A 56,744-nucleotide genomic window follows, 5' to 3' on the forward strand; every position below is an offset into this window, starting at 1 on the left:
CGCAACGCGGCCGAATTCCGCGCCCTGGGCTGCAAGGTCTGGGACCAGAACGCCAATGAAAACGCGCAATGGCTGGCCAACCCCTACCGCGAAGGCGAGGATGACCTGGGCCCCGTGTACGGCGTGCAATGGCGCCAATGGCCAGCATATAAGCTGCTCGACGCCGACCAGCCCGCACAGATCGCCGACGCGCAAGCCAACGGCTTTACCTTGGTCGCCCCCATCGTCGAGGGCGGCGTGCAAAAAGTGCTGCTGTACAAGGCCGTCGACCAGTTGCGCGAATGCCTGGACACCATCATGAGCAACCCGGGCAGCCGGCGCATCCTGTTTCACGGCTGGAACCCGGCCGTGCTGGACGCCGTCGCCCTGCCCGCCTGCCATTTGCTGTACCAGTTCATCCCGAACGCCAGCACGCGCGAAATTTCGCTGTGTTTATATGTGCGCAGCAACGATATCGGCCTGGGCACGCCGTTCAACATCGCCGAAGGCGCCGCCCTGCTGCACCTGGTGGCGCGCCTGACGGGCTACACGCCGCGCTGGTTCACCTACTTCATCGGCGACGCGCACATCTATGAAAACCACCTCGACATGGTGGAAGAACAATTGAAGCGCACGCCGTTCCCGGCGCCCCGTTTCGTCATTTCCGACCGCGTGCCCGACTACGCGAAGACGGGCAAGTACGAGCCGGAATGGCTGGAAAAGATCGAGCCGTCGGATTTCTCGCTGGAAGGCTATGAACACCACGCGCCCATCAAGGCGGCGATGGCCGTCTGATGGCGGTCACAGCACTCGCCGCCCTGCACCGCAAGCTGTTTGATGAAACGGATGGCAGCAAGTTCGCCCGGCTGAAAGAGCGGCTGCTGAAAAAGCATGCCGCGGACGACAGGCTGGCCGTGCTCGACATCCTGACGGCGTATGCGCGCGATGGACAACTGCTGCACTGGCGCACCTTTTTGATGACGGATATCGTGCATCTGGTGGAAGGCAGTCAACATGCGGCCTTTTTCGCCTGGGCACTGGAGCAGCCCGCACTGGCGTACTGGGGCATCGATGGCTTGCTGAAAAGTATAGGCGTGGACGCGTATGCGCCCCTGGTGGCGCTGGCAGCGTCTGGCGCCACCAGGCTGGAAGTGCGCGCCAAGGCGATCAAGAGCCTGGCCGTGTTCAGCCGCCAGCCGTTTGACCAGGACTTGCCGTCCGATCCCGGCCACTGGAAGGCAGAGCAGCTGCGACTAAGCGCCGTGCTGGCCTGGCAAGCGGACGGCTACCCTGACGGTGCAGGCTACAAGGCGCCCGCCAAGCATGAGACGCTGGCCAAGCCGCGGTCGCGCCTGCAAGTAGCTGCCGCCCTCCTAGAGCGGAAACTGGCGCTGCGGCGCCAGCGCGAGCAAGACCTGGCGCAACCGTCGAACTGGCTGACCATGGCCAGCGCCAAGGACATGGCCGAGATCGACGCGCAATGGGTCTTGCCGGAAATCTACCGCCATTTCCTGCAATTCTATTCGCCGCTGCGCGTGCATGTCGACGGCAAGCGCTTCCCGCAGGGCCTGCATCTGTACGGCGCGGCGGAGCTGGTGGAGGCCCAGCACGGCTACGCCGTCCATGCCGTGCATAATCACAACATCGCGAGCTGGCAGTCGAAGCTCGTGGTGATTGCCGATGCGGGCGGCGACCCGTACTGCGTACACCTGGAAGAAAGAAGCATCGACGGCGACTTGCCCGTGTATCGCGCCAGACATGGCGCAGGCGAATGGCGCTTCGAGCTCCATATGGACGATTTCATCGACTTCCTGCACGAAATCGCATGGGCGGCCTAGCCTGCTTCGCCGGGACCGGGACCGGGACCGGGTCCGCCTGGCCCCCGTCCGCCCGGCGGACCGAAGCGCGGCTCCCGTTCGCCCTCCTTGGCCGCCGACGTGGCGCCGCCCAGGCGGTACGACAAGCCCACATAAATCATGCGGCCGTCAAAGCGGCGCGTGCTCGTTTCGCGCAGCGAGGCGCTGTTGATGACGGTTTCCATCTTGTTGCTGCTGAACACATCGGTCACATTCATGACCAGGCTCAATTGCGGTGTCACGGTGTGGCGTAAACTGAGGTTCAGCGTGTTGTTCGGCGAGCGGTAGCCCTGTCCCGACAGCATCTTGCCTTGCATTTGCAGGGCCAGTTGCAGCTGGTTATCCGCATTGATCTGGTAATTGAGGCGCGCGCGGCCGCTCAGTGCGTTGGCCGTGCGCGTGCTGCGGTTGCCCAGGTCGTCGGAACTCGTCTGCTGGCTGCGCGCCAGGTTGCCGCTCGTGTTCAGGGTCAGGGATGGCGTCAGCTTGCCGCTGACGCTGAATTCCAGGCCGCTCGAATGGCTGCCTTCGCCGTTTTCCCGCGTAGTCAGCAGCACATTGTCGCTAATAAAATAGCGGTAATCGACGATGGCGTCCGTGTCGCGCCGGTGGTAGGCGCGCAAGCTGCTTTCCAGGCCCACGATCTTCGTTTCATAGCCGATTTCGAAGGAATCCGTCTGCGTGGGTTTCAGCTTGGGATTGCCGGCCGCCACATTGAACTCGTCGCGGTAGATCACGTAGGGGTTCAGATCGCCCGCATTCGGGCGGCGGATGCGGTGCGCGTAGCTGAAGCGCAAATTGCTCTCGTCGCTGACTTTATAGGTGGCGAACAGGCTGGGAATATAGTTGACGTAATTGTTGCCAGCCTCAACGCCACTGGTGATCTGGCGTACGTTCAAGTCCGTGTATTCGGCGCGCAAGCCGGCCAGGGCGCCCCAGCGTTCGCTCAGGCGCATCTGGTAAGAGCCGTACAGCGCGATGGTGCGCTCGTCGAGCTCGAAACGGTTGCTGCGCATGGGATTGACGGTCTCGGCCAGGCTGGCGGGATTGATGTCCGTATATAAAGTGTCGAAACTGCTCTTGTTGTCGGCCACCTTGTAGCCCAGCTTGGCCGTGCCGCCCGCCAGCGGACGCTCGTAGTCGCCGCTGAAGTCGACGATGCGGTTGCCCGTCTCGCTGTGCTGGCGTGCGCGGCTGTCAAACGCGTTGACGGGCGCGATCGCATAGGCATTCGCGTAATCGCTGTCGCTCTCGTTGGTGGACGACGACACGCGCAAGTCGATTTTCAGGGTTTCGCCAGGCAACTCGCCCTTGTGGTCGTAGCGCCCGCCCCAGCTGTAGTTGCGGCTGTCGCCGTTGCGCACGGTGCTGCGCACATAGTCGCCGATGGTGCTGCCCGTGCTGTCGCCGTTGATGTAACGGTCCAGCGAGCGCTGGTCGTTGCTGCGCCCGTTGTACGACACGCTGGCGGCCAGGGTGTCGTTCGCATTCAGGTTGTAATTGACGGTGCCGTGCAAGCCCAGCGAATCGTTCAAGCCATTGTTCGTGGAGCTCTGGCTGCTGGGGGCGAAGGCGCCCGTGCCGCGGTCCAGGCGCTCGCGGCTGACATCGCCCACGGAATTGCGGCCGTCATGGCGCACATTGATGCCGCCCTGGTAGCCCCACGGACCTTCATTGTAGGTGCCGGAGACGGAGCTGTTGTAGCGCCCGGCGATGCCCGCATTCGCGTTGACGGTGGCAAAGCCGCCCGGCTTGCGGTTGCGCCGCATCACCAGGTTCAGGATCGGGCCGCCACCGGCTTCGTTGCCAAACTGGGCGCCGGGATTGTTGATCACTTCCACGGATTCGATATCGTCGGCCGCCATGGCGTTCAACGTGGCGCCCCGTGAATCGCCCTGCAGCATGGCCGATGGTTTGCCATCGATCAATATCTGCACATTGCTGCTGCCGCGCAAGGACACCGAACCGTCGGGGTCGACGGCCACCGAAGGCACATTGTTCAAGGCATCGGCCGCCGTGCCGTTGGTGCTGCCCACGTCGGACTTGACGTCGTAGACTTGCCGGTCGATGCGGCCCGTGGGACGTTCGGCCGTCACGCTGACGGTAGCGGGAGCATCGACGGCGGGCGCCTTGGCCGGTGCGGGCTTGACGACGGTATCGCCGGTGACGGTTTGCGCCTGGACAGCGGCGCCGGACACGAGCAGGCTGCCGCCCGCCAGGCAGTGAAAGAGGATTTTATGCATTTGCTTAAAAAATAATCGAGACGCTACGGATGAGGCACTACGCCGCAGCGTGAGAGCACATTCTCAAAGCATGCCACGATTGCAAGGAGCAAAGCAAATGCGAACCATTGTTATTTACTTCAATTTACAAATCTCTCGCACTTGTGGTCGCATAGCCTCATCCGATGACCTTTGCGCTACCTTTGCGCTACCTCAACAAGCCCTTGCCGCGCGCCAGCTTCAGCCAGCCCGGATATTCCGTCATCAATAAGTCATACAGCTCCGCATCGCTGTGCTCGTCGGGCGAGCTGACGGAAAAGTAATTGGCATTGTCGACCAGGCGGCCCTGCAATTCGTCGAGCTTTTCCAGGAAGGGGAAGTCGGAATCGGCAAAGGCGGCGAGAAACTTGCTTTTCGATTTGCGCCCCTTGCCGATGCCCATGAATTGCCAGAAGATCGGCTCATGGCTGGCCCAGCGCAATTGTTTCTCCGTCGTCGCCTGGTCGCTCGTGCCGCCGTCCGTGACGAACATCACGTACACGGGCAATTCCGCGGCGACGGGCCGCGTGCGCTCGCCGCCGGCGCCATCGGGGAAATAAAATGCGCGTATCGCCTGCATGGCGGCGCCATAGCGCGTGTCGCCTTCCAGCGGATGGCGCTGTATGGCCTGGCCCACGTAGGTATTGCAGTTGCTCAAGGCCATGGGCGCCGGATGGTGGACGTTCTTGCCGAACAGGAAAACATCGATCTCGCCATCGTCGTCGAACTTGCAGCCCAGGGCCAGGATGCGTTCGGCAAAGCGCTGCACCAGCCCCTCTTTATATAGTCGGCCCATGGAGCCGGAAATATCCAGGCACAAACACACCTTGGCGCGGTGGTCAAGCAAACCCACTTTCTGCAGCGACACGCCCGCCTGCTTGACGAGGCTGACCAGTTGCGGCGCTTCCCGTTCGACCCGTTTTTCCAGGTTGATCTTTGCCTGCATGACGGCCGAAACCGCCGCAGGGGCAGCAGAAGCGGCCTGGTCGACTTCGCCGCCGAAGTGGCGCACCAGCGCGTCCAGTCCGCCATTAAAACCTTGTCCCACGGCCATGCAGCGCCAGCCGCCATCCTTGCGGTAGATTTCCGCCAGCATGACGGCTTTTTCCTGTGCAAAATCACTACCCGCGAAGGCGAAGCGGGCCAGCTCGCGTCCGCCCGCCTGCAGGCGCACGTGGCCGGCTTGCAGCTGCGACATCACCCCGCCGCCATCGATGGACGCCGTCACGACGAGGCGGTCTATGCCGGCCGGCAAGCGCGCCAGTTGCAAGGCAAACTCGGCCATGTCGCCGCCGCTGCCGGGGCGCGCTTCCACGCCGCCGCACGGCGTACGCGGCTGGTTGAAAAAGGTCATGTAGCGCTCGTCGGCCAGTTTTCCTGCCGCATCGAGGCCGAAACAGGCCACGTCGAGCGCCAGCCCCTGCGCGGCGACGCCCACCTGCAGCACGCCGTCGGGAACGAGATTGGCCAGCGGCAAGCGCTGTCCCTTGGACAAGGTTTCCATCAGTGCCTCCTAGGCGATATAGCGGCGCGGATTGTCCGCGTTGAAATCATCTTCGTCTTCCTTGTCCTCGCCCTTGAAGACGACGGGACCGTTGAAGGCCAGTTGCAGGCTCTCGCCCTGCCAGCTCAGCCACGGCGTCGCTTCGCTGCCCGGCTCCGACGTCTTGCCGGACGGTTCGAGGATGATACTGTCGGGCGTGATGCGCGCCATGCCGATCACATAGGTGTAGACGGAATCGTCCTCGGCCGCCTTGGACAGGCGGAAGTCGAACGCGCACTCGACGATCTGCTCGCCATATTGCATGACCATCTTCGGCCGCATGGAAGCGACCGACACGGCGCCATTGGCCAGCGCCGAATACACGCTGAAGACGAGGCCCACCGTGCCGCCGTACTGTTGCGCCAGCGCGGGATTGACTTCCACCGTTTCCGTGGCCGGTTCCTTGCCCGATGCGCCCGCCACGTCGCCCAGGTGGCGTACATACGGCATGACGTCGAAGCTGCCCGGCGTATCGGGCGCCTGGATGAAGCGCATCTGGCCGTTCGGCAAGAGGATGCCGACTCTTAAATCGAGGTCGTCGTTATCGTCGTCGCCATCGCCGTTATCGACCCAGGTGGCCTTGACGGTGAGCTTGCCCGGCGCGCCCGCGCCCTTTTGCAGCGACACCTTGTGCGTCTGGCCCGCCTTGGTCAGCGAGATTTTCGACAGGGAAATTTTGGGCGGCGGCACCGGCTCCGCTGCCGCCTGCGCCACTTCGCCGCCGAAATGGGCGACCAGAGCGTCCAGGCCGCCATTGAAACCCTGGCCCACGGCCATGAAGCGCCAGCCGCCGTCCTTGCGGTAGAACTCGCCCAGCATGACGGCTTTTTCTTGCGCAAAATCAGATCCCGCATACGTGTAGCGGGCCAGCTCGCGCCCGCCGTCCAGCAAGCGCAGGTAGCCGCTGCCCAGCTGCGCCATGGTGGCCGCGCCATCGATGGCGGCCGTGACGACGAGGCGCTCGATGGAGGCAGGCAAACGGTCCAGCTGGTAGCTGAAACCAGCCGCATCGCCGGACGGCGCCGCCGCTTCCACGCCGCCGCACGGCGTGCGCGGCTGGTTAAAGAAAGTCATGTAGCGGTCGTCGGACAGCTTGCCGTTGGCATCGAGGCCGAAACAGGCAAAGTCCAGCGGCACGCCAGCGCTGGCGAGTCCCAGTTGCACGACGTTGCCCGTGACGAGGCCGGACAGCGCCAGGCGCTGCCCCTTGATCAGGTTTTCCATGCGATTATTTATTCAGGTGTGGGAGCTTCGGACAACGGCTCAAGGCAAGGCGCGTCGTCCGAAGACAGTACGAATGTACAGTCAGTCCATGGCGGCGCAACGCCGCCATGGACTGCCGTTTTGGGTTCTATACAAAGCTAAAAGAGCTTCGGACAACGGTTCAGGGCAAGGCGCGTCACCGAAGACAGTACGAATAGTACGGCGAGGTGACGCAACGCCGCCATGGGCCGTTTTCCGGAGCTCTTAGGCGTTGACGCCGAACGAGCGTGCCAGTGGTCCCAGGCCGCCCTTGAATCCTTGGCCGATGGCCTTGAATTTCCATTCGCTGCCGGCGCGGTAGATTTCGCCGAAGATCATGGCCGCTTCCGTCGAGCCGTCTTCCGACAGGTCGTAGCGGGCGATTTCCGCCCCGTTGTCGCCGTTCAGGCAGCGGATGTAGGCCTTGCCGACCATGCCGAAGTTCTGCTTGCGGTTTTCCGCGTCGTGGATAGTCACGGCGATGGCGATCTTGTCGATGTCGGCGGGCACGCTGGCCAGGTCGACGGCCACTTTCTCGTCGTCGCCGTCGCCGCCGCCGGTCGTGTTGTCGCCCGCGTGGACGATGGAGCCGTCAGCCGACTTCAGGTTGTTATAAAAAATGAAATCGGCATCGGAACGGGCCTTGCCATCCGTTTTCAGCAGGAAGGCGCTGCCGTCCAGGTCAAAAGCGGCGCCATCGGTGGCGCGCGGGTCCCAGCCCAGGCCAATCACGATTTTCTTCAAGCCGGGAGCTTCCTTGCTCAGGTTGACATTGCCGCCTTTTTGCAAACTGATCGCCATGGTAATTCCTCTTTAATGTGGGGGTTGCATTCGGTGTTTCAGGTCACGTCGCCGGCACGCCGGCTTGATGAGCCATGAGCCTACCATAAAGTTCCTGCTTGCCAGCCGCGCACTATTGAAAATAATGCCATACGGAAAAATCGTGCCGCTGTCCCCATGCGCAAAATGACGGATAATGCCGCTCGACAAAAATTTTTCACACTAGGTTTGTCCTTGATCAATATACGACTCGACTGCATTCCTGGCACCCTGTGCGACGCACGCCTGTGGTCGCGCCTGGCGCCTGCCCTGGGCGACGCCTTTGAACTGCGGCACGTACCCCTGCACCAGGCGCGCACGCGCCCGCAGATGCAGCAGATGATCGCCAGCCACAGCGCTCCGCAAGCCCATCTGGTGGGCTTTTCGCTGGGCGCCTACCTGACGCTCGAACACGCGCTGGCGCACCCGCAGCGTGTGAAATCCCTCACTTTGATCGCCAATTCGGCCAAAGGTTTGCTGCCGGCGGAGGTCGAAGCGCGCCAGCGCATCGTCGCCATGCTCGAGCGCAATGCCTATACGGGCATCACGCGCCAGCGCCTGCGCGAATTGCTGCACCCGTCGCACTTGCAGGACGGCGCCATCACGGGTCTGATCCAGCAGATGGGGTTGGACCTGGGCAAGGAGGTGCTGCTGGCGCAATTTCTCACCACGATAGACCGCCCCGACCTGATGGCGCGCTTGCCGGAACTCGATTTCCCCGTGCTGATCGTGGGTGCCGAGGACGACAAGCTCGTCAATCCCGACGACCTGCGCACCATGGCCGCCCGCCTGCCGCAAGCCACCTTGCACATACTCAAAGACGATACCGGCCACATGATTCCGCTGGAAGCGCCAGGCGCGCTGGCGCAAGCCATGCGTGCGCATCTGGAGGCTGCCGGCAATTTCAACGATAATGACGGGCATCGGGCATCGCCCCCACCTTTTTCACAGAACCAATGAGCTTACTGACCATCATCGTCGCCACCGACCAGCAAGGCGGCATCGGCATCGACAACACCCTGCCGTGGAAGTTGCCGGAAGACCTGGCGCATTTCAAGCGCTTGACGACGGGCCACCCCATCCTCATGGGCCGCAAGACCTTCGATTCCATCGGCCGCCCGCTGCCGAACCGCCGCAACATCGTCATCACGCGCAATCCGGACTGGCGCCACGAAGGCGTGGAAGCGGCGCCGTCGCTGGAAGCGGCCATCGCCCTGCTGGACGGCGCCGAAGGCTATGTCATCGGCGGCGCCGACATCTATAAACAGTCGCTGGCCCTGGCGCAGCGCCTGATCGTCACGGAAATTGGCCAGACGTTCGATTGCGACGCGTTTTTCCCCGCCGTGGATCATGCCGTGTGGCAAGAAACCGCGCGCGAAGCGCATGTCTCGGAGAAATCCGGCCTGCCTTACGCCTTTGTCACGCTGCAACGCAAAGCCTGATAAGGTTATATTGACTAGCAGAATGTTGCTGTAATACCCCTGTCACACCCGTGCGTCACGCTAGCGCATGCCTGGGACGCCGGGGGGTGATATTTTTTTCCCGCAGAGGCCGCATTTCTGCGAGAATCCCGTTCTTATTTTTTTTATGCGGCTGCCGGGTTGCACTACCGCCTGACCGTCGCGCCCTAGTCCGCCCCTTCACATCTGTCAGGGGCGGCTTGCTTTTTTGGAGACATGCATGAAATTTCGTTTCCCCATCGTCATCATTGACGAGGATTTCCGTTCTGAAAATACGTCCGGCCTGGGCATTCGCGCCCTTGCCGCCGCAATGGAAAAAGAAGGCATGGAAGTGCTGGGCGTGACCAGCTACGGCGATTTGTCGCAATTTGCCCAGCAGCAATCGCGCGCGTCAGCCTTCGTGCTGTCGATCGACGATGAAGAGTTCGGCGCCGGTTCCATCGAGGAAACCGATCACGCCTTGAAGTCGCTGCGCGCCTTCGTCGAGGAAATCCGCTACAAGAACGCCGACATCCCTATTTACCTGTACGGCGAAACGCGCACCTCGCGCCATATTCCCAACGATATCCTGCGCGAACTGCATGGTTTCATCCACATGTTCGAAGATACGCCGGAATTCGTCGCGCGCCACATCATCCGCGAAGCGAAATCCTACCTGGACGGCCTGTCGCCGCCGTTCTTCCGCGCCCTGGTGCACTACGCCAACGACGGTTCCTACTCGTGGCACTGCCCCGGCCACTCGGGCGGCGTGGCCTTCCTGAAGTCGCCGATCGGCCAGATGTTCCACCAGTTCTTCGGTGAAAACATGTTGCGCGCCGACGTCTGCAACGCCGTCGAGGAACTGGGCCAGCTGCTCGACCATACCGGCCCCGTCGCCGCGTCCGAACGCAATGCGGCGCGCATCTTCAATGCCGACCATTGCTATTTCGTCACTAACGGCACCTCGACCTCGAACAAGATGGTGTGGCATTCGACCGTGGCGCCAGGCGACATCGTCGTCGTCGACCGCAATTGCCACAAGTCAATCTTGCATTCGATCATCATGTGCGGCGCCATTCCCGTGTTCCTGATGCCAACGCGCAATCACCTGGGCATCATCGGCCCCATCCCGCTGCATGAATTCACGCCGGAAAGCATTGCCCGCAAGATCGAAGCGAATCCGTTCGCGCGCGAAGCGAAGAACAAGAAGCCGCGCATCCTGACCATCACACAATCGACCTACGATGGCGTGATCTACAACGTGGAAACCCTGCGCGAAATGCTGGACGGCAAGATCGACACCCTGCACTTCGATGAAGCGTGGCTGCCACACGCCACCTTCCACGATTTCTACAAGAATATGCACGCCATCGGCAAGGACCGTCCGCGCGCCAAGGAATCGATGATCTTCTCGACCCAGTCCACGCACAAATTGCTGGCCGGCCTGTCGCAGGCCTCGCAAATCCTCGTGCGCGAATCGGACACGGTCAAGCTGGACCAGGACGCCTTCAACGAGGCTTACCTGATGCACACCTCGACCTCGCCGCAGTATTCCATCATCGCCTCGTGCGACGTGGCCGCGGCCATGATGGAAGCGCCGGGCGGCACGGCCCTGGTGGAAGAATCGATCATGGAAGCGCTCGATTTCCGCCGCGCCATGAAGAAGATCGACCAGGAATGGGGCCAGGACTGGTGGTTCCAGGTGTGGGGTCCGGCCAGCTTCAACGACGAAGGCATGGGCCAGCAGGAAGACTGGATGATACGCGCCGAGGATGACTGGCACGGTTTCGGCGACCTCGCTCCCGGCTTCAACATGCTCGACCCGATCAAGGCGACCATCGTCAACCCGGGCCTGTCGCTGGACGGCCAGTTCGGCGACACGGGCATCCCCGCGTCCATCGTCACCAAATACCTGGCCGAGCACGGCGTCATCATTGAAAAATGCGGCCTGTACTCGTTCTTCATCATGTTTACCATCGGCATCACCAAGGGCCGCTGGAATACCCTGTTGACGGCCTTGCAACAATTCAAGGATGACTACGACAAGAACCAGCCGATGTGGCGCATCCTGCCGGAATTTGCGGCGGCCAACCCACGCTACGAAAAAATGGGCTTGCGCGACCTGTGCCAGCAGATCCACGATTTCTACAAGGCTTACGACGTGGCCCGTTTGACGACGGAAATGTATCTGTCGGACATGATCCCGGCCATGAAGCCGTCGGACGCGTTCGCCAAGATGGCGCACCGCGAAATCGAACGCGTGGCCATCGACGAACTGGAAGGCCGCATCACGTCCATCCTGCTGACGCCGTATCCACCGGGCATTCCGCTCTTGATCCCGGGCGAGCGCTTCAACAAGACCATCGTCGACTACCTGCGCTTCGCACGCGACTTCAACGAGCGCTTCCCCGGCTTCGAGACGGATGTGCATGGCCTCGTGAAACGCGAAGTCGATGGCAAACGCGGATACTTCGTCGACTGCGTCAAACTGGACGATTAGTGACGGCTCATCCAATCTCGCTTGGCGCGCTTTGCGGCCGGCGATGCTCACCGTACCAGAGTACGGTTGCGCTTCTCGGCCACAAATCACTGCCGCTCGCTACGATTGGATGAACCGTCGTGACGTTCGTTAAAGAACGCTGCTTACATGGCGCCGCCTGATGCAAATCAGGCGGCGTTTTTCATTGTGGGCCAGCGCGCACGCTTGCGCCAGATCAAACGACCGGGGTATCGGGCTTCTAAGATGGGCGACTCGTGCCCTCGTGACGGCAGGCCTATGACGCTCAAGGTGTGGCTGGAAATCATGCAGCAGGCGGCGGCTGGCAGTGGCGCCTTGCTGGCGGCGGCCTTGAAGCAGGCTCAGGTAACTATAGCCCGGCGGCACGATGGCGAAGCAGATGGAACGGGCATCGTGCTGTTCGCCGAAGCCAATACGGCACTGCTGCAGGCGCTGCCGGCGCTGTGCAGCCATGCCCGCGTGCTGGCCATCGCCGCCTGCGGCCAGGCCCTCAGCTGTGCGCAACAGCGGGCCCTGCTGGCGGCCGGCGCGCTCGATGTGCTGCTGTGGCCTGGCGGCGCCGTCGACGCGGGCCAGGTGCTGGCGCGCCTGCAGCGCTGGCAAGCCGTGGCGCAGTTGCTGGCGTCCAGCGCCGTGCGCCAGCAACTGGTGGGCGGCAGCGCTGCCTGGACCGCCTTGCTGCACCAGGTGGTGGAAATGGCCGCCTTCAGCCAGGCCCCGATGCTGATCACGGGTGAGACGGGCACGGGCAAGGATTTACTGGCGCAACTGGTCCACCGCCTGGGCAACTGCCGGGGCGACTTCACCATCCTCGACTGCACCACCCTGTCGCCGGAACTGGCGGGCAGCGAACTGTTCGGCCATGAACGGGGCGCGTTTACGGGCGCGGCGGCACCGCGCGACGGCGCTTTCGCCCTGGCCGACGGCGGCGTGCTCTTCCTCGACGAAGTGGGCGAACTGCAGCTGCCCCTGCAGGCGCAGCTGCTGCGCGCCATCCAGGAACGCAAATACAAGCGCGTAGGCGGCAATACCTGGCAACCGACGCAATTTCGCCTCGTCTGCGCCACCAACCGCGCACTGGAAGACGAGGTGGCGCGCGGCGCCTTCCGCGCCGACCTGTATTACCGCATCGCCGGCTGGCGTTGCCAGACGCCGCCCCTGCGCGAACGCCAGGACGACATTTTGCCGCTGGCCCGGCATTTCCTCGCCGAGCTGGCCCAGCAGCCGCCGCCCCCGCTGGACGCCGCCGTGCGCGAATACCTGCTGCTGCGCGACTATCCGGGCAATGTGCGCGAGCTGCGCCAGACCGTCACGCGCATCTGGCACCGCCATTGCGGCCCCGGCCCCATCACCATCGGCGCCCTGCCTCCCGAAGAACGGCTGCTGGCGCCGCCCTGGCCCGACCAGTACTTCGAAGCGGCCGTACGTCGGGCTCTGGCCCAGGGCTGCAAGCTGTCGCACATCGCGCGCTGCGCCACCGACATGGCCATCCGCCTCGTGCTGGCCGAGGAACACGGCAACAACCAGCGCGCCGCCGCGCGCCTGGGCGTGACGGACCGCGCCCTGCAGATACGCCGCAAGGCGGCCGCCTGCGCGACGCCAGCCGCGACTGCCGCCAGTATTGCGACACCGCCGGCCACGCCGGCCGCGCCTTGATCTGCCTCAAGCCAGCCGCGCCAGCCGCAAGAAATTGCCACCCGTGATCAAAGCCGCATCGGCCGGCGGCAAGCCCAGCAGCTGAATCTTGTGCAATTCCAGACCCGGATGCAGCCAGGGGCCATCCGAGCCGAACAAGACTTTGTGCGGCCCCGCGCGGCGCACGGCCTGCTGCAGCAAGTCGAAGCGGCGCACGCCCGAGGTATCCGCATGGATGTTGCGGTGGCGCGCCAGATGGTCGACCAGCGCCAGCTGCGCCGCCCAGTCGTCGCCGAAGCTGCCCAGATGAGGCAGGATGAAATCGACGTCCGGATACTGCTGCGCCAGCAGCTCGGCCACGGCCACCTCGCCGGCCGGGTCGTACAGCACGGGCAAGCCAAAGAAGCGGGCCGCGTCGCACACTTCGCCGCTGATGCGCGCATCCAGGCGGTGCGCCTTGATGCCGACAAAGCCATAGCGCTCGACGGCCGTGCGCACCAGGTTCTGGATGCGGCCCCGGTCGCGCCGCGCATGCACGAAGGCAAAGCCGTAGAAACGCTGCGGATCGGAGGCGACCAGCCGCGCCACGCCATGGTTGGCGATGGCGTAATCGGAGTGGAAGGTGGCGAACAGCACGCTGCGGGCAATGCCAGCCGCTTGCGCGCGGCGCAGATAGGCTTGCAGCGGCGCATCGCTGTCCCACGGGCCGCTCAAGCCGTCGCCCGGTCCCGCATGGCAATGGCAGTCGATGATCATCTTGCCGCGCTATTGCCAGTCGCCCATGACGACGATGCGGTTGCCGCGCCGGCGCCAGCGCCCGCTCTCCTCCTCGCCCTGCGGCGCGGCCGAACGAAAGTGCGGCAGTTGCTGGTGCAGGGCCCGCGTCAGCGCGCTTTCCACGGCGCGCGCGCTGCCGTCGCCGTCGGCCGCCAGGCGCGCCGCCTGCCCCGCGATGCGCACGAAGCGGCGCGCCAGCTCCAGTTCGCGGTCGGCCGGCGCTGCGGCCTCCATCTCCAGTTCCAGCGCATTGCTGGCGGCGCTCCCCAGGGCCGAACCGAGCGCCGTGCCCACGCCCGGTATCGGGATCATCGAACCGAGGGCGCCGCCGACAAAGGGCAAGGCCGTCTTGGCCACGGCCTTCAAGGCGCCGCCCAGGGGCTTGGTCACCTTGGCGATGGTAGCACCCACCTTCTTGACGCCCTTCCACACGCTCTTGAAGACATTGCCGAGAAACTGTTCCAGCTCCTCCTCGCTGGACACTTCCAGCAATTCCATGGCCAACTGCAACTCTTCCTCTTCGCTGAACAGGGCGGGGGCGCTCCCCTTGCCGGACCAGGTTTCGCCAAACTCCAGCACTTCAAACGCGGCGCCGGCCCGCTGGCGGCATTGCGCGCATTCACATTCGAGTTGATGCATGATGTACTCCTTCGCAGTCGTCAAGGCGCTGTCGTCAATTCCACATTTCACCCAGCACGGCCAGTTCCAGTTCGCGCCGCTGGTTGGTCAGCACGCCGCGCTGGTTGGCGAACATGTCGTCGTGGATGCGCTGCTCGATGCGGCGCCGCTGCGCCGCCGAGGACAGGGCCGCCACGTACACCTGGTGACCGCTCAAGTCGACGCCCATCATCTGGCCGCACAGCCGGTGCTGCAGCAAACGGCGGTGCAGATCGTCCGTCTGGCCGCTGTAGGCGCGGCGCCGTCCGCCCGCATCGAATTCGACCACGTACAGGCCCGGACCGCGGCCATTCGGGTCGCGCAAGGCATTGGCCAGCGGCCCCAGCGCCTGGTAGGTCAAGGCGGCCGCTTCCGGCACCCGGCCCATGGTGCCGGCCAGGGTGGGCGGGACTTCACCTTGCTGCTGGTCATCGTCCTGCCCCTGGTCCTGCCCTTGATCCTGTCCCTGGCCCGCATCGATGCCCGGCTCCGGTTCCTGCTGGTCGCCAAAGGTCGGCTCCGCCACGGGATAGGCCTGCGGATAGAGGGTCGGGTAGAGGGGCACATAGCCGCCCCAGCCTCGGTAGCGCGGCGGCAGATAGGGCAAGGGCGGCGGCGCGGGACGCGGCGGCCTGCGCGCCGGATTCGCCTGGTAGCGCGGCGGCGCGGGACGGCGCTGTCCGCGCAGGGGCGGCCGCGCGCGCAGCCCGCCGCCGCGCATGCCGCCGCGCGCGCCACCGGGGGGCCAGCGCTCGCCCTCCCATTCGGCCTCGCCCTCTTCCTCCCCCTGCCACTCCTGCGACCACTCTGGCGACCACTCCCCCTGCCATTCCTGCTCGCCGGCCGCTCCCGGCTGCCCCGCAAAGGGCAGCATTTCAAACGCTTCGTTCATATCGCCTCCTGATGTGATGTTCAAGCAAGCCCATCGCCTGCTCCAGTTGCCGCGACGTCTGGTCGGCCCGCAGCAGAAAAGTCAGCGCGCCGGGACCGTCCCCCGCTTGCGCCAGCGACAGCACGCCCGCTGCGCGCAAGACCTGTTGCAAATGGGCGCGGCCGGGCAGGCGCTGCACGGGAAAGCTGCCACCCTGGCAGGCGATGCCGGCCGCCGCCATCCCCGCCCTCCATTGCGCCACCCGGTCCGCCAGCCTGGCGCGCAGGGCGTCGCCATGGCGCGCATTGAGCGCCAGCGCACGCCGCGCCGCCGCCAGCACGGCTGCCGAAGGCGGACTGGCATGCACGCGCGTCTGGCTGTGCGCCGCGAAGCGCCGCAGCAAGTTTCCGCTGCCGGCCAGCACGGCCAGCGGCACGCCAAAGCCCTTGGCCAGCGAGGCGCCGACGATCAGGTGGCTGCCCCCCTTGTCGTAGCCGCCCGGCAAGCCATGCAGCCGCGCCGAGCCGCCACCAGCCGTGCCCGCCACACCCAGCACCTGCGTGTCGTCGAGCAGCAGATAGCCGCCCCCCTGGCGCGCCAGGGCCGCGTAGCTGGCCAGCGGCAAGACCTGTTCGCTGCCCGGCACATAGCCATCGGCCAGGATCAGGGGACGCCGTCCCTGCCGGCCCCAGTCCGCCGCCAGGCGCCGCAGCACCGCCATCTCGCCGCTGGGAAACATCCGCAGGGGCAAGCCCAGCGCCTGCGCCCGCTCGGCGCCCCAGCGCGCGATGGCGTAGCTGCCGCCATCGACGAGGATCACCAGCCGCTCGGCAGCGAGCATGCCGAACAGGTCCCAGAACAGGTGCAGGGTCGACGGCAGCACGCAAGCGGCCTCGCAGCCTTGCAGCGCAGCCAGGCTTGCTGCCAGGGCTTGCGCGCCGGGCGGCTCCTGCAGCGCGGCCGGCTGTCCCTGGGTCAGGCTGTTCCACGGCGCCAGCGTAGCCGCCGGATGGCGCATGCCCAGGTACAGCGCACTGGTAAAATCGAGCATGCACGCGCCCCGCTCCCGTCCTAGACGCTGCGCAGCTGCTGGCTCAGGCGCTGGCGCAGCAATACCGAGGGCATCGTCGCTTCGATCGCCGGGTCGCTGCTGTCGACGGACAGGTCGACCCCGGTGGCGGCGCGGTAGCCGTGGATATAGCCCTGCACTTGCGGACGCCAGAAGCGCGCCCAGTTGAATGCCTGCGTGGGTTCGTAGATGTCGCTCCAGTTGCCATAGCGCACGGAAAGCAGCAATTGCTCGCCAAAGATGGCCAGGTTACGGAAATGCATCACACTCGTATCCGTCCAACCCTGCAGTTTCTTCATGGCATCGACCCTGTCCATCCACGGTTCCGGATACGCCACCATCACGCGCGTCGGTAGGAATTCGCGGAATTCGGGGCGCGCCAGCATCCATTGCTGCATCAGCATTTCGATGCGCGCCGTCGACGGCAAGTCGCCGAACTGGTTGTGCGCGCCCTGCGACAGGATCAAATGAATTTCCTTCAAGGCATTCAGCACGGGGAAGGCGTCCGCCTTCACGGTGGTGTCGTCATCCTGCTTGTAGAAGGAAGTGAGCAGGCGCAGCAGGTGGTGGAATGCTTCCAGAAATTTCGAGCGGCTATCGGCAGGCCGGAAGTGCTGCACTGCCTTGCCGTCCAGGCGCACGCCGTAGTGATGGTCATACTCATAGTTGCGGCGCACCACGGTCAACCGGTGCTGCTCATCCTGGGTGTAGCCCCAGAGCAAGTTATTCAGGGGCCGCAGCATGTCGATTTCCGTGTTCGACAAGGGGTCGAGGCCGCCGCCGGGGGCGCGCAGGTTCTGGAAGCGTTGCGCGATGGCGTTCATGGTCTGAACCAGCATGCCCTCTTCGTGCCAGTACGACCAGATCAGTTCCAGCAGGCAAGGGTTCGCCAGCTTTTCCTGGATGATGCCAAAGCACAGGTCCACTTCCCCCTCCTGGCCGCGCGGGATGCTGATGGGGATGTCGGGCAATTTGCGCCGGATCACGGCCAGGTAGGGCAAGGTCTGGAAGCCGTCGATGTTTTCCAGGTAATCGTTGCGCAGCACGGTTTCCAGGTCGCGCCCCTGGGGGATGTCGCGCCGGTCCAGATAGGCGTTGTCTTCGGCCGGATTGAAGGCCAGCGGCTGGTTCAGCACGCCGCAATTGACCATCACGAACGCTTCCGTCGCCACTTTCAGCACGCGGTAGGAGTCCGAATCGGAGAACGGCAGCGCGCGGCGCTGCTTGAGCTGCTGGAACATGTCGGCCTTCTTGACGAAGCGCTCCTGCTCGAAGCCGCGCACAGCGGCCAGGTCGCCGCAAAACAGGCTGTCCATGAAATGCAGGTAATTTGTAAACGACATCGCCTCGGTGCTGTTGCGTATCAGGGTCCACAGGGGCAAGTCTTCCGTCGGTTCCGTTTCCGTGCGCGTCAGCGACACGCCCACATTGCCCGAGATGGGCTGCGGCTGGCGCTCTTCCGTCTCGTATTCCGCATCCACGGCCAGCATGGCGTTCGGACTCAGCCCTTCCGGCACGGGCAAGGCGCCGCGCAGGTCGGGCCGCTGCGACAGCATCATCTGCGCCATGAAACGGTGCATGCCGGCGCGCCGCACGGGTGTGGAAAAGGCGTTCGGCGTGCCGCGCAGGGGTACCCATGGCGCGGCGGCCAGCACCTGCACCTGGTCGCGCCCGTCCGCGCTTTGATCGCCGTCAAACGAGACGGTGGCCACGGCGCGGTCGCCCACCCTGCCGAAATTGCAGTCGCTGGGATGGCAGTCCGGCGTTTCGAAGGCCAGCCCCACCTGCGGGTTGAGCTGCGGCTTGAAGCACAGCACGGCGCTGCAGCCGGCCTGCACCGTCACGCACTGGGGCGCCGTGGCGGGGAAATTGCCGTACACGCCCACGTAGCTGCCCGTCGCCAGGTCGGCAAACACGGTGCCGCCACGGCCATCCGTCCAGCGCACGCCGACCAGCATGGCGGGGTCGGCTTGCCAGGCGGCGGCATTGAAATCATGGCAGTCGGCGTCGGCTCCCCGGTACAGGCTGATCGCGGCATTGACGACCATGGCCCCGCTGTCCTGCTCGTGCACGGTGACGACGATGCTGCCGCCCTGCTGTTTCGGGCCCGCCTGGCCCGCCGCCCCGCTCCTGCTGCCCATATTGCTGCTCATCTTGCTGCTCATGTCATTCTCCTCAATGGATAATCAAACGGCTTGCCGGACGGGCGGCCATGCCGCACGACATCCGCACACAGCTCCGATGTGTCCAGGGTGCTGCGCAGGGCCCAGTGGGTCAGCAAACGCCCCAGCAGCTCGCTTTCGTCTTCCGGGTTCAAGGTGCCGCTGGCGCGCGCCTGGCCCAGCACGGCGAACACCAGGGTCGGCGTCGCCTGGTACATCTGCGCCGGCGCCAGGGTCCAGCTGCGAAACAGCTGCGCCAGCATGGTCGGCTGGCGCGCGTGCACGGCCATGGCTTCGACCAGCGAGCCGCCGCGCAAGGCCGGCGGCCGGTGCTGCACCAGCAAGCCCACCAGGGCGTCCATGCTGGCCTGCAACTGTTCCAGCAGCCGCTGCCGGGCCGGCGGCAGGCCGGCCAGCGGGTAGTACGATAGCCACAACTGCTCCAGGCGGTCCCACTGCGGATGCGGATACAAGGCCCGTCCCATGGCGCAGCTCAGGCGCACCCGCAGCCATGGCACCGGATGGGGATCGTCGATATTCAGGCGGAAGACAAACACGCGCGGCAGGCTCACTACGCCGATCAGGCCCAAGGTGGCGGCCACGCCGACCCGCGCCAGCGACCAGAAGTCGGCCACGATCTCGGAAATCCACCGCTCCCACAACTGCCACACGTGCACCAGGCCGCTGCCGCCGTGCTGCATGGCTTGCAGCACGGGCCGCAAGGATGCCACCAGGTCCAGCAGCGCCGCGCCCTGGTGGCCGATCTCGTGCACCAGCGACGAGGCGATGCCGCTGCCGATCATGCGTTCGCGCGGCAGGCGGATGATGGCGACGGGATTGTCGCCGCCGCCCGGCAGGCGCGTGCGCGCGCGACGGATGGCCGCGCCCGGCCCCCGGTCCAGGTAGCAGATCACGGGCGGCGCCTGGTAGACATCGCTGGGCAGCGCCAGCGCATCGGCGGCAACGATGTCCAGGCCGGCCAGCCACACGCCCGTCTTGTGCTCGCTGCGCTGCGTGATGACTTCGTTGAACAGGTCGAACTGGGTCAGCGCGGCATTGAACTTCAGGCGCAGGAAAGTGAAGCGGCGCTGGGCCTCGGCGGCCGTGGCCATGCTGGCGCCGTCGGCGTGCTCGCGCCGCAGCCACCACTGGAACTGGGCCACCATGCGCCGCAAGGCGCGCCGGCCCTGCACCAGCTGGCTTTCGATGGCCGACTGGGCGCTGGGCATCAGGGACGCCGCCAGCACCGTCGGCTCGATCAGCGCAAACGGTTCCAGCCGCGCCAGCCGCGTCAGCAGCGAGCGCGCCTCCTGCTCCAGCATCCAGGCTGCATAAGCGCCGATGGCCATGATGTCAGACGCCGTACAGGACGATCTTGTGGCCCTGGCGCGCCCACCGGCCGCTGGATGGCCGCATGCCGGCGCCGCTGCGCACGCCGGCCGGCGCCACGCCCCCCGCAGCTGCGCCGCTGCCGTTCTGCGTGGCGGCCTGGCCGCCCGGCCGGCCCAGCAGGCCTGGCGCGAACTGGCGCGCCGCCGCGCTGGCCGCCGCCTGGGCGATGGCGCGCGGGTCGCCATTGCCGCGCGCTTGCGCGGCGCGGTTGACGGTATCGGCCGCCAGGCGCACGAACTGCTTGGCGCCCTCGAATTCGCGGTCTTCGTTCGACGACGCTTCCGCTTCCAGCCCCAGGGCGCTGCCGGCGGCCGAGGCCAGGCCGCTGCCGATCTTGGCGCCCAGCGGGCCGCCGAAATAGCCGCCGATGGCGCCGCCCGCCAGGGGAATGGCCTTCTTCGCCACGCCCTTGAGCACGCCGCCGATCGCTTGTCCCACAGGCGACTTGATGATGCCGCCCGCCACGGAGGCGGCCTTGCGCAGGAAATTGCCGAGAAACTGTTCCAGTTCGGCCTCATTGCTGACCGACAACAGTTCATTCGCCAGCTCCATCTCCTCGGCCTCGGAAAACATGGCGCTCGCGCCGCCCTCGCCGCTCCACTCGCCCTGGCCAAACTCGAACTGTTCCGCTTCAAAGCCGGACATTTCCTGTCCGTATTCCAGGGTCGTACGATCCAAGTCATGCATGATGAACTCCTCAAAGTTAGCACCTCGGTTGACATAACAGTGCCGGACGCAGCAGCCGTCCGGCTAACAATCGAGCACGACGATGTGCCCGCCCTCGCGGCGCCAATGGCCAGCATCCCGTCCCGGCGTTTGCGCCGCCTGCCTGAGCAAACCTGGCGCCACGCGGCGTGCCACTTGCAGCAGGGTGGTGTCCACCCGCGTCCTGGGGTCGCGCGCGCCCAGGACGCCGTCCTGCGCCAGCGCCGTGTTGACGGCATCGATCAGGTGCACGACCTGGCGCGCCAGTTCGAATTCCTTGTCTTCCGGGCTCAATCCTTCCAGTTCCATGCCGAAGATGGCCGCAGCGCGCCGCTTGAGCGCCTGCGGCGAGCCACCATGCAGGGGCAGCAAGGGCGCCAGCACCTTGCCCAGCAACTGGCGCAGCGGCCCTTCCAGCGGCGTGCCGCGCACTTGCTGGCCCGCCGCGGTGGCGCCCAGCTGGTGCGCCAGGAAAGCATCGAATTGGGCCGGCCCCTGCAATTCCAGCAACTGCGCCGCCAGCGCCAGCGCATCTTCCTGGAGCGGCAGCACGCCCGGCGTTTCAGGCAATTCCATTTCGGGACGATAGGCGAGCAGGCGGCTGGTCATGACAGGCTCCGTTGAAAGGCGGGCGGATGGCCCATGCCTCCCTGACGCAAGGGGCATGCCAGTCCGGCGCAGGGGAAGAATGGGACAGGATGGCGAACGGCGTTTCGCCGATAGCGTAAAAACCATGGTTTCCGGCGAAGCGGGTTTCGTTGTCAAGATGAGCTTTCAAACAAGCTTAATTGGCAGGAATGATTACGTCGCCTATCCGCCACAGTGCTCGCTATCGGCAAAAAATATTTTTCATTTTCAAAAAGAAAACTTCGCGCTACCCCGCCAAAAACACCACCAATACCATACCAACGGACGATAAAAATAAACGTGGCCAACACGTAAATAGTTAATTGGAAACAGGATTTTGGTAGGCAAGCCCTACAATTAATGGGCCAGAATTTGATTGCCTGAAAGAAACTAAATGATAGACCCTACCTTGCGCCGTTTATTGGCCATCACATTACTCAGCCTGCTTGCCGCCTGCGGCGGTGGCGGCGACAGCAAGACCGGCGCCACCCAGAACCCGGACATATCGGTCGTGCCGCCCGCGACCACCGCCCCCGGCGATCCGGCCACCCCCGGTACCAAGCCGGGCGACACGATCCCGCCGCCGCCCCTGACCACGCCGCCGGCCAACCAGACAGCCACCTTCACGCGCGCGGAAGCGTCGCGTTTCCTGGGCCGCGCCACGTTCGGGCCGGACATGGCGGCCATCGACGCCCTCGCCGCCAGCGACAGCGACGCGTGGTTCCGCGCGCAGTTTTCCAAGCCGCAAACCTTGCACCGCAAATATATCGACGCCAAGTATCCCGTGGCGGGCACGGCGGCCACCAAGGCTGTGCCGAACGACTTTTACGAGTCGTTCTGGCAGCAAGCCGTGCGCGGCGACGACCAGTTGCGCCAGCGCGTGGCCTTTGCCCTGTCGGAAATCTTCGTCGTGTCCACGCAAAACGAGAGCGTATGGACGCAAACGCGGGGCGTCGCCAGCTATTACGACATGCTGGGGCAACATGCGTTCGGCAACTTCCGCACCCTGCTGCAGGGCGTGGCCACCCATCCGATGATGGGGCTGTACCTGTCGCACCTGCGCAACCAGAAGGAATCGGCCACGCGTACGCCCGACGAGAATTTCGCGCGCGAAGTGATGCAGCTGTTTACCATCGGCCTGTACCAGCTGAATGCGGATGGTTCATTGAAATTGTCCGGCGGCAAGCCCATCGACACCTACACGCGCGACGATGTGGGCGGCCTGGCGAAAGTGTTTACGGGCTGGAGCTGGGCCGGCCCGGACCAGGGCGCGAACCGTTTCTTTGGCAGCGTGGCCGATCCGGACCGCGACTGGAAACCGATGCAGAACTATGCGGCGTACCACTCCACCAGCGAAAAGCGTTTCCTGGGCGTGAGCGCGGCGGGCGCCGCCGGCGGTGAAGCGGACATGGCGCTGGCCCTCGACACCCTGTTCAACCATCCGAATGCCGGCCCCTTCTTCGGCCGCCAGCTGATCCAGCGCCTGGTGACCAGCAACCCCAGCCCGGCCTATGTGGGCAGGGTTGCGGCCGCCTTCGCCAACAATGGTTCGGGCGTGCGCGGCGACATGCAGGCCGTGATCCGCGCCGTGCTGCTCGACCCCGACGCGCTGGCGCCAGCCGGCAGCAGCCTGCGCACGGGCAAATTGCGCGAACCGCTTGTGCGTCTGGGCAACTGGATGCGCGCCTTTCACGCCAAAGATGCGGCCTTGCAGTACCGCATCTATTACCTGAGCGATCCGCTGTCGGGACTGGGGCAGAATCCCATGAACGCGCCATCCGTCTTCAACTACTTCCGCCCCTCGTACGTGCCGCCCAATTCGGCGCTGGCGACGGCGGGCCTGGTGGCGCCGGAAATGCAGATCACATCGGAGCCATCCGTCACCGGTTACCTGAACTTCATGCAGGACGCCATCCGCGGCGGCGTGGCGGAAAACAGCGCCGTGCAAGCCGACTACTCGGCCGAAGTGGCCCTGGCCGACCAGCCCGCCGCCTTGCTGGACCGGGTCAACTTACTGTTAATGTCCGGCAATATGTCGTCCCGGCTGCGCGGCAAGATCCTGGCGGCCGTCACGAGCATCGCGATTCCCGCCGCCAGCGGCAGCAATGCCGCGCAAGTGACGACGGCAAAAACCTACCGCGTGCACCTGGCCATTTTCCTGGCCATGGCCTCGCCTGAATACCTGGTTCAAAAATAAGGAAGCAGCATGACTATCACCTCTCATTTCTCGCGCCGCCGCTTCCTCGGCTCCATGCTGGGCCTGGCCGGCAGCGCGGCCACGCCATTCGCCCTCAACCTGGCCGCCATGGGCCAGGCCGCGGCCCAGTCCGCCGACGACTACAAGGCCCTCGTCTGCCTGTTCATGACCGGCGGCAACGATTCCTTCAACACGGTGCTGGCCACGGACACGCCATCGTGGAGCGAATACCTGCGCCTGCGCAACACGGGCAGCAACGATTCGATCCACCTGCCCGGCGTCGGCGAAACGGGCGGCGTGCTGCCGATCACGCCCGCCACGGCGCAAACGGGCCGCAGCTTTGCCCTGCATCCCGCCCTCGCTCCCGTGAAAGACCTGTTCGACGGCGGCCGCGCCGCCATCGTTGCCAATGTGGGCACCCTGATCCAGCCCCTGACCCTGGCGCAATACAAGGCGGGCAATGTGGCGCTGCCGCCGAAACTGTTTTCGCATAACGACCAGCAATCGACCTGGCAATCGGGCTTGCCGGAAGGCGCCAGCATCGGCTGGGGCGGACGCCTGGGCGACCTGCTCGGCACGGGTAACGCGAATGCGACGTTTACGGCCATCTCGGCCGCGTCAAACGCGCTGTTCCTCAGCGGGCGCCAGGTGCGCCAGTTCCAGGTGGGCCAGGCGGGCGCCGTGCCGATCCGCAATATCGGCGGCGGCTACCTGTTCGGCACCACCCAGGGCGAGACGGCCTTGCGCGACATCATCAGCACGGCGGGCGACGACATGATGGAGCAGGAACACGTGGCGACGGTGCAGCGCGCCATTTCCAGCCAGAGCGTGCTGAGCGGCGCCATGCTGGCGGCCGGCGCGGGCGGCGTGCCCAATCCGCCGCCCTACATCAACCCGAACACGGGCGCGTCCAGCGTCAACCAGCTGGCCGTGCAATTGCAGACGGTGGCGCGCATCATCGGCGGGCGCGGTCCCCTGGGGGCGAAACGGCAAGTATTTTATGTGACCCTGGGCAGCTTCGACACGCATGACCGCCAAAAGGAATTGCACGGCGACCTGATGGCGCGTCTGGCGCACGCGCTCGCGTATTTCGACGCGACCCTGGCCACCCTGCAGGGCGCCGATGTGCGGCGCCAGGTGACGACGTTTACGGCATCGGACTTCGGCCGCACCTTCAGCAGCAACGGCGACGGCACGGATCACGGCTGGGGCGCGCACCACTTTGTCGTGGGCGGCGCCGTGAAGGGCCGCGACATCTACGGCGCCTTCCCCGCCACGGGCCTGGGCCATGAGCTGGACGTCGGTTCCGGCTCCCTGCTGCCGACCACCTCCGTCGACCAGTATGGCGCCACCCTGGCTAAATGGTTCGGCGTGGCCGACAGCCAGCTGGCCGACGTGTTCCCGAACATCGGCAACTTCAGCCGGCGCGACCTCGGTTTCATGACGGCAACTTAACCGTTCACGGCCACCGTCAGGGTGACGACATAACCATCGGTGGCATTGCCCGTCACCGTCGCCATCTGCAAGCTGGTGCCGTCGGCAAAGACATTGTCGGTGGCATAGCTGATCTGCGCCAGGTTGCGCACGCTGGCCGTGTAGCCGCTGGCCGTGTAAGCCTCGTTCAGCGTTGCCATCGGGAACGTGAACTGCGACGTCTTGATGCGGTTCATGGCGCTGGCCGCCTTGGCCAGGCTGGGATACACCTCGAAATGCACGTGCGGCATGCGCCCTGCGTAGCAGCCGGGAAAGATGGTCGTAAACGCCAGCTTGCCCGCGCTGTCCGTTTCCTGCACGCCGCGCAGGTAATTTTGCGCCGTCACGCCGCTCGAATACAGCGAATACAGGCCGTCGCGGTCGCAATGCCACAGATAGACGGCGTAGCCGGCCAGGCTGGCGCAGCCGCCGCTGGCGTTGAGCAACTGCAAATTGATGGTCAAGGGCACGCCTGCCGCCACGCCCGTGGCGCCATTGAAACTGGCGCGGATATCGCTGCGCACGACGCCCGACTGGTTCAGCACGTTGATGATGCTGCCGCCATTCGTGTTCGTGCCATCGGCCGGATACGGCCCGCCCGTTTCCTCGGGAATCACCGTGCAGGCGCCCGCCGCCGGTATCGTGACGCTGCCGGCGCCGCCGGACGTGCCTGTGACGCCGCCGCTCGCGGCCGTGCCGCCGGCGTCCGAACCGCCGCCGCAGCTCATCAACGGCAAGGTGGCGGCGCCCGCCAGCAGCCAGCGCAGGACTTGCCGCCGTTCAAACGCCTGTTGCCGCATCATTTCGAGGTCGGATGCCAGACCGTGATCATGTAAGTCCATATGTATTCCATCAAGTAGGGCAAGCTCGCCAAGGCAGGGCTCAGGCTCGCGCACAGGAACAGCGCCTGCGTGGCCCGTTGCGCGAGCGCCTTCCTGGCGGCAATGGCGAGCTTGCGTTCCATGGCTCAAGCCGTTGTATTGACCAGGTTGCCGCTGGCGGACAGGCTGCCGCCCGCACTCGCCGCGCCCAGGCTGCCCGACAATGCCTGCAGGAAACTGTTCAGTTTGCTACTGCTGCTGCTCGTGCCGCCCTCATCGCCACCCAGGGCGCTGAGCAGGCTGGCAAAGCTGGACTGCAAGTCCGTCACGCTGCCGTCCGCGCTCTGCGCGCTGTCGCTGCCATCGCTGCCGGACGACGAGAGTTTTTGCAGCAGGCTTTGCAAATCCGACTCGATATTGCCGGGACCGCCGCGCGCACCACCACCGGGTGGCGGCCCCGAAGGCGGCTCGCCCCCCCCTTCTTGCCCGCCGGCACCGCCACCGCTCTGCGCATGCAGGCTGCCCATCAGCTGGTGCAGGAAGGCGCCCAGCGCCTGCCCCACGTCGCCGCTGCCGGCGGCGCTGGTGCCGTCCGTCGCGCTTTCGCCATCAGTGGCATCGACCGTCACGCCGATCGATGACAAGGCGCTGGAAATAGCGTCGAGAAATGCGCCATCGTCGGGTTTTGACGGCCGCGTGCCGCCCGCGCCGCTGGTACTGCCGGTATTGCTGCCGCCGCCCAGGCGGCTGAACGCGCTCAGCTGGCTGGCGGCGCTGGTCGAACTCAATGCACTGATGCTCATCTCACTCTCCTGTGCTTATTGGGGGCGGCGCGGACCGGAGCGGCTGTCGCCCCGCTGCTGCGCCTGCTTGCGCTGTTCCGGCGTCAGCACGGCCAGCAATTGCTGCTCCAGCCGTGCCTGCTGCAGGCTGATCTGCGCCATGGCTTGCGCCGCCGTGCTGGCCAGCGCACTGGCCTTCGCATCGTCGTAGGCGCTGGACCCGGCAAGCGCGCGCAGTTGCGCATGGGCCTTGAAGGCGATTTTTTCCTGTTCCCGCAGCAAGGGCGCCTGGGCGTAGGTGGCGGCGAAAATCTTGTCCTGCTGCGCTTCGCTCAAGTCGATGCCGCGCAGGAATGGCGGCAAGCCCGGCGCACCGGGTCCGCCGGGTCCGCCGGGTCCGTGAACCAGGCCGGGCGGCGGCCCTTCCATGGGCGCAGCTCCTTGCTGGGCCAGCGCCAGCAGCGGCATGCTGCAGGCGGACAACAGCAACAGGGATACGGCAATACTCAGGTATTTCATCGGGCTTTCCTTTCGTGGCGATCAGCCCTGATTGTGGGCGTCTGGCATGTAAAGCAACGTTAGGGCGGCGTAAAAGCGTGTAAAGGAAGGTGCGCAAATGTAAGCGGACGTATGTAAAAGCGGGTAAAACCGCCCTGAACGGCCCCCTTTGACTGCTATCATCGGGCGATATTCACCCGAAAAAAGCACAGGCATGAGCAAGGTTTTGTTAATCGATGACGACGTGGAACTGGTCGGCATGTTCCAGGAATACCTGACGCAGGAAGGTTTTGACGCGCGCGCCGTGCATGACGGCGAAAGCGGCGCGGCCGAGGCGCTGACGGGCCTCTACGCCATCGCCATCCTCGACGTCATGATGCCGCGCATGAATGGACTGGAAACCCTGCGCCGCATCCGCGCCGGCAGCAACCTGCCCATCCTGATGCTGACGGCGCGCGGAGACGATACGGACCGCATCGTGGGCCTGGAGCTGGGCGCCGACGATTACGTGACAAAACCGTGCACGCCGCGCGAGCTGACGGCGCGCATCCGCGCCATCCTGCGCCGTGCGCAAGCGGCGCCGCAGGACACGTCGGGCCTGGCGCCGCTGACCGTGGGCCAGTTGACGATGTGGCCAGAACAGCGCCGCGTTGCCTGGGCCGGCGCACACCTGGAGCTGACGAGCACGGAATTCAACCTGCTGGAAGTGCTGGTGCGCCATGCGGGCAAGCCCGTGAGCAAGAATCAGCTGTCCGAACTGGGCCTGGGCCGGCCCATGGCCCGCTTCGACCGCAATATCGACGTGCACTTGAGCAGCCTGCGCCGCAAGCTGGGCAGCCTGGCCGATGGCCGTTCCTGCCTGCAAACCGTGTACCGTCTCGGCTACCAGCTGATCAAGGAGTAAGCGTGGGCCGTCTGTTCTGGAAGTTTTTTCTGTGCATCATGCTGGCGCAAGTGACGGCCACCATCGGCATCGGCGGCACCTTCTGGCTGAAAAACCGGGCCGCGCAGCAGGAACGGGCCCTCGACATCGACACCAGCCCGCCCGCGCAAATGATCATCGAGGCCGCCAGCGCCACCGTGGAAGCAGGCGGCAGCCAGGCCTTGCGGCAATTCCTGGGCAAGCTCGAACGCATGCGCGTGTTTGCTGTCGATGCCAAAGGGCAAGAATTGATGGGCCGCACGGTGCATCCCGCCATGCTGGCCAAGGCGCGCGCCATGCTGCAACAAAGCCAGGCCCATCCCGTCGTGCGCGACGTGGCCGGCAGCGACGGCAAGCGCTACCTGCTGTTCCTGCCCTCGTCGGAACGCTTCCGCAATGCCGAGGCGGGCGCCGCGCGCGACACGCTCAACGCCGTCACCCTGAGCGGCCCGCGCGCCATGGGACCCGGTCCACGCCCCAGCGAAGCGGGCGCCCCGCCGCCACGCGGCGAATTCGGCCGCGGCATGCCGCCCGGCCCGCGCATGGACAGCCCCTACCGCACCTTCATTCCCCTGGCCGCCGCCATCGCCGCCAGCCTGCTGTTCGCTTTTTTGCTGGCCTGGTATTTTGCGCGCCCCATCCGCGACCTGCGGCAGGCGTTCGAGGCCGCCTCGCACGGCAACCTGGCGCCGCGCTTCCACGCCAGCGGCAAGCGCGGCGATGAATTGACGGACCTGGGACGCGATTTCGACCGCATGACGGGCCGTTTGCGCAGCCTCATGGACAGCCAGAGGCGCTTGCTGCATGATGTCTCGCATGAGCTGCGCTCGCCGCTGGCGCGCTTGCAGGCCGCCATCGGCCTGGCGCACCAGCAGCCGGAAAAGATGGCCGCCTCGATGCAGCGCATCGAACGCGAAAGCGAGCGCATGGATAAACTAATCGGTGAACTGCTGACCCTGTCGCGGCTGGAAGCGGGCGCCGTGCAAGCGGGCGCGGGGCACGCGCACAGCGAAGACGTCGGCATCGCCGACCTCGTGCACGACATCGTGGACGACGCCCGCTATGAAGCCAGGGCGCGCCTGATGGGCATCGACCTGGCGGTCGACGCGGCCATGGCCGACGCCAGCGTCACGGGCCAGCCCGAACTGCTGGCGCGCGCCGTGGAAAACGTGGTGCGCAATGCTGTCAAGCACAGCCCCGACGGCGGCACGGTCGATGTCGAACTGTCGCGCCAGCATGATTGCCTGCGCATCGCCGTGCTGGACCGGGGGCCTGGCGTGGCCAGCGCCGACCTGGCCCGCATTTTTGAACCGTTCTTCCGCGCCGCCAATACCCAGCACAGCACGGACGGCCATGGCCTGGGCCTGGCCATCGCCCAGCACGTCATCAACGCCCATGGCGGCCGCATCGGGGCCAGCTTGCGCAGCGGTGGCGGACTGTGCGTGGAAATGTTGTTGCCCGTCAAAACGCCAGGCTGACCTGTCGGCGAGCCTGGCGTCTTTTACGCGCGGAAAATGCTGTTACGCCTGCGTATCGATGATGCTGCCCAGGGTGGACGAGGTCGATTTGGCCGGGCTCGTCGCCGTATCGGCGCTGCTGGCCGGCTGAGCATCTTGCTGCGCCGCTTTCTGCGCGGCGGCAGCTTGCAACTGGGCAATTTGCGCCTGCAAGGCCTGGATTTGCTGCGCCAGCTGCTGTTGCAGCTTTTGCGACGCCTCCGTCTGCTCGCCCTTCTGCGACTCCGTCAACTGCTTTTGCGCCGCCGTGATCTGCTTTTGCAGCGCCGCGATCTGCGAACTGCTGCCCGAACTGGCGCTCCCCGCCGCGCTGACCGCGCTGCCTGAACCGATTGCCGCTACCATGATGCCTCCTCAGTGTTTCGATACCAAGGTTAACGGCAAGCATGGGCGCGGATGTAGTGCCGCAGGTGTAAAGGCAGGTAAAGACGGCTGGCGCCCCTCCCTTCACCCCAATCAGGTCTTGGGTAGCGTTACGCCGACCTGGCCCTGGTATTTGCCGCCGCGGTCCTTGTACGACGTTTCGCACACTTCATCGGATTCGAAGAACAGCACTTGCGCCACGCCTTCGTTGGCGTAGATTTTCGCCGGCAGCGGTGTCGTGTTGGAAAACTCCAGGGTCACATAGCCTTCCCATTCCGGTTCGAACGGGGTGACGTTGACGATGATGCCGCAGCGCGCATACGTGCTCTTGCCCAGGCAAATCGTCAGCACATTGCGGGGAATGCGGAAATACTCGACGGTACGGGCCAGCGCGAACGAATTTGGCGGGATGATGCAATAGCCCTTGCCCGACACGTCGACGAAGTTGTTCGCGTCGAAATCCTTCGGGTCGACGATGGTGGTGTTGATGTTGGTAAACAACTTGAACTCGTCGGCGCAACGGATGTCATAGCCATAGCTGGACGTGCCGTAGGAAACGATGCGGTTGCCGTCGCGTTCCTTGACCTGGCCCGGTTCGAACGGCTCGATCATGCCCGTTGTTTCCGCCATGCGGCGTATCCATTTATCGCTTTTAATCGTCATCGCAGGGGTATCTTTCTAGAATATCGGAATGGCTGGGGCCGCACGCCTGCTGCAGGCGTGGCCCGGATGGCAGGATTTTACGCGAAAAACCGCCACTTTTGGCCCTTGCCCGCTGAAAATCCTTGCCAGTCGGCTAGTGTTTAGCCAACAGCGAGGTGATCATCTCGCGCACCACTTGCGCCGTCAGTTCCGGGTTTTCCATGGGAAACAGATGCCCGCCCGGCACCTGGCGGAAAAATTTGCCGACCAGCTTGCGCGTAGCAGTCAAGCCCGCCTGGCGGCATTCCACCGATTCCGTGCCGCCGATAAAACCGATGGGCACTGGAAAACCATCCTTGACGAGGCCGCCGATGTGGTGCGGCAAGCTGCGGTAGACCTGCGTTTCCACTTCGCGCGTAAAGCGCAACTGCACCCCGTCCGGATGCGGCGCCAGGCCGCTGTCGATGTAATCGCGCAAGACTTGCGGCGCCCAGATGGCGAACATGTCCTTGGCGGCAAAATGCTCATACGCGGCTTGCGCATCGGGCCACAGCTTGCGCCGCCGGGCGGAAAAACGGGCGGGAGAGTAACGCTCGCCCAGTGCCGTGTTGCGCGCCAGCCGCACCAGCAAGGCGCGCCAGCCCGCCACCACGGGCGAATCGAGCAAGACCACGCAGCGCACCAGGTCGGGACGCTGCTTGGCCACCATGACGCTGAGCATGCCGCCCAGCGAATGGCCGACGAGGATCACGGGCGCGCTGTAGCGGCGCTCCAGGTCGTCGACATACTCGCGCACCAGCTCGGGCCAGCCCGTGCTGACGGGGTATTCGGGATCGTGCGCATGCATGTCGAGCGCCTGCACGGTGTAATGCTGTCCCAGCAAGCCAAACAGCTTGCGGTAAGTGCCGGCTGGATAACTGTTGGCATGGGCAAAGTGCAGTTGCGGGAGGGTCATCGTGGGTCGGTGCCGGTGAATGCGATAAACAATTGTAATGGCATGCCGGCAAGACGTATCAGAGGAAGGACTCTAATTGCCGGGGCGCATGGGCCATGCCGGGCACGAACGCCGCCAGCACTTCGCCCAGCTCGGCGTTGGAATCCACGACGCAAAAAGCATCGTCGAACGCGTGATGACGGTTCATGGGATTGCGCACGATAATGCATTCCAGTCCGGCCGCATTGGCGGCGCGCAAGCCGCGCGGCGAGTCTTCCACGGCCACGCAGTCGGCGGCGGCCAGGCCAAGGCGCTGCAAACCCAGCTGGTAGCCGTCGGGCGCCGGCTTGCTTTCGCCATACATTTCACGCGTGAGCACGAAATCGAAGTGGCGCAACAAGCCCGTGGCCGCATGGCTGATCCGGAAATGCTGCTCGTAGGCACTGGTGACCACACCCATCGCCACATGCGGGCGCAGCGCCGCCAGCACCTGCCCGATGCCGGGCATGGCCAGCTGGGGCGCCTGGCGCAGGCGTTGCGCAAACAGCACGGTGCGCTCGGCCCGCAGGCGCTCGACCAGCTCGATGGCGTGGCCCTGCCCCAGCAGCACATGCCAGGCGCCGTAGTTATTGTCCAGGAACCAGTCAAAGAATTGCTTCGGCGTCAGGTCTATGCCGTAGGGCAAGAGCAAGTCGCGGTTGCTTTCATAAAACAGCTGCTCGGTGTTGACCAGCACGCCATCGTTGTCCCACAGCACGCCCTGGATGGTTTTCATGGCTTGTTGTCGTTCAGAAACTTACTTGAAGAAAATGTCGTAGGACAACTTGACGATCAGCAGCACCAGCAGCACGAGGAACAGAATGCGCACGAAGGCGGCGCCGCGGCGCACGGCGATCCAGGTGCCCGTCAGGGCGCCCAGGATGTTGCACACAGCCATCGGTGCAGCCACGGCATACACCACGTGACCGGCGGGAATGAAGAAGGCCAGCGCGGCCACGTTGGTGGCGATATTCACCAGTTTCGAGCAAGCCGAGGCGAGGATGAAATCGAAGCCGAAGACGCGGATGAACAGGAAAATCAGGAAACTGCCCGTGCCCGGCCCGAACAGGCCGTCATAGAAGCCGATGGCGCCGCCGATGACGATGGCGAGGATGCGTTCGCGCGGACCGATGGGGCGCGCCTCGCGCGTCGTGCCGAAATCCTTCTTGATGAAGGTGTAGATGGCCATGATGATGATCAACACGAGCACCATGGGGCGCACCACCTGCTGCGGCACATACGACACGGCGGCCGCGCCGATGAAGGACATGACAAAGGCGCTGGCCACGGCCGGCAGCACCAGCAGCCAGGGGATGTGCACCTTGCCGACAAACGAGCGGGCGGCAAACGTGGTGCCGCAGGCGGACGCCAGCTTGTTCGTGCCCAGCAAGGAGGTCGAGGCCATGTTCGGCATCAGGTTGAACAGGGCCGGCAGCTGTATCAGCCCGCCCCCGCCCACGGCGGCATCGATCAGGCCGGCAAAGAAGGCAAATAAACACAGCAGCGAGATGGTCAGCATGATAGGCAATGAGGAATGGGCGACAGCGGCAGTATAGGCGCCATGGATTTTTCCGGATGCAACTTCATATTGCGGAAAACGCAATCAGGCGTAACGCTTGACGGAATGCGCTCCGTGCGGTCTACTGGCCTCTTTTGCCGGGAGTCACGCGATGTCGATGAAACTGATGTGGGAGATCCGCGCCTTTTGCACCGTGGTGGAAAAGCGCAGCTTCATCCACGCGGCGCGCATGCTGGGGCGCTCGCCGTCGGCCGTCACGCGCGCCATCCAGTTCCTCGAAGACGCCATCGGCGCCGAGCTGATCCTGCGCACGCAAAAGCAGTTCACCCTGACGACGGCTGGCGAAACGTATTACGCGTCGGCCAAGCACTTGCTGGAAACACAGGCCGAGGCGGAAGACCAATTGGCGGAATTGAGCAATTCGCCGCAAGGCTGGGTGCGTCTGTCGGCGCCGGAAATCCTGTCGCTGGGCTTTCTGCCGAAAGTGGTGGCGCAATTCTCGCGCGACTACCCGAACGTGTCGGTGGACATCCATTTCTCGGACAAATCCATCGACCCCATCCAGGAAAAGCTGGACTTCGCCATCCGCGGCGCCTTTCCCCAGTCCAGCGAACTGATCGGCTACCCCCTGTGGAATTACCGGCGCTACATGTACGCCTCGCCCGACTATATAGAACGCATGGGCGCGCCCGGGGAACCGGAAGAGCTGGCCGGCCACGACATCATCATGCATTCGGCCCCCCGCATCCTGCGCGACTGGCATTTCGTTTCCGGCGAGCGCAACGTGCGCTACCAGGTGCAGCCCCGTTTCCGCTTCACTTCCGGCATCGCCACCTTCCAGGCGGCCCTGGAAGGCGCTGGCATCGTGCGCCTGGCCAGCTGGCTGGCGGAACCGGCCGTGGCCAACGGCACCCTGCGCAGGGTCTGCACGGCGTACCGGCTGACGTCATCGAAGGAGCTGGACCCCAGCATTCATGCCGTGTACGGCACGTCGAGGATGGCCAAGGGGGCGCGGTTGTTCCTCGAATATGTAAAGAAAAGGGGGATGGAGATACCGGATGAGCGCGTAGCGTGATGTCTATTTTCAAAATAGGCGTGCAAAAAAAACTTTTCACTTCATATGCTATCGCACGCTTCGTCGGCTGCATGCAGATATAGCGACATTTCACCACTATTGCTTTTTAATAGCAGTCAGTTCTTCGTGAAATACGTGTACCGCATGTACAACCATTAAGTTCCCCATAAAAAATCTTGCAGAAAATCAACAATATTGATAGCATTAATATTTAAATAAATAATAAATCTTATGCCGTCAATGAAAAAATACAGTTCGGATATTATCAATGCGATGATAGCCCAGGCCACGTCACCTCAAAAAGATGACTACCTGAACAATGTTTTATATGAGATGTGCAAAAAATCCCCGAAACATACTGATATTGGTGTTATCTATGCAAAGCTATCCATTATTGGACGCACTTATGCTGCAGCACTAGAACGGACCTCGAAAAAAGAAAAGAAGAGCAATATCATATTTTCAACGGCCATTTCAAAAATAATCAAGGATGGCGAACTTGATGCTCTCATCAATGAAGCCAGGATGGTAAAACTTCCAATCTCTCTGGAATTTTCCAGCGTCGATCTGAATGCCATCTCTAAAATATTGGCCCCGCACGCCTATCTTTCACGCGTACTCAGCCAAGCAGCGGAGATAGGAAAGGTTTCGCTTTCGTCAAAATACCTGCATTTTCATCTACCCGATCTCTACCCCATATATGACAAATATTCACGAAAAAATATAAGTAAATTTACCTCGAGCACCGGGAAAAAATTTGAATACAAAAATTGCGAAGAAAGCTATGCAAAATTTTTCATTAGATGCCTCATATTGAAAAATTCACTGATGAAGAACCATAAAAAGAAATTAAGCATGCGACAGATAGATAATTTATTGTTAGGGAAAAATCCAACTTTTTGACAAGGGCAACATAAATCTCCCTATGTGTATTCAATAGCGCGCAGGGATGAGAATTATCAAAAAATATTGCAAAAATACACCTACCAACAATGCCCGCCCAAGCATTCCGACGAAAAAATAACTCCTAAAACTGTGAATTTATACAAGCCATACAGTACGTTTTAGAAGACTCCAGTCATTAATTCCACTCACATACCATGCCAGTACCGCGGCCGGCTGGCGCGGTACTGCGTCACATCAATATTGTCCCCAAACGCCAGCACCACCGCCCCCTCCACATCCGTGCGCAAGCGGGTAATGCCCATGTCGCCATAGCGCGCATACACCTGCGCCTTCGGATGTTTATAACGGTTTCTGTGCCCCACCTGGAAAATGGCCAGGGCCGGATGCACGGCGCTCAAAAACGCCGGCGTCGATGACGTGCCGCTGCCGTGGTGCGGCGCCAGCAGCACGTCGGCCGCCAAGTCGCCCTCCATCGAGCGCGCCAGCAACTGCGCTTCCTGTGCCGCTTCGATGTCGCCGGCCAGCAAGATGGCATGCTTACCTGCCGTGATTTTCACGGTGCAGCTGCGGGCGTTCGGCGTCAGGCTGATGTCCGTATGGCTGGCGGGCAGCGGGTGCAACATGGCGAAATGCACGCCTTCCCAGGTCCAGCTCTGGCCCGCCACGCAATGCAGATGCGGGAGCCGGGCCTGGCGCCGGGCCTCGATGGCCGGGTGGCCGTCGAACAGGGACGAGGCCAGCCAGCCGACTTGCACGTTTTCCAGCAAGGATACAGCGCCGCCCGCGTGATCGAGGTCGCTGTGGGAAATGATCACGCCGTCGAGCCTGGCGATGCCGCGCGCGCGCAAGTAAGGCACGATGACCCGGCTGGCGCCATCGGAATCGAGACTGTAGGCGGGGCCCGTGTCGTACAGCAGGCGGTGGCCGTGCGTTTCCACCAGCACGGCCATGCCTTGTCCCACGTCAAAGGCAGTCACCCATAGCTGGCCCGGCGGCGGGCTGGACGGCAAGGCCGTCAGCAACGGCAACCAGCCCAGCATGCCCGCCCAGCGGTGCGGCCATCCCCGTGGTGCCAGCAGCCATGCCGTGCCGAACAATGCCCAGCAAAAACTCCACATTGGCGGCGCGGGCGCCGTCCACACGGCAAAGCGGCGCGCGCCCAGCCAGTCCAGCACCTGTGCCAGCATCTGCACAATGGCGTGCGCCAGCAGCAATAGTCCATCGGACAGGGGCGCCGGCAGCAGGCTGCCAGCCAGAGACAAGGGCGTGACGACCAGGCTGATGACGGGAATGGCCAGCGCATTGGCGACGGGAGAAACCAGTGAGACTTGCGAAAACAGCAGCATCGTCAACGGTACCAGCCCCACCGTCACCACATACTGCGTGTGCGCACCGAGCGCCACGGCCGCGCGCAGGCGGCGCCAGCGTCCCGCCTGCTGCGGCAAGGGCACCGTGGTGCGGCCTGCCGTCGCATACAGCATGGCGACGACGGCGCCGAACGACAGCCAGAAACCAGGCCATAGCACGGCCCACGGGTCGAGCAGCACCACCACGCCCAGCGCCAGGCACAGTACGTGGCCGATGCTGGTAATGCGCCCCAGCCACAGGGCCAGCGCCACCACCAGCAACATATACAAGGTACGTTGCGCGGGCACGCCGAAGCCGGCCAACAGCACATACAGGAACGCTGCCAGCGCGCCGGCCAGGGCCGCCACCTTTTGCGCCGGCAGCCGCAAGGGCAGTTGCCAGTCGGTAAAAAACGAGCGCCGCCACAGCGTGCCCGCGCCCAGCGCGAACAGTCCCGCGATCATCGTGATGTGCAAACCCGAGATGGAGATCAAGTGGCTCACGCCCGTGCGGTTGAATACTTGCCAGTCCGACTGGGGGATGGCGCGCTGGTCGCCCACCACCAGCGCCACGATCACGCCCGCATACTGCCTATCTTCCAGGCTGCGCAGTATGCGTGCGCGCAAGGCCGCGCGGCTCGCTTCCACCACGTTGCCAAAGCCGGGCACGAAGGCAGCCAGGCGCACGTTCGGCGTATCGGCGCGCGGCTGCGGCCGCACATAGCCCGTGGCGCGCACGCCCTGCTCCAGCAGCCAGGCCTCGTAGTCGAAACCCATGGGATTCGCGTTGCCGTGCGGACGCTGCAGCCGCACGGTGAGGCGCCAGCGTTCGCCCGGCTGCACGTCGCCCACCTCGTTCGTCACCTCATCGCGAAAACCTGCGTACCAGGACAAGGCGATCAAGGGAGGAACCTGCGCACCAACCGCCTTCTCCACGGCAAAGTTAAAACGCACGCCCTGCTCGAAGCGGTACGGCAGGCTGGCGACGGTGCCCGTGACAACAATATCCTGCCCTTCATCGGCCAGCGCCAGTTGCGGCGCCATGGCGGCCTGTGCCAGCCAGGCCGCCCAATAAAAGCCCAGTCCTACGCCAGCGGCAAGCGCAACAAAGCAGCGCCAGCCGGAACCCCAGCGCGCATGACGGCGCAGCGCCACGCTCGCCGCCAACCCTGCGCCCGCGATCCCCCACAGCAGCACGTCCGCATGCGGCGGCAAGCTTGCCTGCGTCTGCAACCAGGCGGCGCCAGCGGCAAAGCCGAGTATCAGGGTGCGCATGGGAACTCGACGCGAAAGGGATTCAGCTACTGTGCCCCTTTCCCACTATTTGCCATCTGATCTGGCGCAATGGTGGCGTGGATAAACGCGGCCCTGCACGCCATCCGGCGCCAAGGCGCCATGACTTGCGAACCTTGCATGCCCCCACGGACAGCGGCCGGAACCTATTTGCAGGACGTTCATCACAGGCAAGCGGGCGTGACCAGCGCCGCGTTTGCCCATCTGCCAGCCAGTTCCGCCACCGGCACCTGGACCTCGTCCTACGACACGCTGACCAGCCTGATACCGGCCGCGGACACGCCATTGAGCGTGCTCGACCTGGCGTGCGCCTGGTACGCGCGCGTGCCGCCTGAACATGCAAACACCAAGGCTGGTCACCACCGCCCGCCCCCATCGACGGTATAATCGGCCTCGCTTACTTCAACACCCAGGCACGACATGACTTCCTCCGCACTTCCTCCCGATACTTCCACCGACATTTCCGACAGCAGCGAAGACAATAACGACGCCACCCTGGTCGCGGAACTGGGGGAACTGGCTGAGCATATCCGCCTCGTCAAGATGGAAGGCCGCGTCTTCGTGCGTTTTTCCGGCGTCGTCAAGGCGGGCCACCTGGTGGTGCCGTATGCGCTGGTACCAAGCCAGGGCGTGCTGGCGCGGCCGGCCAAGTGGCGCAAGATGGACCGCGAGACCAAGCTGGCCCTGGTGCGCGAACGGGCCAGCGCGGCCGTCTTCGAGGAGCTGCGCCAGCATGTGATCGATTTCGTCGCCGATATCGCGGGCTTGAGCGAGGACGTGGACACGGACCCGATGGTCTTCCTGCACACCTTGGCCGACATGCAGACGTCGGAGCCGGCCGGCATGGTGTTCGACCGCATCCGCCAGCGCTTCAATCACGCCATCGAGCGCCAGCAGGAAGAACAGCACGCGGCGCGTACGCGCCAGAGCATCAACCTGGCCGAATATCCCGCCTCGTTCGAGATGGCGCGCCGCCTGCCGCGCCGCTTCGTCGCCCTGCTCGGACCCACGAATTCCGGCAAGACGCACCGCGCCATGGAAGCGCTGGTCAAGGCCAAGAGCGGCATCTACCTGGCCCCCTTGCGCCTGCTGGCCCTGGAAAACTATGAACGCCTGCAGGAAGCCGCGCCGCACGGCAAGCCGCTGGCCGTGAGCCTGATCACGGGCGAGGAGCGCCGGGTCGTCGACGGCGCCACGCACGTGGCCAGCACGGTGGAAATGCTGGACACGAAAACCGTCGTCGAAGTGGCCGTCATCGATGAAATCCAGATGCTGGCCGACCCGGACCGGGGCGCCGCATGGACGGCGGCCGTCTGCGGCGCGCCCGCCCACACCGTCTACCTGGTGGGGGCGCCCGAAGCGCGGCGCGCCATCGAGGCGCTGGCCGAGCGCCTGGACTGCCCGCTGGAAGTGCATGTTTTGAAACGCATGGCGCCCCTGTCGATGGAGCCGACGGCCGTGCGCAAGGTGCGCAACCTGCGCCGCGGCGACGCCGTCATCGCCTTTTCGCGCCGCGAAGTGCTGATGTGGCGCGACATGATCACGGAAACGGGGTTGTCGGTGGCCACCGTCTACGGCAACCTGTCGCCGGAAGTGCGGCGCGCGCAGGCGCAGCGCTTCCGCGACGGCACGGCCGATATCGTCGTCGGCACGGACGCGCTGGCGATGGGCCTGAACATGCCGATCGCGCGCATCGTCATGACCACCTGCGTCAAATACAATGGCCGCGAGGAGGAAGAGATTTCGGCCGCGCTGGCGCGCCAGATCGCCGGACGCGCTGGCCGCTACGGCGTGCATGAAGAGGGACTGGTGGCCGGCTACGACAACGAGACGCATGAAGTGATGCGCGCCCTGCTGAAGGAAAAACTGCATCCGCTGAACACCAGCGGCTTTGCCGTGGCGCCGTCGCTGGAACACCTGCACCGCATTTCGTCGGTGACGGGCGAACTGTCGCTGTCGAAACTGCTGCGCCGCTTCATCCACAATATCGACGTGCCGGACGGCTTTTTCTTCCCCCGCATCACGGAAGACCAGAAGGAGCGCGCCATCTGGCTCGACACCCTGCCCCTGTCCGTGGCCGACAAGTTCACCCTGTCGCTGGTGCCGATTTCCAGCAAGGTGCCATCCCTGCAAACGGCGTGGGAACACTGGGCGAAGAATCTGTCGCAGGGCAAGACGTCTACCTTGCGGCAGCACGCGTACGGCGGCGGCACGCAGAATCTGCAGCAGGTGGAAGACACGTGCCGCTACTATTCCGCGTATGCGTGGCTCAGCTACCGCCTGCCCGAATTCTTCCCCGATATCGCCGTGGCGCAAAACCTGTCGCGCGATGCGTCCGAGCGCGTCGACTCCATCCTGCGCGCGCACAATGCGGCTTCGCGCGGACGCTCGAAGAAGTTCAAACAAGCGTAGAAAGCAAGCGTCAATGGAGTGGCCAGAACCAGACCTCGCCACACTCCCAGTAGCATTCGGTGCCGCACTCCTTGACTCCGATGGATGGCAGCAGGATATCGATATGCCCGCCCGCGCCGCCCAGGTAGCCGGGAATGCGGAAGAAGGCGACGAGGCCCTGGCGCTGGCCGATGCCGGCGATGGCTGCATTCCTGGCGAATTTTTCGGGCGCGCCGAACATCGACGGGCTGGCCAGCATGTGCGCCAGCTTGGCCTGCCCCGGCTCGATCAGCGCGCCCTTGAACGGCCCCTTGCGGATGGCCATGCGGCCCCTGACCTGGACGCCGGCCTTGATCAGGGCCAGGCTGACGCGGATGGCGCAGGTATTGGCAAAGCTGTCCTTGCCGATCAAGTCTTCCCAGCCGATTTCGCCGAACAAGGCCGCCTGGTCGACGGCCGTCACGCTCGAGTAATTTTCACGCAGATTGATGAATGCGGGTTTCACGCCGGCCTCCCGTTGCCCCTGGACGATAGGGAACCTCAGGCCGATTGTAGGAGGATGCGGCAGCCCCCGCACTGAGCGAGGTCAAGCGACATGCATTACGGTTTGCCCGCCTCGTAATGCAGTTTCAACACCAGCCCATTATGGTCATCGGCCATATAGATATCGCCGTCCTGCCCCTGCTTCACGTCGACGGGAGCGCCCCTGCCCTGCTTGCCCTTGCGCTCCCAGTTGCCGATCAACTCGACGGACTTGCCCAGCGGCGCGCCGGCCTTGTCGGGCAGCAGGGCCACCAGGCGGTGGCCATTGCTGCGGTAGCCGTGGTAGCCGATGATCAGGCTATTCTTGTACAGTGCCGGGTAGCGGCTGGCCGTGTAAAAGGTCATGCCCAGCGGAGCGGCGTGGCCGGGCAGCAGGCGCTGCGGCGCCGCATACTGGGCGTCGCAAGCCGTCTTCGGATACTCGGGACTGGCCACATTGTCGTCGTAGCAGTACGGCCAGCCATAGTGCTGGTCGGCCTTGATCAAATTGAGTTCTTCATGCGGCAGGTTTTCGTCGCTTTTCAGCTGCGGCATGGCGGCCTGGATGGCATCGCGCGAGTTTTCCGCCTGCCACAGCTCGCCCGTGGCCGGATGGAAGGCCAGCGCCATCGAATTGCGCAAGCCGCGCGCATGCGTGCGCCAGCTCGTCACCGTGCCGGCCGGCCACGCCATCGTGTATTCGCGGATGGCGCCCAGCGCGTCAAGGCCTTCCGCCGATGGACAAGCCTTGGCCGGATCGGGCGCCTTGCCGTCGTTCTCGCAATGGTCGGTACTCGACCCCACGTTCACATACAGGTCGCCCTTGGGGCTGAAGCGCATGTTCGTCAGCAGGTGCAAACCGAGGCCCGGCAGGCGCGGCGTCTTGGCCGTGCCGCCGATCACGTCGGTGATGGCGCGGGCCGGATCGCGCAAGTCGAAGCGGAAGATGCGCCCCACCTCGCCCACGTAGACCATGCCGTCCGGTCCCTGCACGATGCCGTTCGGGCGATCGAGCTTGTCGAGCAGCAGCTTGCGCTCGTAGCCGCCACCGGCCGCCTTGGGCTGCAACAGCCATAATTTACCCTGTTTCGGCGCCCATCCCGCCATGTCCGTGACGACGATGTCGCCATTCGTCAGCGGCAGCACGCCGCGCGGGAATTTCAGGCCGTCGGCCAGCACGGCCACGCAAAAGCCGGCCGGCGTGGTGACGTCAAGGCGCGGCATGCCGTCGCACTGGGCGCCGGTCGCCGCCTGGGCAGGCGCAAACGCGCCGGTAAGGCAGGCTGCCAGGGCACCCGCAAGCATTTTCTTGTTCATGGTCTCACTCCATCAGGGGTAATCGGGGCATCACGGCGCGCGCGTTGGCGCTGGTGGCAAGCGCCACTTGCGCGATATCAAGGCCGCGCAGTTCGGCCAGCACGGCGCCGATGCGCGGCAATTCTTCGGGGCTGTTGCGGCCAGGGTGGATCCAGCTGGGGGAAATGTCGGGCGCGTCCGTCTCCAGGACGATGGCTTCCAAAGGCAGGTCGGCCGCCATGCGGCGTATCTGCAGTGCGCGCGTAAACGTCATGGCGCCGCCAAACCCCAGCTTGAAACCGAGGTCGATATAACCTTGCGCCTGCTGGAAGCTGCCGTTGAACGCATGCGCGATGCCGCCGTTCGGGCGGATCTGGCGCGCGTGCTTGAGGACGATGTCCTGCGAGCGGCGCACGTGGGTCAGCACGGGCAAGTCGAAGTCGCGGGCAATCTTCAGCTGCTCGCGCAGGAAATGCTCCTGCTTGACGCGCATGGCCGGTTCGCACAGCATGGGGATGAAGAAATCGAGGCCGATTTCGCCGATGGCGACAAAACGCGGGTCGGCCATGGCGGCTTGCACGGCCTCGCGCAGGGCGATCAAATCGTCGTCCGTGGCGTGCGGCACGTAGATCGGGTGTATACCAAGGGAATAGCAGGCGTTGGGCGCCGTTGCCGCCAGATCGCGCACGATGCTGAAATTGGCCCGTTCGACGGCGGGAATGACGATCATGCCCACGCCCTGCTGCTGCGCGCGCGCCGCCAGCTGCAGCGATTCGCTGCCGAATTCATGCGCGTCGAGGTGGCAGTGCGTGTCGATCCACATGGCGAATTCCTAGTATTGGTACGGCTGCAGCCCTTCGTCCGTCAGGCGCAGCACGCGGTCGCAGCGTTTGGCCAGCTCGATATCGTGCGTGACGATGACGAAGGCCGTGCCCAGGGTGCGCGACAATTCCAGCATCAGGTCGAAAATCTGTTCGGCCGTGGCGTGATCGAGGTTGCCCGTCGGCTCATCGGCCAGCACGCAGGCCGGCTGCGTGACGAGGGCGCGGGCCAGGGCCACGCGCTGGCGCTCGCCGCCCGACAATTCGCCCGGCGTGTGCGTGACGCGCTTGGCCAGGTTCACGCGCGTGAGGATCTGCTGCGCCAGTTCGGTGGCGGGCGCGCGCTTCATGCGCCGTATCATCAGCGGCATGGCGACGTTGTACAGCGCGGAAAACTCGGGCAGCAGGTGGTGGAACTGGTAGACGAAGCCCAGCGAGGCGTTGCGCAAGTCGCCGCGCGCCTTTTCGCTGAGGGTGGCGAAATCCTTGCCCAGCAGGGTCACCTTGCCGCTGGTGGGCGTATCGAGCCCGCCCAGCAGGTGCAGCAGGGTCGATTTGCCGGAGCCGGAAGCGCCGACGATGGCGACGCGCTCGCCGCGGTGGACGTCGATGTCGATGCCGGCCAGGACCTGCACCTTGTAGCTGCCCTGCGTGAAAGTCTTGCCCAGGCCGCGGCAGCTGAGGACGGCGGAATCGGCGGAAGCGCCGTTGGAGGCAGGTTTGTTCAGATCGGTCATGGTCATAGTCAGTGGTTTATTCATAGCGCAGGGCTTCCGCAGGTTTCACGCGGGCGGCCCACCAGCTTGGGTACAGGGTCGCCAGGAAGGCGAGGATCACGGCCAGCACGCCGATCTTGGTGACGTCGGGCCAGCGCAGGTCGGACGGCACGGTGCTGATGAAGTAAATGTCCTTGGAGAGGAACTGCACGCCCAGCAGGTGCTCGATGAAGGGCACGATGACGTCGATGTTCATGGCCACCAGCACGCCGCCGCCCACGCCCAGGATGGTGCCCAGGATGCCCACCAGCGCGCCCTGGATCATGAAAATCTTCATGATGGAACGGGGCGATGCGCCCAGGGTGCGCAAAATCGCGATATCGGCCTGCTTGTCCGTCACCGTCATCACCAGTGTCGAGACCAGGTTGAAGGCGGCCACCGCGATGATCAGGGTCAGAATGATGAACATCATGCGCTTTTCCGTCTGCACGGCGGCAAACCAGTTGGCGTTCAGCTTGGACCAGTCGCGCAGCCACAGGTCGCCCGGCATGGATTTTTTCAGCTCCGCCGCCACTTGCGGCGCCTGGTTCATGTCGGCCAGGCGCAAACGCAGGCCGGACGGGCCGTCCAGGCGCAGCAAGCGCTGGCCGTCTTCGATATTGATGAAGGCCAAACCCGCGTCGAATTCATTGTGGCCCGCCTGGAAGATGCCGCTGACGGTAAAGCTGCGCATGCGCGGCAGCACGCCGGCCGGCGTGACCTGGCCCTGCGCCAGCATCAGCGTGACTTTTTCGCCCAGGTTGACGCGCAGCGCGCGCGCCAGCTCGATGCCCAGCACGATATTGAAGGTGCCCGGCTGCAGGGCCTTGAAGCTGCCCATGCGCGTCTGGCCGGCCACGTCGGAGACGTTCGGCTCTTCCTCGGGCAGCACGCCGCGCACGATGGCCGGGCGCAGCGCATCGTCGCGCAGCAGCATGCCTTGCGTTTCCACAAACGGCGCGGCGCCTTTCACGGCCGGATTCTTGAACGCCTGCACCGCTTCGGCGCGCCAGTCCGGCATGCTGCCGCTGTTGTCGAACACTTCCACGTGGGCCAGCACGGACAGCATGCGGTCCGTCACTTCCTTCTGGAAGCCGTTCATCACGGACAGCACGACGATCAGCGCCGCCACGCCCAGGCCGATGCCGGCCATGGAAATGAGCGAGATGAAGGAGATAAAACTGTTACGGCCACTGCGCTTGCCGGCCCGCGTGTAGCGCAGGCCAACCAGCCATTCGAAGGGCAAATTCTTGAAAATACTCATTATTCAGGCGGTCTTTATCGTTTCTTGATGTGTTATTCGTAGCGCAGCGCCTCGGCCGGCTTGACGCGCGCGGCGCGCCAGCTCGGGTAGATGGTCGCCACCAGCGCCAGGCCGAAGGCGATCAGGCCGATCTGCGCCACGTCCAGCCAGTGCACGTCCGACGGCACGGCGCTGATCTGGTAGATTTCCTTCGAGATGAAGTGCAGGCCGAAGATGCCTTCGATGAAGGGCACGATGACGCCCACGTTCAGCGCCAGCACGACGCCGCCGATCACGCCCAAGGCACTCCCCAGCAAGCCGACCAGCGCGCCCTGGATCATGAATATCTTCATGATCGAGAACGGCGAAGCGCCCAGCGTGCGCAAAATGGCGATGTCGGCCTGCTTGTCGGTGACCGACATGACCAGCGTCGAGACGAGGTTGAACGCGGCCACGGCGATGATCATGCTGAGGATGATGAACATCATGTTCTTCTGGCTTTGCACCAGCGCATACCAGCTGGCGCTGGCGCGCGACCAGTCGCGCATCCACAGCTGGCCCGGCATCGACGCTTTCAATTCGCGCGCCACCTGCGGCGCCCGGTTCATGTCGTGCAGGCGCAGGCGCAGGCCGGACGGGCCGTCGAGCTGCAGCAGCTGCTCCGCATCCTGCATGTTCACAAACGCCAGGCTGCCATCGAGTTCATTGTGGCCTGCCTCGAAGATGCCGGCGACTTTCAGCGCGCGCATGCGCGGCATGACGATGCCGTTGGCCGGATCGCCTGCCCGTGGCTCGCGTTCCAGCATCAAGGTAACGTTCTGCCCCACCTGCACGCCCAGCGCCTTGGCCAGGTCGATGCCCAGCACGATGTTGTACGAGCCGGGCGTGAGGTCCTTGAAACTGCCCTGCTTCATCTGGCTCGCCACGCTGGAGACGGTGGCTTCCTGCTGCGGCAGCACGCCGCGCACGACGGACGGGCGCATGGTTTCGTCGTTGAGCAGCATGCCCTGGGTTTCCACGAACGGCGACACGGCTTTTACTTGCGGGTTGGCGTAGGCGGCGCGCTCCTGCGCCTGCCAATTCGGCATGGAGCCGCTGGTATCGAACACCTCGACGTGGGCCAGCACCGACATCAGCCGGTCGGTGACTTCCTTCTGGAAGCCGTTCATGACGGAGAGGACGACGATCAGGGCGGCCACGCCCAGGCCGATGCCGGCCACGGAAATGAGGGAGATGAAGGAAATGAAGCTGTTGCGGCCGCTGCGCTTCCCGGCACGCGTATAGCGCACGCCAACCTGCCACTCAAAAGGAAATTGTTTGATGATGCTCATGCGCTCCCGCGACAACGTAATATGCGAGCGCGCAGTGTGCCACACAAATGACACTCATGCGTGAAACACATCACCGTGGCGCGACTTTTCCCGCGCCCGCCGTCAAGGGAAAAAGCGCGGGAACTACTCCCCTACCGCCACAATCGCCTACAATCTCGGGATGAATCAACTTACCCTCGTCCTGCCCTTCGCCTTGCCCAATGCCGAACTGGCTGCCGACCTGCTCAAGGTCTTGCAGGCACCCGCCCTGGCGGCCCTGCTGTCACGCACCTCCACTTGCAATTTGGAAACTTTTGACAACGCCAACCGCCTGCTGCCGCACGAAGCGTGGCTGGCGCATGCCTTGACCCTGTCGCCCGCGCCCAACGGCGAGACGGCGCAGGCGGCCTTTGCGGCCCAGGCCATGCGCGGCTACGGCCTGGCGCCGGAACCGGGCGCGCGCTACTTCCTGCTGCAGCCGGCCCACCTGGCCATCGCCCGCAGCCATATCAGCCTGGAAGACTTGCGCCAGCTCAAGCTGAGCGAGGCCGATGGCCGCACGCTGTTCGAGACGGCGCGTCCGTATTTCGACGAAATCGGCCAGCCCCTGGCGTATGGCGACGCGGACACCTGGTTCATGCGCGCCGATCGCTGGAACGACTTGCAGTGCGCCACGCCGGACGCCGCCACCACGCAAGACCTGTCCGTGTGGATGCCGGAAGGCGAGCATGCGCGCGCCGCGCGCCGCCTGCAGAATGAAGTGCAGATGCTGTGGCATGAACATCCCGTCAACGCGGCGCGCGAAGAACGGGGCTTGAAAGCCATCAATTCCTTCTGGATCTGGGGCGGCAGCCTGGCTGCATCTGCGCCTGCGCGCTGCGCGGCCAGCCTGCATACGAAGGACGCGCCCGGCTGGCTGGCCGCGTTGGCGGAACCGGCGCGGCGCGATGCCAGTCCAAGCAGTGTGCTGGCGGACCAGGCCGATGCCATCGTCGTGCTGGGCGGATTGACCGAAGCGGCGCAGGCGCAGGAATGGGGCATGTGGCTGCAACAGTTGCAAGCGCTGGAGGCGGACTGGTTCGCGCCCCTGCTGGCGACCCTCAAGGATGGCCGCCTGGGCCAGTTGCGCCTGGTGCTGAGCCACCGCGACGCCTGGCTGGACTGCACCACTAGCAAGCATGCGCAGCGCAAATTCTGGCGCGCGATTACCCTGAACAAGTTGAAAGCATCATGACCCGTACCCGCATCGCCACCCGTCCCTGCCCTTACCGCGAATCCGAATTGCTGCGCCAGGGCGGCATCCACCCCGTGCTGGCCCGCTTGTATGCGTCGCGCGGCCTGTCCGACGCGAAAGAGCTCTCGATCGAGCCGAAGGACTTGATACCGCCGTCCGGCTTGCTGCACATCGGCGCGGCCGGCGTCTTCCTGGCCGACGCCATTGCCGCCAAGAAACGCATGGTCATCGTGGCCGACTACGATTGCGACGGCGCCACCGCCTGCGCCGTGGCCATCCGCGGCTTGCGCGCCATGGGCGCCGACGTCGACTTCATCGTGCCCAACCGTTTTGAATACGGTTACGGCCTGACGCCGGAAATCGTCGAGCTCACCGCGCGCGAAAAGTCGCCCGACATCATCATCACCGTCGACAACGGCATCGCCAGCATCGACGGCGTGGCCGAGGCCAACCGGCGCGGCATCCAGGTGGTTGTCACCGACCACCATTTGCCGGCCGACACCCTGCCCGACGCAGCCGTCATCGTCAACCCGAACCAGCCCGCCTGCGGTTTCCCCAGTAAACACCTGGCGGGCGTGGGCGTCGTGTTCTACGTCTTGCTGGCCTTGCGCGCCGAGCTGCGCCGGCGCGGCATCTTTGATGCGCAAACGCAACCCAAGCTCGACAACCTGCTCGACCTGGTGGCGCTGGGCACGGTGGCCGACGTGGTGCGCCTCGATACCAACAACCGCATCCTCGTCGCGCAAGGCCTCAAGCGCATGCGCAAGGGCAATATGCATGCGGGCGTGGCCGCCCTGTTCCGCGTGGCGGGCCGCGAAGCGCGCAGCGCCACGCCGTTCGACCTCGGTTTTGCCCTGGGACCGCGCCTGAATGCGGCCGGCCGCCTGCAAGACATGTCCCTGGGCATCGAATGCCTGATCACGGACGACGAAGGCCGCGCCTGGGCGCTGGCCCAGCAACTCAACGACATCAACCTGAAGCGCCGCGAAATCGAGGCAGAAATGCAGGATACGGCCTTGCTGCACCTCGATGCTTTCGAGCCGGCCAACAGCAGCACCATCAGCGTCTTCGATGAATCCTGGCACCAGGGCGTGATCGGCATCGTCGCTTCGCGCCTGAAGGAAAAGTTTTATCGTCCGACCATCACGTTCGCGCCGGGCGCCGACGGCTGGATCAAGGGTTCCGGCCGCTCGATCCCCGGCTTTCACTTGCGCGACGCGCTCGACCTCGTGTCGAAACGGGCGCCCAGCCTGATCGACAAGTTCGGCGGCCACGCCATGGCGGCCGGCTTGACCATCCGCGCCGACGCCTTCGACGCCTTTTCCCAGGCCTTCGAAGCCGTGGGCCAGGCCTGGCTCAGCCAGCAACAGCTGGAACGGGTGGTGGAAACGGACGGCCCGCTGGAAGACGCGTATTACACGACGGCCTTCATCGAGCTGATGGATGAGCAAGTGTGGGGCCAGGGCTTCGCCCCGCCCGTCTTTTGCGACGAATTCCGCGTCGTCAGCCAGCGCATATTAAAAGAGCGCCATTTGAAACTGTTGCTGGAAAAGAACGGCGTGCGCTTCGACGCCATCTGGTTCGGCCACACGGACGCCCTGGGCGAGCGCACGCGGGTCGCCTTCCGGCTCGATGCGAATGAATACAATGGCACGACCAAAGTACAACTCATGGTAGAGCACGCCGAGCCTGTCTGATGGCACCTGCCCAAACCTACTGCGCGTCGCGCTTTGCGGCCGGCGATGCTCACCGTACTGGAAGTACGGTTGCGCTTCTCGACCACAAATCACTGCCGCTCGCTACGGTTTGGTCAGGTGCCGTGAGGTTTGTGGCCTTGTTGCTGTATCTCAAACTTCTGTGGAACAAAGTGATATCAAATCATGGCGATAGCCGACACAGGCCTCCCCCACCTGAAAGCTATCCAGCCCCATGTTGACCGGCCTGAACCACCTCACCCTGTCCGTGCGCGACCTGGCGCGCAGCGTGGCCTTTTACCGCGATACCTTGGGTCTGCACCTGCATGCGCGCTGGGACAGGGGCGCGTATCTGTCGGCCGGGGATTTGTGGCTGTGCCTGTCGCTGGATGGACAGGGCACGGCCGCGCTGACCAGCCCGGCTTACACGCACTACGCGTTTTCCATTTCCACGGAAGACTTCGCCGCCTTTGCCGCCCGCCTGCGCGCCGCCGGCGTGCCCGAATGGCAGCAAAACCGCAGCGCCGGCGATTCCCTGTATTTTCTCGACCCGGACGGCCACCAGCTGGAAGCCCATGCTGGCAGCCTGGCGCAGCGGCTGGCGGCCTGCCGCGCAGCGCCGTATCAGGGCATGGTGTTCGAGGATTGAGACCGGCAAGATCGCATATTTATTAAATTCGTTAGATTCATTAGAAAACGAAAAATGCAAGCGCCGTTGCCGTGAAAAAACACTGTCACGCCTCGGTATGCCCTTGATAACCTTGCTTTTAAGACTTAATCAGCCTGACAAGATTCCATCTATTAATAGGCAAATTTGCCACATTTTATTGCATAAATAAAAATATTGATTGAAAATAGTTAACACTTATTTGGCAAATTCACTAAAATCGATGACGCATCAGGAAATTCCCAATGATGCATGATCAGTTTTGAGGGCAAACCCGTCGAAAGGCGGGGACGCAAAGCCACCGGCCTACCGCGCGCAAGCGCCACGGCAGCGGGGCTGCCAATGCAGGGCCGGGACCGCCAGCACGCGGCGCCAGCCTGGAAGCATTGTCGAGATGTGGCCCTCGCCCAACTCGGAGAGTTTCGCCATGAAAAAAATCATTCCCCCGCATCACCGTCACGGGCGCCTGCTGCTGGGCGCCACAGCCGCCCTCCTGCTGGCCGCTTGCGGCCCCGGCCAGGAGACCTCGACACCGCCTGCCGCCATCGCCACGGCCGCGACACAGTTCGCTGTCGAGGTGCCCGTCGTCCCCGCCGCCGTCGGCGCGCTGGTGGTGCAACCGATGTTCCATGCGGCCCCGGCCCTGCTCGATGCGCCCGACGGGCGCGACAGCACCAACAGCAGCGGCTCGGCCCGCTGGCGGCCGCACTTGCAAAACGTGCCCGGCGCCATGCGGGAAATGACCACGCGCCGCCTGACGGCGCAAAGAATCGCCGCCTCGGAACAGGCGGCACAGGATATCGCCCCCTTGCTGGACGGCGGCGCGGGCGACATCGCCGCGCCCATGGCTGGCAGCAGCGTGGTGGCGACCTATTCTCCCGCGCAAATCCGCGCCGCCTACGACTTGCCCGCCCTGCCGGCGGCCGGCACGGCGCTGACGCCAGCCCAGGCGGCCCAGCTGGGCGCGGGACAGACGATCTACATCGTCGACGCCATGCACAACCCGAATGCGGCGGCCGAACTGGCCATCTTCAACCAGAAATTCGGCTTGCCCGGCTGCACCACCAAGGCTATCGCCACGAATGCCACCCTGCCCCTGCCGCCCGCCCCAGCCAGTGGCTGTGAATTTTCTGTTGTCTACAACACGCCATCGAGCACCATGACGGCCACGGCGCCCGCCTATAACTCGGGCTGGGCCATGGAAATCGCGCTCGACGTGCAGTGGGCGCATGCCACGGCGCCGCTGGCGCGCATCGTGCTGATCGAGGCGCCCGACGCTTCCATCAACAGCCTGCTGGGCGCCGTACGCCTGGCCAACCAAATGGGGCCTGGCGTCGTGTCGATGAGCTTTGGCGCCGCCGAAGGCAACTGGACAGCATCCGTCGACAGCGCTTTCACGGGCAAGAACATGAGCTACCTGGCCGCCACGGGCGATTCGGGCAGCGGCGTGTCCTGGCCGTCCGTGTCGTCCAACGTGCTGGCCGTGGGCGGCACCACGCTCAGCTACAGCGGCAGCGGCGTGCGCAGCGAAACGGCCTGGTCCGGCACGGGCGGCGGCATCAGCGCCTATACGGCACTGCCCGCCTACCAGACGGCCAGCGTGCCTGGCCTGACCAACTTGCTGCGCCGCAACGTGGCCGACGTGGCCTTCAATGCCGACCCCGCCACAGGCCAGTACACGGCCGTGATGACGCCAGGCAGCAGCACCGCCAGCTGGCTCAGCATCGGCGGCACCAGCCTGTCCACGCCGCAATGGGCCGGCCTGGTCGCCATCGCCAACGCCAGCCGCGCGCTGCAGGCGAAGGCGGCGCTCGGCTTGCCGCACAACATCTTGTACGGCCAGATCGCCAGCGTGCCCGGCACCTTCGCCAGCAGCTTTGCCGACATCACGCGCGGCAGCAACGGCACCTGCAGCGTGTGCACGGCCAGGGTCGGCTATGACCCGCTGGGCGGCCTGGGCACGCCGAACGTGAAAAGCCTGCTGGCCGGCCTGTCGGGCACGCAGACCGCCCCCGCCGCGCCCGTGGTGGCGCCGGCCAGCATCAGCGGCGCGGCCGGCAAGCCGCTGTCGTTCACCGTCTCGGCCACCGCTGCCAATCCCCTCAGCTACAGCATGCTGGGCGCGCCGGCCGGCATGAGCATCGCCGCCACGGGCGTGGTCAGCTGGGCCGCCCCCGTCGCGGGCACGTATGCCGTGACCATGGTGGCCAAGGATACCGTCAGCGGCCTCAGTGGCCAGGGCGTGTACGCCATCGTCATTACCCCCGTCGCGCCGCCCGTCGTCGGCGCCGGTGCCATCACGGGCAAGGTTGGCACGGCCCTGGCGTTCAATGTCAGCGTCTCCGCCCCCAATCCCGTCAGCTACACGCTCGCCGGCGCGCCGGCCGGCATGACCATCAGCAGCGCCGGACTGGTGAGCTGGGCCGCGCCCGTGGCCGGCACCTATGTCGTCACCGTGACCGCCACGGACAGCAAGACTGGCCTGAGCGGCAAAGGCATCTATACGGTGGCCATCGCCGCCCCGCTGCCCCCCGTCGTCACGGTGACCAGCGTGAACGGCAAGCCGGGCGTGGCCCTGTCGTTCGCCGCCACGACGGTGGCGCCCAACCCCGTCACCTACAGCCTGTCGGGCGCGCCGTCCGGCATGACCGTCAGTGCCGCCGGCGTCGTCAGCTGGGCCAGCCCCGTGCTGGGCAGCTACAGCGTGACCGTCATCGCCAAAGATACCAGGACGGGCTTGACGGGCCAGGCCGTGGCCACGGTGAAAGTCGCCGCCGCCGGCCCCACGATCAGCGCCGCCGCCATGACGGGCGTGGCCGGCAAGGCCATGAGCGGCAGCATCGTGCTGACGGCACCGGGCGCGAACGCCCTGTGGATCTCCATCATCGGCGCGCCGCTGGGCATGCAGTTTTCCATGAGCGGCATGACCATCACGGCCACCTGGCCGCAACCGGTGGCCGGCAGCTATGCGCTGAAGGTCGTGGCGCTGGACAGTAACGGCTTGACGGCGCAGCTCACCGTGCCCGTCACCGTCACGGCCAGATAAGCGAACGGGGCCCGCCAACGGGGCGCACCGGGACTCCCGTCCTGGTGCGCCCCGTTTTGCATGCGCGCGGCCGTTGCAGCAAATCCAGAAAAGGAGTATAAATAGTCCACATACAGAGTTTTAACGAAGGACTTGCCATGAATCTCGCCTACGCCTACCCCAAGAGCCGCTTCGAGCCGGCCGTGCTCGTCGACCTGAATGCCAAAGCCGAGCGCGAGCGATTGTCGCAGGCGGCCTTGAAAGGGTTTTTCAAGCTGGCCGCCGCCTGGAAGCTGCGCGACGACGATGCGCGCGAATTGCTGGGCGGCCTGTCCAGCAGCGCCTGGTACGAGTGGAAGAAGCACCCGGACCGCGTGCTGGAAGTGGACCGCATCACGCGCATTTCCTATTTGCTGGGCATCTACAAGGCCTTGCACATCCTGTACGGCGACAAGCTGGCCGACGAATGGGTGAGTTTGCCCAACAAGAATCCCATCTTCGGCGGCCGCACGCCCCTGTCGCAGATGCTGGCCGGCGGCTTGCTGGCCATGCAGACGGTGCGCAAGCTGCTCGATGCGCGCCGCGGAGGGCTGTGATCGTGCGAGCCGCCCCGAATGAGCACCTGCCGCCGCTGGCCGCCTTGCGCCAGATCGACACTTGCCGCCTGATTCCCTCGCGCTTCGCCGACATGGAAGACTCCGTGCTGGCGCCTCTGGCCGAGAACGACGATCACCTGCGCGAGCTGTTCGAGCTCGACAACGCGACCAACGCGCGCCTGGTGGCCGAGTACGGCGGCGCGCCAGGAATTGGCGTGGACGAGCTGGTTTTTGGCGTGCCGCACTTTCGCATCATCAACGCCGCCTACACGTATGCCCGCCCGGAAGGGGCGCGCTTCAACGATGGCGAACGGGGCGCCTGGTATTGCGCCTTCGACATGCCAACGGCGCTGGCCGAGATCATTTTCCATAAAACCGTGGAATACCAGGAAATCGACTATTTCGACGACAGCGTCAACTACCAGTCGCTGCTGGCCGATTTTTCCGCCAGTTTCCACGACTTGCGCGGCCAGCAGCGCTACCAGGCTTGCCTGGACCCGGCCAGCTACATCGCCTCGCAAGACCTGGCCGCCATCCTGCTCGAAGCCGGCTCCATGGGCGTGATCTTCCCCAGCGTGCGTCACGCCAGCGGCACCAACCTGGCCTGCTTCCGCCCTGCCCTGGTCGGCAATGTTCGCAAAGGCGCCGCCTATCGGTTAACATGGCGGGGTACGCCGACGCCGCAGGTGGAAGCCTTGCCAGGCAAATAAACCGCGCGCACCGGCACCCGACTCACCGCAACCTGATATTTCGCATGCAAACCAATCCTGAAAAAGACACCGAACTGCGCCTCAAAGTGAACAGCGAAACGGCCCGCCTGGCCTGGAGCGAGCTGGAAAAGCATTTCGCCCAAGGCAACGTCGTCTGGGTCGCCAATGAACTGGACCTGGTCGAAGTGGCCGTGCGCATCTCGCACGACGACAAGGCCACCATCACGCAATGGATGGTCGATGGCAAGGTCGCCAAGGTGTCGGACCAGCAGGCGCTGGACTGGCAGGCAGCCGATGCCGCGCTGTGGGCCGTCGTCGTCAGCCCGTTCATTCTGGTGCAGCAGGAAAAGCCCACCAAACACTGATGCCTACAGGCTGCGCTCGAGCATCAGGCGCAGCGCAACGCTGCCATCGAGGGTCGTCACGCTGTCGCTGCGGCCTTCGCCATCCCCCCAGGATTGCCCCTGCACCTGCTGCTGGTGCAGCAGGTTGGCCGCCGACAGGCGCACGCGCGTTTTCGCGTCCGGCTGCCACAGCGCATACGCGTCGAGGGTGCGCCGCACACCCGCATGGCTGCTGGCGTGCGCATCGAGCCGCGCCAGGCCGCCCGTCTGCACGTTCAGATTGCCGCCCATGCTCATCCCCGGCGAGCGCCGGTAATCGAGTCCCAGGTTGAGCGTGGCCGGCACCTGGCTGGCCAGGCGGTTGCCGGGACCCGGCACGGCGGCGACCTTGGACCAGTTGCGCCCCGCATTGGCGCGCACGTCGACGTCGGGCGCCTGCGCCCACCAGGTCCGCACGGGAAATTTCACATCCAACTCGATGCCGCGCACCGTGGCCGCGCCATTGTTGAACGGGCTGGCCGTCCAGACGCCGTCGTGCAGGACCAGGCGCTGCACGGTGACGTCGCTGATGCGCCGCGTGAATGCCGACAGGCTGGCCACGCCGCTCTTGCCAAAATAGCTTTCATACGCCGCGTCCAGCCCCCACGCCAATTCCGGGCGCAGGTCGGGATTGCCCTGGAAATCGGGATTGTTGGCGCTGTTGCCATTGTTGACGGTATAGCGGCGCGGCACCAGGTTGCGCGTGGTGGGCGCCTTGTAGGTGCGCGCCAGCGCCAGCCGCAGCTGGTCGCGTTCCTGCTGCGGCAACTTCCACAGCAGCTGCGCCACGGGACTCCAGACGCTGGCCCGCGTGCGCACTTCGCGCAAAGTGCGGCCCTCGGTCGCCGTCTGCAAGCCTTCCCAGCGCACGCCCGCATACATTTGCAGCCGGGCCGTCACCTCCCATTCATCCTGCGCATACAGGGCCAGGCGCCGCACGTCGGCCATATAGTCTTCATCGAGCGCATACGGCGCACCGCCAGCAAGATACGTGTCGCGCTGGCGGCGCGACTCGCTGCGGCGTATCAGGCTGCCATCCCAGCCCAGGCTCAGGGCGTGGCCGCCACCGAGCCGGCCCAGGTACTTGCCGCTGCTGTTGACGCTGTCGTCGACGGCGTCGGAAACCACGCCGCGCAGCAGCAGGGGTGCGCCGGCGGCCGCCTCGCCATGGAAAAGATAATCCGTGTCGCGCCGGTTGTGGTTGACGCCCAGCCTGGCCGTCAGCTTGCCCGCCGCCAGCGCGTGCGCCCAGCTCACATCGCTGCGCGCTGAAAACACGCTGGCTTGCGAGGTGGCGCCATTGCGCGGATAGCTGGAGGCCGCCCCCAGCAAGGTCGCTTCGCGCGCCACGCCGTCAAACCCCGTGCGGTACCAGTCCAGCAGGCTTTGCCAGGTGATGGTGTCGCCCTTGTCCAGGGTCCAGTGCAGGCGCGGCGTCAGGCTGGCCTTGTTGACGGACGAAGCATTGCGCGTGCGCGTTGTGCGCTGCGCCAGCAGCGTGCCGGTGGCATCGGCGCTTGTTTCAGTCATCCTTCCCGCCACGTCGTCGGCAGTGCGCTCGAGCGCGCCCGTCAGCGCATAGGCGAAACCGGGCAGCTTGTCCGCCACGCGCAGCGACGCGGCAGGCTGCCAGCGGCCCTCCTGCCGGCCCGCGCCCAGCTTCCCTTCGCGCTCGGCGCCGCTGGCGCCCTTGCGCAAGACCACGTTGATGCTGCCGGCGACGGCCTGCATGCTGTATTCGGCCGTCGCGCTGCGCAAAATCTCGATGCGCTCGATCATCTCGGGTGCGATCGATTCGATGGAAAACCCTGGTGGCGCGGGGTCGCCGTTGATCAGCATCTGCGTGTAGCCGCCCCCCAGGCCCCGCATGCGCACCTCGCCGCCGACGACGGAGACGCCGGGCTGGCGTTTCAACGTCGCGGCCAGGCTGCTGTCGCCATATTGGGCCAGGTCGTCGCGGCTGACGATGATCTTTGCAGCCGTGTCGTCACGCCGCTGCTGTACGCCGCTGGCGGCGGTAATTTCAACCTTTTGCAGCGGCGCATCGTCGGCGCAGGCCGCGGCGGGCAAGAGCAGGAAAAAAAGCGGGGATAAAAGCGAAGGAAAAAGCGGGGAAAACGGGCTGGCGCTGCGCATGATGCCTTTTTCTACACTGCGGGTTGGGAAGCGCAGTGTAGAGGATTTGACAATGCGCAGCAAGCGCATTGTCCAGCCATGC

At 64.7% G+C, this 56,744-nt stretch carries 51 protein-coding genes and 1 riboswitch (1 of these 52 only partly in view); of the genes, 22 read left to right on the plus strand and 29 right to left on the minus strand.

Annotation, left to right across the window (positions count from 1 at the left end):
- A protein-coding gene (locus O0881_RS04705) for a thymidylate synthase (protein ID WP_289910379.1) crosses the window boundary here: on the plus strand, positions 1-774 show its 3' portion. The gene continues 201 nt to the left of window position 1, outside the view; the window shows 774 of its 975 coding nt (coding positions 202-975); its start codon lies beyond the left edge, outside the window; it ends in the stop codon at positions 772-774.
- Complete coding sequence (locus O0881_RS04710) at positions 774-1,817, plus strand: SMI1/KNR4 family protein (RefSeq protein WP_289910380.1); 1,044 nt, start codon at positions 774-776, stop codon at positions 1,815-1,817. The genes O0881_RS04705 and O0881_RS04710 overlap by 1 nt, the downstream gene beginning before the upstream one ends.
- On the opposite strand, the gene O0881_RS04715 is transcribed toward O0881_RS04710, so the two are convergent.
- From O0881_RS04715 to O0881_RS04730, 4 genes are all read right to left on the minus strand, one after another.
- Positions 1,814-4,078, minus strand: a complete 2,265-nt coding sequence (locus O0881_RS04715; RefSeq protein ID WP_289910381.1) for an outer membrane beta-barrel family protein — start codon at positions 4,076-4,078, stop codon at positions 1,814-1,816. The two genes, O0881_RS04710 and O0881_RS04715, sit on opposite strands and share 4 nt — an antisense overlap.
- A 187-nt stretch (positions 4,079-4,265) precedes the next feature.
- Positions 4,266-5,600 carry a VWA domain-containing protein gene (locus O0881_RS04720; RefSeq protein ID WP_289904769.1) on the minus strand — a complete coding sequence of 445 codons (1,335 nt, stop codon included), beginning with the start codon at positions 5,598-5,600 and terminating at the stop codon, positions 4,266-4,268.
- A 9-nt stretch (positions 5,601-5,609) separates the two neighbouring features.
- Positions 5,610-6,863 carry a TerD family protein gene (locus O0881_RS04725; protein ID WP_289910382.1) on the minus strand — a complete coding sequence of 418 codons (1,254 nt, stop codon included), beginning with the start codon at positions 6,861-6,863 and terminating at the stop codon, positions 5,610-5,612.
- Between the two features lie 243 nt (positions 6,864-7,106).
- Complete coding sequence (locus O0881_RS04730) at positions 7,107-7,682, minus strand: TerD family protein (RefSeq protein WP_289910383.1); 576 nt, start codon at positions 7,680-7,682, stop codon at positions 7,107-7,109.
- A gap of 213 nt (positions 7,683-7,895) precedes the next feature.
- On the opposite strand from O0881_RS04730, the gene O0881_RS04735 reads away from it, so the two are divergent.
- The 4 genes from O0881_RS04735 to O0881_RS04750 all read left to right on the plus strand — a co-directional run bounded on the left by O0881_RS04735 (position 7,896) and on the right by O0881_RS04750 (position 13,313).
- Positions 7,896-8,660 (plus strand): alpha/beta hydrolase, encoded by a 765-nt coding sequence (locus tag O0881_RS04735; RefSeq protein ID WP_289910384.1) that lies wholly within the window; start codon positions 7,896-7,898, stop codon positions 8,658-8,660.
- Positions 8,657-9,142 (plus strand): dihydrofolate reductase, encoded by a 486-nt coding sequence (locus tag O0881_RS04740; protein ID WP_099667616.1) that lies wholly within the window; start codon positions 8,657-8,659, stop codon positions 9,140-9,142. The genes O0881_RS04735 and O0881_RS04740 overlap by 4 nt, the downstream gene beginning before the upstream one ends.
- Positions 9,143-9,380: 238 nt before the next feature.
- Positions 9,381-11,639, plus strand: a complete 2,259-nt coding sequence (locus tag O0881_RS04745) for an arginine/lysine/ornithine decarboxylase (RefSeq protein WP_034784421.1) — start codon at positions 9,381-9,383, stop codon at positions 11,637-11,639.
- A 276-nt stretch (positions 11,640-11,915) separates the two neighbouring features.
- The gene (locus tag O0881_RS04750; RefSeq protein WP_289910385.1) at positions 11,916-13,313 is read left to right on the plus strand and encodes a sigma 54-interacting transcriptional regulator; all 1,398 of its coding nucleotides are present in this window, start codon (positions 11,916-11,918) and stop codon (positions 13,311-13,313) included.
- A gap of 6 nt (positions 13,314-13,319) precedes the next feature.
- Here O0881_RS04750 and O0881_RS04755 read toward each other — a convergent pair whose 3' ends face one another.
- The 8 genes from O0881_RS04755 to O0881_RS04790 form a co-directional block, all read right to left on the minus strand.
- Positions 13,320-14,048 (minus strand): amidohydrolase family protein, encoded by a 729-nt coding sequence (locus tag O0881_RS04755; RefSeq protein ID WP_289910386.1) that lies wholly within the window; start codon positions 14,046-14,048, stop codon positions 13,320-13,322.
- Positions 14,049-14,057: 9 nt separating this feature from the next.
- Entirely contained in the window at positions 14,058-14,708 is a 651-nt protein-coding gene (locus O0881_RS04760) for a hypothetical protein (protein ID WP_289910387.1), read from the minus strand.
- A gap of 34 nt (positions 14,709-14,742) precedes the next feature.
- A complete protein-coding gene (locus tag O0881_RS04765; protein ID WP_289910388.1) occupies positions 14,743-15,618 on the minus strand; it encodes a hypothetical protein in 876 nt (291 codons plus the stop codon).
- A complete protein-coding gene (locus tag O0881_RS04770) occupies positions 15,602-16,648 on the minus strand; it encodes an aminotransferase class I/II-fold pyridoxal phosphate-dependent enzyme (protein ID WP_289910389.1) in 1,047 nt (348 codons plus the stop codon). The genes O0881_RS04765 and O0881_RS04770 overlap by 17 nt, the downstream gene beginning before the upstream one ends.
- Positions 16,649-16,668: 20 nt before the next feature.
- The gene (locus O0881_RS04775) at positions 16,669-18,831 is read right to left on the minus strand and encodes a hypothetical protein (RefSeq protein WP_289910390.1); all 2,163 of its coding nucleotides are present in this window, start codon (positions 18,829-18,831) and stop codon (positions 16,669-16,671) included.
- Positions 18,828-20,177 (minus strand): hypothetical protein, encoded by a 1,350-nt coding sequence (locus O0881_RS04780; RefSeq protein WP_289910391.1) that lies wholly within the window; start codon positions 20,175-20,177, stop codon positions 18,828-18,830. The genes O0881_RS04775 and O0881_RS04780 overlap by 4 nt, the downstream gene beginning before the upstream one ends.
- A 4-nt stretch (positions 20,178-20,181) precedes the next feature.
- A complete protein-coding gene (locus O0881_RS04785; RefSeq protein WP_289910392.1) occupies positions 20,182-20,907 on the minus strand; it encodes a hypothetical protein in 726 nt (241 codons plus the stop codon).
- Positions 20,908-20,970: 63 nt separating this feature from the next.
- Complete coding sequence (locus tag O0881_RS04790; protein WP_289910393.1) at positions 20,971-21,534, minus strand: hypothetical protein; 564 nt, start codon at positions 21,532-21,534, stop codon at positions 20,971-20,973.
- Here O0881_RS04790 and O0881_RS04795 point away from each other — a divergent pair.
- From O0881_RS04795 to O0881_RS04805, 3 genes are all read left to right on the plus strand, one after another.
- A complete protein-coding gene (locus tag O0881_RS04795) occupies positions 21,533-21,844 on the plus strand; it encodes a hypothetical protein (protein ID WP_289910394.1) in 312 nt (103 codons plus the stop codon). The genes O0881_RS04790 and O0881_RS04795 overlap by 2 nt on opposite strands.
- A 102-nt stretch (positions 21,845-21,946) precedes the next feature.
- On the plus strand, positions 21,947-23,749 hold the full coding sequence (locus O0881_RS04800) for a DUF1800 domain-containing protein (protein ID WP_289910395.1): 1,803 nt from the start codon (positions 21,947-21,949) through the stop codon (positions 23,747-23,749).
- A 9-nt stretch (positions 23,750-23,758) separates the two neighbouring features.
- On the plus strand, positions 23,759-25,204 hold the full coding sequence (locus O0881_RS04805) for a DUF1501 domain-containing protein (RefSeq protein WP_289910396.1): 1,446 nt from the start codon (positions 23,759-23,761) through the stop codon (positions 25,202-25,204).
- Here the strand turns inward: O0881_RS04805 and O0881_RS04810 are convergent.
- The 4 genes from O0881_RS04810 to O0881_RS04825 are packed head-to-tail and all read right to left on the minus strand — an operon-like array spanning position 25,201 to position 27,344.
- Entirely contained in the window at positions 25,201-26,064 is an 864-nt protein-coding gene (locus O0881_RS04810) for an intradiol ring-cleavage dioxygenase (protein ID WP_289910397.1), read from the minus strand. The genes O0881_RS04805 and O0881_RS04810 overlap by 4 nt on opposite strands.
- Positions 26,022-26,186 (minus strand): hypothetical protein, encoded by a 165-nt coding sequence (locus O0881_RS04815; RefSeq protein WP_171985041.1) that lies wholly within the window; start codon positions 26,184-26,186, stop codon positions 26,022-26,024. Before O0881_RS04815 ends, O0881_RS04810 begins: the two co-directional genes overlap by 43 nt.
- 3 nt (positions 26,187-26,189) lie before the next feature.
- On the minus strand, positions 26,190-26,846 hold the full coding sequence (locus tag O0881_RS04820; protein ID WP_289910398.1) for a hypothetical protein: 657 nt from the start codon (positions 26,844-26,846) through the stop codon (positions 26,190-26,192).
- A 15-nt stretch (positions 26,847-26,861) separates the two neighbouring features.
- Positions 26,862-27,344 carry a periplasmic heavy metal sensor gene (locus O0881_RS04825; RefSeq protein ID WP_289910399.1) on the minus strand — a complete coding sequence of 161 codons (483 nt, stop codon included), beginning with the start codon at positions 27,342-27,344 and terminating at the stop codon, positions 26,862-26,864.
- 193 nt (positions 27,345-27,537) lie between these two features.
- Here O0881_RS04825 and O0881_RS04830 point away from each other — a divergent pair, with 193 nt between their 5' ends.
- Together O0881_RS04830 and O0881_RS04835 are read left to right on the plus strand one after the other, a co-directional pair.
- On the plus strand, positions 27,538-28,227 hold the full coding sequence (locus O0881_RS04830) for a response regulator transcription factor (protein ID WP_251348393.1): 690 nt from the start codon (positions 27,538-27,540) through the stop codon (positions 28,225-28,227).
- Between the two features lie 2 nt (positions 28,228-28,229).
- Positions 28,230-29,723, plus strand: a complete 1,494-nt coding sequence (locus O0881_RS04835) for an ATP-binding protein (protein WP_289910400.1) — start codon at positions 28,230-28,232, stop codon at positions 29,721-29,723.
- A gap of 42 nt (positions 29,724-29,765) precedes the next feature.
- Here the strand turns inward: O0881_RS04835 and O0881_RS04840 are convergent, their stop codons facing one another.
- From O0881_RS04840 to O0881_RS04860, 5 genes are all read right to left on the minus strand, one after another.
- The gene (locus tag O0881_RS04840) at positions 29,766-30,107 is read right to left on the minus strand and encodes a FlxA-like family protein (RefSeq protein WP_099667599.1); all 342 of its coding nucleotides are present in this window, start codon (positions 30,105-30,107) and stop codon (positions 29,766-29,768) included.
- 111 nt (positions 30,108-30,218) lie between these two features.
- A complete protein-coding gene (dcd, locus tag O0881_RS04845) occupies positions 30,219-30,788 on the minus strand; it encodes a dCTP deaminase (protein WP_034755486.1) in 570 nt (189 codons plus the stop codon).
- Between the two features lie 133 nt (positions 30,789-30,921).
- A complete protein-coding gene (locus tag O0881_RS04850) occupies positions 30,922-31,722 on the minus strand; it encodes an alpha/beta hydrolase (protein WP_289910401.1) in 801 nt (266 codons plus the stop codon).
- A 58-nt stretch (positions 31,723-31,780) separates the two neighbouring features.
- The gene (locus tag O0881_RS04855) at positions 31,781-32,476 is read right to left on the minus strand and encodes an HAD family phosphatase (RefSeq protein ID WP_289910402.1); all 696 of its coding nucleotides are present in this window, start codon (positions 32,474-32,476) and stop codon (positions 31,781-31,783) included.
- 21 nt (positions 32,477-32,497) lie between these two features.
- Complete coding sequence (locus O0881_RS04860) at positions 32,498-33,259, minus strand: TSUP family transporter (RefSeq protein ID WP_034756294.1); 762 nt, start codon at positions 33,257-33,259, stop codon at positions 32,498-32,500.
- Between the two features lie 151 nt (positions 33,260-33,410).
- Here O0881_RS04860 and O0881_RS04865 point away from each other — a divergent pair, with 151 nt between their 5' ends.
- The gene (locus tag O0881_RS04865; RefSeq protein WP_289910403.1) at positions 33,411-34,334 is read left to right on the plus strand and encodes a LysR family transcriptional regulator; all 924 of its coding nucleotides are present in this window, start codon (positions 33,411-33,413) and stop codon (positions 34,332-34,334) included.
- A 231-nt stretch (positions 34,335-34,565) separates the two neighbouring features.
- Positions 34,566-35,237: a hypothetical protein gene (locus O0881_RS04870; protein ID WP_289910404.1), complete on the plus strand. Its 672-nt coding sequence runs from the start codon at positions 34,566-34,568 to the stop codon at positions 35,235-35,237.
- 188 nt (positions 35,238-35,425) lie between these two features.
- On the opposite strand, the gene O0881_RS04875 is transcribed toward O0881_RS04870, so the two are convergent.
- Positions 35,426-37,861 carry a DNA internalization-related competence protein ComEC/Rec2 gene (locus O0881_RS04875; protein ID WP_289910405.1) on the minus strand — a complete coding sequence of 812 codons (2,436 nt, stop codon included), beginning with the start codon at positions 37,859-37,861 and terminating at the stop codon, positions 35,426-35,428.
- Positions 37,862-38,029: 168 nt separating this feature from the next.
- On the opposite strand from O0881_RS04875, the gene O0881_RS04880 reads away from it, so the two are divergent.
- Entirely contained in the window at positions 38,030-38,266 is a 237-nt protein-coding gene (locus O0881_RS04880) for a hypothetical protein (protein WP_289910406.1), read from the plus strand.
- A gap of 33 nt (positions 38,267-38,299) precedes the next feature.
- Positions 38,300-40,291, plus strand: coding sequence for a helicase-related protein (locus tag O0881_RS04885; protein WP_289910407.1), 1,992 nt, complete (start codon positions 38,300-38,302; stop codon positions 40,289-40,291).
- Positions 40,292-40,301: 10 nt separating this feature from the next.
- On the opposite strand, the gene O0881_RS04890 is transcribed toward O0881_RS04885, so the two are convergent.
- From O0881_RS04890 to O0881_RS04915, 6 genes are all read right to left on the minus strand, one after another.
- Positions 40,302-40,775 (minus strand): T6SS effector amidase Tae4 family protein, encoded by a 474-nt coding sequence (locus tag O0881_RS04890; protein WP_289910408.1) that lies wholly within the window; start codon positions 40,773-40,775, stop codon positions 40,302-40,304.
- A 95-nt stretch (positions 40,776-40,870) separates the two neighbouring features.
- Complete coding sequence (locus tag O0881_RS04895) at positions 40,871-42,109, minus strand: PQQ-dependent sugar dehydrogenase (RefSeq protein ID WP_289910409.1); 1,239 nt, start codon at positions 42,107-42,109, stop codon at positions 40,871-40,873.
- 4 nt (positions 42,110-42,113) lie between these two features.
- Positions 42,114-42,911, minus strand: a complete 798-nt coding sequence (locus O0881_RS04900; RefSeq protein ID WP_289910410.1) for a TatD family hydrolase — start codon at positions 42,909-42,911, stop codon at positions 42,114-42,116.
- A gap of 9 nt (positions 42,912-42,920) precedes the next feature.
- Positions 42,921-43,646, minus strand: a complete 726-nt coding sequence (lolD, locus tag O0881_RS04905; RefSeq protein WP_289910411.1) for a lipoprotein-releasing ABC transporter ATP-binding protein LolD — start codon at positions 43,644-43,646, stop codon at positions 42,921-42,923.
- Positions 43,647-43,662: 16 nt separating this feature from the next.
- Entirely contained in the window at positions 43,663-44,928 is a 1,266-nt protein-coding gene (locus O0881_RS04910) for a lipoprotein-releasing ABC transporter permease subunit (protein ID WP_289910412.1), read from the minus strand.
- Positions 44,929-44,960: 32 nt separating this feature from the next.
- Positions 44,961-46,238, minus strand: coding sequence for a lipoprotein-releasing ABC transporter permease subunit (locus tag O0881_RS04915; protein ID WP_289910413.1), 1,278 nt, complete (start codon positions 46,236-46,238; stop codon positions 44,961-44,963).
- 160 nt (positions 46,239-46,398) lie between these two features.
- On the opposite strand from O0881_RS04915, the gene O0881_RS04920 reads away from it, so the two are divergent.
- The 7 genes from O0881_RS04920 to O0881_RS04950 all read left to right on the plus strand — a co-directional run bounded on the left by O0881_RS04920 (position 46,399) and on the right by O0881_RS04950 (position 54,508).
- The gene (locus O0881_RS04920) at positions 46,399-47,451 is read left to right on the plus strand and encodes a hypothetical protein (RefSeq protein ID WP_289910415.1); all 1,053 of its coding nucleotides are present in this window, start codon (positions 46,399-46,401) and stop codon (positions 47,449-47,451) included.
- Complete coding sequence (recJ, locus tag O0881_RS04925; RefSeq protein WP_289910416.1) at positions 47,448-49,148, plus strand: single-stranded-DNA-specific exonuclease RecJ; 1,701 nt, start codon at positions 47,448-47,450, stop codon at positions 49,146-49,148. The genes O0881_RS04920 and recJ overlap by 4 nt, the downstream gene beginning before the upstream one ends.
- A gap of 232 nt (positions 49,149-49,380) precedes the next feature.
- A complete protein-coding gene (gene fos / locus O0881_RS04930) occupies positions 49,381-49,794 on the plus strand; it encodes a fosfomycin resistance glutathione transferase (protein ID WP_289910417.1) in 414 nt (137 codons plus the stop codon).
- Positions 49,795-50,069: 275 nt separating this feature from the next.
- Positions 50,070-50,156: riboswitch (cyclic di-GMP riboswitch) on the plus strand.
- 83 nt (positions 50,157-50,239) lie between these two features.
- Positions 50,240-52,858 (plus strand): S53 family peptidase, encoded by a 2,619-nt coding sequence (locus O0881_RS04935; protein ID WP_289910418.1) that lies wholly within the window; start codon positions 50,240-50,242, stop codon positions 52,856-52,858.
- A gap of 137 nt (positions 52,859-52,995) precedes the next feature.
- Positions 52,996-53,433, plus strand: coding sequence for an MbcA/ParS/Xre antitoxin family protein (locus O0881_RS04940; protein ID WP_071076812.1), 438 nt, complete (start codon positions 52,996-52,998; stop codon positions 53,431-53,433).
- A gap of 2 nt (positions 53,434-53,435) precedes the next feature.
- Positions 53,436-54,143, plus strand: coding sequence for an RES family NAD+ phosphorylase (locus O0881_RS04945; protein ID WP_289910419.1), 708 nt, complete (start codon positions 53,436-53,438; stop codon positions 54,141-54,143).
- A gap of 44 nt (positions 54,144-54,187) precedes the next feature.
- A complete protein-coding gene (locus O0881_RS04950) occupies positions 54,188-54,508 on the plus strand; it encodes a DUF2288 domain-containing protein (RefSeq protein ID WP_251348370.1) in 321 nt (106 codons plus the stop codon).
- Positions 54,509-54,511: 3 nt separating this feature from the next.
- On the opposite strand, the gene O0881_RS04955 is transcribed toward O0881_RS04950, so the two are convergent.
- Positions 54,512-56,662 (minus strand): TonB-dependent receptor, encoded by a 2,151-nt coding sequence (locus O0881_RS04955; RefSeq protein WP_289910420.1) that lies wholly within the window; start codon positions 56,660-56,662, stop codon positions 54,512-54,514.
- Positions 56,663-56,744 lie beyond the last annotated feature (82 nt).

The organism is Janthinobacterium sp. SUN100, assembly GCF_030397705.1.
Classification (GTDB): Bacteria; Pseudomonadota; Gammaproteobacteria; order Burkholderiales; family Burkholderiaceae_D; genus Janthinobacterium; species Janthinobacterium kumbetense.

Excerpts from the sequence above, each read along its gene's own strand:
- O0881_RS04710 (WP_289910380.1), top strand. The coding sequence starts at position 774 with ATGGCGGTCACAGCACTCGCCGCCCTGCACCGCAAGCTGTTTGATGAA.
- O0881_RS04715 (WP_289910381.1), bottom strand. The coding sequence starts at position 4,078 with ATGCATAAAATCCTCTTTCACTGCCTGGCGGGCGGCAGCCTGCTCGTG.
- O0881_RS04720 (WP_289904769.1), bottom strand. The coding sequence starts at position 5,600 with ATGGAAACCTTGTCCAAGGGACAGCGCTTGCCGCTGGCCAATCTCGTT.
- O0881_RS04725 (WP_289910382.1), bottom strand. The coding sequence starts at position 6,863 with ATGGAAAACCTGATCAAGGGGCAGCGCCTGGCGCTGTCCGGCCTCGTC.
- O0881_RS04730 (WP_289910383.1), bottom strand. The coding sequence starts at position 7,682 with ATGGCGATCAGTTTGCAAAAAGGCGGCAATGTCAACCTGAGCAAGGAA.
- O0881_RS04740 (WP_099667616.1), top strand. The coding sequence starts at position 8,657 with ATGAGCTTACTGACCATCATCGTCGCCACCGACCAGCAAGGCGGCATC.
- O0881_RS04745 (WP_034784421.1), top strand. The coding sequence starts at position 9,381 with ATGAAATTTCGTTTCCCCATCGTCATCATTGACGAGGATTTCCGTTCT.
- O0881_RS04750 (WP_289910385.1), top strand. The coding sequence starts at position 11,916 with ATGACGCTCAAGGTGTGGCTGGAAATCATGCAGCAGGCGGCGGCTGGC.
- O0881_RS04755 (WP_289910386.1), bottom strand. The coding sequence starts at position 14,048 with ATGATCATCGACTGCCATTGCCATGCGGGACCGGGCGACGGCTTGAGC.
- O0881_RS04760 (WP_289910387.1), bottom strand. The coding sequence starts at position 14,708 with ATGCATCAACTCGAATGTGAATGCGCGCAATGCCGCCAGCGGGCCGGC.
- O0881_RS04765 (WP_289910388.1), bottom strand. The coding sequence starts at position 15,618 with ATGAACGAAGCGTTTGAAATGCTGCCCTTTGCGGGGCAGCCGGGAGCG.
- O0881_RS04770 (WP_289910389.1), bottom strand. The coding sequence starts at position 16,648 with ATGCTCGATTTTACCAGTGCGCTGTACCTGGGCATGCGCCATCCGGCG.
- O0881_RS04775 (WP_289910390.1), bottom strand. The coding sequence starts at position 18,831 with ATGAGCAGCAAGATGAGCAGCAATATGGGCAGCAGGAGCGGGGCGGCG.
- O0881_RS04780 (WP_289910391.1), bottom strand. The coding sequence starts at position 20,177 with ATGGCCATCGGCGCTTATGCAGCCTGGATGCTGGAGCAGGAGGCGCGC.
- O0881_RS04785 (WP_289910392.1), bottom strand. The coding sequence starts at position 20,907 with ATGCATGACTTGGATCGTACGACCCTGGAATACGGACAGGAAATGTCC.
- O0881_RS04795 (WP_289910394.1), top strand. The coding sequence starts at position 21,533 with ATGACAGGCTCCGTTGAAAGGCGGGCGGATGGCCCATGCCTCCCTGAC.
- O0881_RS04790 (WP_289910393.1), bottom strand. The coding sequence starts at position 21,534 with ATGACCAGCCGCCTGCTCGCCTATCGTCCCGAAATGGAATTGCCTGAA.
- O0881_RS04800 (WP_289910395.1), top strand. The coding sequence starts at position 21,947 with ATGATAGACCCTACCTTGCGCCGTTTATTGGCCATCACATTACTCAGC.
- O0881_RS04805 (WP_289910396.1), top strand. The coding sequence starts at position 23,759 with ATGACTATCACCTCTCATTTCTCGCGCCGCCGCTTCCTCGGCTCCATG.
- O0881_RS04810 (WP_289910397.1), bottom strand. The coding sequence starts at position 26,064 with ATGGACTTACATGATCACGGTCTGGCATCCGACCTCGAAATGATGCGG.
- O0881_RS04815 (WP_171985041.1), bottom strand. The coding sequence starts at position 26,186 with ATGGAACGCAAGCTCGCCATTGCCGCCAGGAAGGCGCTCGCGCAACGG.
- O0881_RS04820 (WP_289910398.1), bottom strand. The coding sequence starts at position 26,846 with ATGAGCATCAGTGCATTGAGTTCGACCAGCGCCGCCAGCCAGCTGAGC.
- O0881_RS04825 (WP_289910399.1), bottom strand. The coding sequence starts at position 27,344 with ATGAAATACCTGAGTATTGCCGTATCCCTGTTGCTGTTGTCCGCCTGC.
- O0881_RS04830 (WP_251348393.1), top strand. The coding sequence starts at position 27,538 with ATGAGCAAGGTTTTGTTAATCGATGACGACGTGGAACTGGTCGGCATG.
- O0881_RS04840 (WP_099667599.1), bottom strand. The coding sequence starts at position 30,107 with ATGGTAGCGGCAATCGGTTCAGGCAGCGCGGTCAGCGCGGCGGGGAGC.
- dcd (WP_034755486.1), bottom strand. The coding sequence starts at position 30,788 with ATGACGATTAAAAGCGATAAATGGATACGCCGCATGGCGGAAACAACG.
- O0881_RS04850 (WP_289910401.1), bottom strand. The coding sequence starts at position 31,722 with ATGACCCTCCCGCAACTGCACTTTGCCCATGCCAACAGTTATCCAGCC.
- O0881_RS04855 (WP_289910402.1), bottom strand. The coding sequence starts at position 32,476 with ATGAAAACCATCCAGGGCGTGCTGTGGGACAACGATGGCGTGCTGGTC.
- O0881_RS04860 (WP_034756294.1), bottom strand. The coding sequence starts at position 33,259 with ATGCTGACCATCTCGCTGCTGTGTTTATTTGCCTTCTTTGCCGGCCTG.
- O0881_RS04865 (WP_289910403.1), top strand. The coding sequence starts at position 33,411 with ATGTCGATGAAACTGATGTGGGAGATCCGCGCCTTTTGCACCGTGGTG.
- O0881_RS04870 (WP_289910404.1), top strand. The coding sequence starts at position 34,566 with ATGCCGTCAATGAAAAAATACAGTTCGGATATTATCAATGCGATGATA.
- O0881_RS04875 (WP_289910405.1), bottom strand. The coding sequence starts at position 37,861 with ATGCGCACCCTGATACTCGGCTTTGCCGCTGGCGCCGCCTGGTTGCAG.
- O0881_RS04885 (WP_289910407.1), top strand. The coding sequence starts at position 38,300 with ATGACTTCCTCCGCACTTCCTCCCGATACTTCCACCGACATTTCCGAC.
- O0881_RS04895 (WP_289910409.1), bottom strand. The coding sequence starts at position 42,109 with ATGAACAAGAAAATGCTTGCGGGTGCCCTGGCAGCCTGCCTTACCGGC.
- O0881_RS04900 (WP_289910410.1), bottom strand. The coding sequence starts at position 42,911 with ATGTGGATCGACACGCACTGCCACCTCGACGCGCATGAATTCGGCAGC.
- lolD (WP_289910411.1), bottom strand. The coding sequence starts at position 43,646 with ATGACCGATCTGAACAAACCTGCCTCCAACGGCGCTTCCGCCGATTCC.
- O0881_RS04910 (WP_289910412.1), bottom strand. The coding sequence starts at position 44,928 with ATGAGTATTTTCAAGAATTTGCCCTTCGAATGGCTGGTTGGCCTGCGC.
- O0881_RS04915 (WP_289910413.1), bottom strand. The coding sequence starts at position 46,238 with ATGAGCATCATCAAACAATTTCCTTTTGAGTGGCAGGTTGGCGTGCGC.
- O0881_RS04920 (WP_289910415.1), top strand. The coding sequence starts at position 46,399 with ATGAATCAACTTACCCTCGTCCTGCCCTTCGCCTTGCCCAATGCCGAA.
- recJ (WP_289910416.1), top strand. The coding sequence starts at position 47,448 with ATGACCCGTACCCGCATCGCCACCCGTCCCTGCCCTTACCGCGAATCC.
- fos (WP_289910417.1), top strand. The coding sequence starts at position 49,381 with ATGTTGACCGGCCTGAACCACCTCACCCTGTCCGTGCGCGACCTGGCG.
- O0881_RS04935 (WP_289910418.1), top strand. The coding sequence starts at position 50,240 with ATGAAAAAAATCATTCCCCCGCATCACCGTCACGGGCGCCTGCTGCTG.
- O0881_RS04940 (WP_071076812.1), top strand. The coding sequence starts at position 52,996 with ATGAATCTCGCCTACGCCTACCCCAAGAGCCGCTTCGAGCCGGCCGTG.
- O0881_RS04950 (WP_251348370.1), top strand. The coding sequence starts at position 54,188 with ATGCAAACCAATCCTGAAAAAGACACCGAACTGCGCCTCAAAGTGAAC.
- O0881_RS04955 (WP_289910420.1), bottom strand. The coding sequence starts at position 56,662 with ATGCGCAGCGCCAGCCCGTTTTCCCCGCTTTTTCCTTCGCTTTTATCC.